At 33.0% G+C, this 57,671-nt stretch carries 39 protein-coding genes (1 of these 39 running past the window's edge); 9 read left to right on the plus strand and 30 right to left on the minus strand.

What is annotated here, in order from left to right; translation table 11 throughout:
- Positions 1 to 416: 416 nt before the first annotated feature.
- From DET59_RS17625 to DET59_RS17645, 6 genes are all read right to left on the minus strand, one after another.
- Complete coding sequence (locus DET59_RS17625; RefSeq protein ID WP_113970916.1) at positions 417 to 2,246, minus strand: UvrD-helicase domain-containing protein; 1,830 nt, start codon at positions 2,244 to 2,246, stop codon at positions 417 to 419.
- On the minus strand, positions 2,246 to 4,246 hold the full coding sequence (locus DET59_RS17630; protein ID WP_113970917.1) for an ATP-dependent nuclease: 2,001 nt from the start codon (positions 4,244 to 4,246) through the stop codon (positions 2,246 to 2,248). The genes DET59_RS17625 and DET59_RS17630 overlap by 1 nt, the downstream gene beginning before the upstream one ends.
- A gap of 701 nt (positions 4,247 to 4,947) precedes the next feature.
- Positions 4,948 to 5,235, minus strand: coding sequence for a YokU family protein (locus DET59_RS17635; RefSeq protein WP_113970918.1), 288 nt, complete (start codon positions 5,233 to 5,235; stop codon positions 4,948 to 4,950).
- Positions 5,228 to 6,628, minus strand: coding sequence for a lysine 2,3-aminomutase (gene kamA / locus DET59_RS17640; protein WP_220154072.1), 1,401 nt, complete (start codon positions 6,626 to 6,628; stop codon positions 5,228 to 5,230). The genes DET59_RS17635 and kamA overlap by 8 nt, the downstream gene beginning before the upstream one ends.
- Before the next feature lie 1,018 nt (positions 6,629 to 7,646).
- A complete protein-coding gene (locus DET59_RS21770; protein ID WP_181778217.1) occupies positions 7,647 to 7,808 on the minus strand; it encodes a hypothetical protein in 162 nt (53 codons plus the stop codon).
- Between the two features lie 60 nt (positions 7,809 to 7,868).
- Positions 7,869 to 8,714, minus strand: a complete 846-nt coding sequence (locus tag DET59_RS17645) for a hypothetical protein (RefSeq protein WP_113970920.1) — start codon at positions 8,712 to 8,714, stop codon at positions 7,869 to 7,871.
- A 465-nt stretch (positions 8,715 to 9,179) separates the two neighbouring features.
- On the opposite strand from DET59_RS17645, the gene DET59_RS17650 reads away from it, so the two are divergent.
- The 3 genes from DET59_RS17650 to DET59_RS17660 are packed head-to-tail and all read left to right on the plus strand — an operon-like array spanning position 9,180 to position 12,376.
- A complete protein-coding gene (locus DET59_RS17650) occupies positions 9,180 to 10,328 on the plus strand; it encodes a tyrosine-type recombinase/integrase (protein ID WP_181778218.1) in 1,149 nt (382 codons plus the stop codon).
- Positions 10,329 to 10,338: 10 nt separating this feature from the next.
- Complete coding sequence (locus DET59_RS17655; protein WP_181778219.1) at positions 10,339 to 11,421, plus strand: tyrosine-type recombinase/integrase; 1,083 nt, start codon at positions 10,339 to 10,341, stop codon at positions 11,419 to 11,421.
- Complete coding sequence (locus tag DET59_RS17660) at positions 11,414 to 12,376, plus strand: tyrosine-type recombinase/integrase (RefSeq protein WP_113970923.1); 963 nt, start codon at positions 11,414 to 11,416, stop codon at positions 12,374 to 12,376. Before DET59_RS17655 ends, DET59_RS17660 begins: the two co-directional genes overlap by 8 nt.
- A gap of 141 nt (positions 12,377 to 12,517) precedes the next feature.
- Here the strand turns inward: DET59_RS17660 and DET59_RS17665 are convergent, their stop codons facing one another.
- The 15 genes from DET59_RS17665 to DET59_RS17735 form a co-directional block, all read right to left on the minus strand.
- Complete coding sequence (locus DET59_RS17665; protein WP_113970924.1) at positions 12,518 to 12,853, minus strand: hypothetical protein; 336 nt, start codon at positions 12,851 to 12,853, stop codon at positions 12,518 to 12,520.
- Positions 12,854 to 12,915: 62 nt separating this feature from the next.
- Positions 12,916 to 13,125 (minus strand): hypothetical protein, encoded by a 210-nt coding sequence (locus tag DET59_RS17670; protein ID WP_113970925.1) that lies wholly within the window; start codon positions 13,123 to 13,125, stop codon positions 12,916 to 12,918.
- Between the two features lie 173 nt (positions 13,126 to 13,298).
- Positions 13,299 to 14,501, minus strand: a complete 1,203-nt coding sequence (locus tag DET59_RS17675; protein ID WP_113970926.1) for a phage NrS-1 polymerase family protein — start codon at positions 14,499 to 14,501, stop codon at positions 13,299 to 13,301.
- An 881-nt stretch (positions 14,502 to 15,382) separates the two neighbouring features.
- Positions 15,383 to 15,865, minus strand: a complete 483-nt coding sequence (locus DET59_RS17680; RefSeq protein WP_113970927.1) for a hypothetical protein — start codon at positions 15,863 to 15,865, stop codon at positions 15,383 to 15,385.
- 483 nt (positions 15,866 to 16,348) lie between these two features.
- Positions 16,349 to 18,955, minus strand: coding sequence for a TnsA endonuclease N-terminal domain-containing protein (locus tag DET59_RS17685; RefSeq protein ID WP_113970928.1), 2,607 nt, complete (start codon positions 18,953 to 18,955; stop codon positions 16,349 to 16,351).
- The gene (locus DET59_RS17690) at positions 18,948 to 20,759 is read right to left on the minus strand and encodes a DNA methyltransferase (protein WP_113970929.1); all 1,812 of its coding nucleotides are present in this window, start codon (positions 20,757 to 20,759) and stop codon (positions 18,948 to 18,950) included. The genes DET59_RS17685 and DET59_RS17690 overlap by 8 nt, the downstream gene beginning before the upstream one ends.
- A 10-nt stretch (positions 20,760 to 20,769) precedes the next feature.
- Positions 20,770 to 23,634: an ATP-dependent helicase gene (locus DET59_RS17695; RefSeq protein ID WP_113970930.1), complete on the minus strand. Its 2,865-nt coding sequence runs from the start codon at positions 23,632 to 23,634 to the stop codon at positions 20,770 to 20,772.
- A 649-nt stretch (positions 23,635 to 24,283) separates the two neighbouring features.
- Complete coding sequence (locus DET59_RS17700) at positions 24,284 to 24,559, minus strand: AbrB/MazE/SpoVT family DNA-binding domain-containing protein (RefSeq protein WP_113970931.1); 276 nt, start codon at positions 24,557 to 24,559, stop codon at positions 24,284 to 24,286.
- Between the two features lie 246 nt (positions 24,560 to 24,805).
- Positions 24,806 to 25,627: an ATP-dependent DNA ligase gene (locus DET59_RS17705; RefSeq protein ID WP_258549716.1), complete on the minus strand. Its 822-nt coding sequence runs from the start codon at positions 25,625 to 25,627 to the stop codon at positions 24,806 to 24,808.
- Between the two features lie 627 nt (positions 25,628 to 26,254).
- On the minus strand, positions 26,255 to 30,748 hold the full coding sequence (locus DET59_RS17710) for a protein NO VEIN domain-containing protein (RefSeq protein ID WP_113970932.1): 4,494 nt from the start codon (positions 30,746 to 30,748) through the stop codon (positions 26,255 to 26,257).
- Positions 30,749 to 31,299: 551 nt separating this feature from the next.
- A complete protein-coding gene (locus DET59_RS17715; RefSeq protein WP_113970933.1) occupies positions 31,300 to 33,030 on the minus strand; it encodes a GTPase in 1,731 nt (576 codons plus the stop codon).
- A gap of 6 nt (positions 33,031 to 33,036) precedes the next feature.
- Positions 33,037 to 34,968 (minus strand): GTPase, encoded by a 1,932-nt coding sequence (locus DET59_RS17720; protein ID WP_181778220.1) that lies wholly within the window; start codon positions 34,966 to 34,968, stop codon positions 33,037 to 33,039.
- Between the two features lie 507 nt (positions 34,969 to 35,475).
- A complete protein-coding gene (gene avs4, locus DET59_RS17725; RefSeq protein ID WP_113970935.1) occupies positions 35,476 to 40,185 on the minus strand; it encodes an AVAST type 4 anti-phage nuclease Avs4 in 4,710 nt (1,569 codons plus the stop codon).
- A gap of 82 nt (positions 40,186 to 40,267) precedes the next feature.
- Complete coding sequence (locus DET59_RS17730) at positions 40,268 to 40,588, minus strand: sigma factor-like helix-turn-helix DNA-binding protein (RefSeq protein ID WP_181778221.1); 321 nt, start codon at positions 40,586 to 40,588, stop codon at positions 40,268 to 40,270.
- 224 nt (positions 40,589 to 40,812) lie between these two features.
- On the minus strand, positions 40,813 to 41,043 hold the full coding sequence (locus tag DET59_RS17735) for a HepT-like ribonuclease domain-containing protein (protein WP_181778222.1): 231 nt from the start codon (positions 41,041 to 41,043) through the stop codon (positions 40,813 to 40,815).
- Between the two features lie 225 nt (positions 41,044 to 41,268).
- Between DET59_RS17735 and DET59_RS17740 the strand changes: the two genes are divergently transcribed.
- From DET59_RS17740 to DET59_RS17750, 3 genes are read left to right on the plus strand one after another with little or no spacing between them, the layout of a single operon-like run.
- Positions 41,269 to 41,556, plus strand: a complete 288-nt coding sequence (locus DET59_RS17740) for a hypothetical protein (protein ID WP_113970938.1) — start codon at positions 41,269 to 41,271, stop codon at positions 41,554 to 41,556.
- Positions 41,557 to 41,610: 54 nt separating this feature from the next.
- Positions 41,611 to 41,859, plus strand: coding sequence for a hypothetical protein (locus DET59_RS17745; protein WP_113970939.1), 249 nt, complete (start codon positions 41,611 to 41,613; stop codon positions 41,857 to 41,859).
- An 18-nt stretch (positions 41,860 to 41,877) separates the two neighbouring features.
- Positions 41,878 to 42,066: a hypothetical protein gene (locus DET59_RS17750; RefSeq protein ID WP_113970940.1), complete on the plus strand. Its 189-nt coding sequence runs from the start codon at positions 41,878 to 41,880 to the stop codon at positions 42,064 to 42,066.
- Positions 42,067 to 42,238: 172 nt separating this feature from the next.
- Here DET59_RS17750 and DET59_RS17755 read toward each other — a convergent pair whose 3' ends face one another.
- The 4 genes from DET59_RS17755 to DET59_RS17770 form a co-directional block, all read right to left on the minus strand.
- On the minus strand, positions 42,239 to 42,898 hold the full coding sequence (locus tag DET59_RS17755; RefSeq protein WP_113970941.1) for a tyrosine-type recombinase/integrase: 660 nt from the start codon (positions 42,896 to 42,898) through the stop codon (positions 42,239 to 42,241).
- A 118-nt stretch (positions 42,899 to 43,016) separates the two neighbouring features.
- The gene (locus DET59_RS17760) at positions 43,017 to 43,229 is read right to left on the minus strand and encodes a hypothetical protein (RefSeq protein ID WP_113970942.1); all 213 of its coding nucleotides are present in this window, start codon (positions 43,227 to 43,229) and stop codon (positions 43,017 to 43,019) included.
- 7 nt (positions 43,230 to 43,236) lie between these two features.
- Entirely contained in the window at positions 43,237 to 43,986 is a 750-nt protein-coding gene (gene istB / locus DET59_RS17765; RefSeq protein WP_181778223.1) for an IS21-like element helper ATPase IstB, read from the minus strand.
- Positions 43,983 to 44,804 (minus strand): Mu transposase domain-containing protein, encoded by an 822-nt coding sequence (locus DET59_RS17770; RefSeq protein WP_258549717.1) that lies wholly within the window; start codon positions 44,802 to 44,804, stop codon positions 43,983 to 43,985. The genes istB (DET59_RS17765) and DET59_RS17770 overlap by 4 nt, the downstream gene beginning before the upstream one ends.
- Before the next feature lie 348 nt (positions 44,805 to 45,152).
- On the opposite strand from DET59_RS17770, the gene istA reads away from it, so the two are divergent.
- From istA to DET59_RS17785, 3 genes are read left to right on the plus strand one after another with little or no spacing between them, the layout of a single operon-like run.
- On the plus strand, positions 45,153 to 46,664 hold the full coding sequence (istA, locus tag DET59_RS17775; protein ID WP_113970944.1) for an IS21 family transposase: 1,512 nt from the start codon (positions 45,153 to 45,155) through the stop codon (positions 46,662 to 46,664).
- The gene (gene istB, locus DET59_RS17780; RefSeq protein ID WP_113970945.1) at positions 46,661 to 47,413 is read left to right on the plus strand and encodes an IS21-like element helper ATPase IstB; all 753 of its coding nucleotides are present in this window, start codon (positions 46,661 to 46,663) and stop codon (positions 47,411 to 47,413) included. Before istA ends, istB (DET59_RS17780) begins: the two co-directional genes overlap by 4 nt.
- Positions 47,410 to 47,613 carry a hypothetical protein gene (locus DET59_RS17785; RefSeq protein WP_113970946.1) on the plus strand — a complete coding sequence of 68 codons (204 nt, stop codon included), beginning with the start codon at positions 47,410 to 47,412 and terminating at the stop codon, positions 47,611 to 47,613. The genes istB (DET59_RS17780) and DET59_RS17785 overlap by 4 nt, the downstream gene beginning before the upstream one ends.
- Before the next feature lies 1 nt (position 47,614).
- On the opposite strand, the gene DET59_RS17790 is transcribed toward DET59_RS17785, so the two are convergent.
- The 5 genes from DET59_RS17790 to DET59_RS17805 all read right to left on the minus strand — a co-directional run.
- On the minus strand, positions 47,615 to 48,325 hold the full coding sequence (locus DET59_RS17790) for a hypothetical protein (protein WP_258549718.1): 711 nt from the start codon (positions 48,323 to 48,325) through the stop codon (positions 47,615 to 47,617).
- Positions 48,326 to 48,945: 620 nt separating this feature from the next.
- Positions 48,946 to 49,071, minus strand: a complete 126-nt coding sequence (locus DET59_RS22170; RefSeq protein ID WP_258549719.1) for a hypothetical protein — start codon at positions 49,069 to 49,071, stop codon at positions 48,946 to 48,948.
- A gap of 61 nt (positions 49,072 to 49,132) precedes the next feature.
- On the minus strand, positions 49,133 to 49,978 hold the full coding sequence (locus DET59_RS17795; protein WP_113970947.1) for a hypothetical protein: 846 nt from the start codon (positions 49,976 to 49,978) through the stop codon (positions 49,133 to 49,135).
- A 377-nt stretch (positions 49,979 to 50,355) separates the two neighbouring features.
- The gene (locus DET59_RS17800; RefSeq protein ID WP_113970948.1) at positions 50,356 to 52,836 is read right to left on the minus strand and encodes an ankyrin repeat domain-containing protein; all 2,481 of its coding nucleotides are present in this window, start codon (positions 52,834 to 52,836) and stop codon (positions 50,356 to 50,358) included.
- 148 nt (positions 52,837 to 52,984) lie between these two features.
- Positions 52,985 to 57,671, minus strand: partial view of a non-ribosomal peptide synthetase gene (locus DET59_RS17805; protein WP_113970949.1) — the 3' portion only. It continues 3,122 nt past the right edge of the window; only the last 4,687 of its 7,809 coding nucleotides appear in the window; its start codon lies off the right edge, out of view — the gene reads right to left on this strand; the stop codon is at positions 52,985 to 52,987.

Genomic DNA, 57,671 nt, shown 5'->3' on the forward strand with positions numbered 1-57,671 from the left:
TACTCTATTTCTCCCTGCCATGTTGATCGACCTCCGTGTTATTTACTTAACTATAACACTAAAGTATCATACGACATCTATCCTAACAGAGGGGGGTTACCTTAATGCAGAGAAACATTTAGAATATCACCTAGTATAGTCCAATTAATCGTTCGTTTACCATCCAAGAAGGGAAAAGATGCTAATTTTTTCTATTGAAATTTAGCACTTAAATTAACTTATGTGTATCATTTTTTATCTGGATCAATATCTGAGCTTCAAAGATAACTCCTCCAAGCTATAACCTTCTACCAATACCATTTCCATTTATTTTCAATTTTTTCGCGAACAGACAGCCCCTGAAATATTCATCAATTAAATAAAAATTTAAAATAATCTTAAGGTTATGGTTTAACGATCATTCAATTAACACACTGCTAGTAGTTCTGAGTAACGCGATTAGTAACAAATTTATTATCTTCACAGGCTTTCAATAAATCTTTCCAAAATATTGATGGATACCTAGTGAAAGGGTTCCCATTTCGGGATATATATTGATTTGACATCAATAGATAGCACACTCTCCTTGCTCTAGTAATACAAACAAAGAATAGTCTTCGGTCTTCATTTACCTTTTCTTGAATACTCTCTATACGGTAATCAGGAAATACTCCCTTCTCCATTCCAATCATAATTACCACTTCATATTCGAGTCCCTTTGAACTATGCCTAGTAGATAAAGAAACTTGTCCATCAGGTCTTCCTAATCTAGCAAACTGATTAAGATTATAAGTTTCAAATTCACCTTCGATTGCCTTTTTCTTTAATTTAGTTAAGTAGTCAAGTTCTTCTTTAGAGTCTTCTATGGTAGACATTATCTTCTCTAAATTTAATTTTTTAATCAAGTGTATTAGCCAATTAGTAAAAGAGTTTTTATGCTCGATGCTTTGTTTTATAATAGTATAAAGCTTTTTTATTTCTACTTGTTTTATCCTATTGGGCAATAAACCACCTTTTCTTTGTAGCAATTTTATCCAGTAAGATGATATTGCTTCAAATAACCCAGAGTCATTCTCTGTTAACCAATATGCACAATCCTTAATCCAAAGTACTAAATCACTCTTAGCAAATTCAAATTTAGAAACATGATAAGGAATTGAAGAATAATTCATTTCTTGTATAAGTCCATTAAGTACATATTTATCCTTAACAAGAACACATATTTCGTCTAAAGGAATATCTTCATTTAAACAATCTGGGATAATAGTTTCGGTAACATATTTATATTGATCATCAAGTCCTTGTTTGCAACTAATGAAATGAAATTCTGCTTTTTCATCTGTACGATTTCCTGCTTTATATTCTCTATCGTCAATATCTAAAGCTACAGTTGAAGCATCAATAATGTCCTGATTACTTCTATAGTTTGTCTTGAGTTCAATTGGTAGTAAACCAAAATTCTCATATAGTTCAAAAAAATAATCAGGATGGGCACCATTAAAACCATAAATTGATTGGTCAGGGTCACCTACTGCAAAGATCTTTATATTAGTAAATTTAAGAAATGCGAGTATCAATTCATGTAGGGGCTTTCCAAAATCCTGATATTCATCAACAAGTATCCAGGGGAACTTGCTCTCTAAACATTTTCTTACATACTCCTCTTTTCTTATAAGGGTAAGAGAATATTTAATTATTTCAATAAAGTCAGATTTATGTAACTCTTTTAGCCTTTTTTCATATACACTAGCAATATCTCGCACCAGTTCATTTGAATTAACAAAAACGTTGCTGTGACCAATAATGGAGTGACTTCTCTCAGTATCCATTTCTTCTATTCTTACATCATATTCACCTATGCCTTTTTCGATTAAAATATCATTAAATAGTTTTTTCTTTTCTGTTTGCGAAATGATATCTAGAAAGATGGTTTCTGGACCCCTATAATATTTTGAATATGGGATAATTACTTGAGATATGCAGAAAGAATGAACTGTCCCTAAATAAACATTTTCTCTCTTTTGATAGCCCATATTATGAAGTCTCTTTGAAAACTCCTTAGAAGAATCTTTGCTATAAGTAATACAAGCCAACCCTCTGGGCTCATTGATATTTTCTGTTAAAAGTTTCATAATCTTAAGCGTAATCACTGTTGTTTTTCCGCTTCCAGGTCCAGCCTTAACAACTGTTGACTGATTTGTCTTATATGCTAAAAGCTGTTCTGCGTCCTTTTGAATTAAAGCAAGCTTTTCTTTGTATATATCCATTAAATTTCATCCACTTTAGAGTATATTTTATTAATTGCATTAGCTATATAACTTGGAATCATATCCTCAGTAGCAAATATGGATAACTGTTGAGCAAACCTTCCTTTTCCAATTTGTGAATGGCTTCCTTCAATTTTATTTAAACAAGAATGGTAATTACCAATTTCAAAATCTTTCTTAAAGTTAGATCTCTGCTTCTCTCCACCGAATGTTAGCTCATTAAAAATATTTATGAAAATGTTTTCTGCAGTATTTGATGGATTATAACTTTCCATCATATCAATCTCCATTGTGTGGACTCCAATAAAGAAGCCTATTCCCTCAAAGAATTCATCCTGCTGTGCATATTCTATTGGAATTGCGCACCTTTCAACAAGTTTTAAACTCCTTACTAATTTACTTATCCTATCGTTTCCATCGTATCCATACTTATCGTGTTCATCCTCACAAGCAATACCAAACTTCTTTGCAACACCATCTTCGCCTTCTATCAAGATATAATAATCGCCGTCTGTTATTACAACATATGGGATACCAAGGGAAGCTAAAAATTTCACATATGGCTCAAAGTTTGTTGAGTTAACATTGCAACAAATAATTCCTTTTTTATCCAAACCTTTACCTAACTCCTCCGCAAACCTTGGAATTAGATATTCTTCAGCAACCCCCTCAACTAGAATAACGCCTCTACCAAAATAAATTTCACCTCTCTTAATATCTAAATATCTCTCTAAATCCATTCTGTCTCTTGGTTCTAACTTTAAATTTGCAGTGGTATTAACATGAGTCCCAGATTTAGTTGGTCTGAGATGAACAATAGATTCAATTGGGGCAACAGATGTTATATGAGGTGAATGGGTAGTCATAATAATTGATGTATTCTTTTTCATAACATCTTTATAAATAACTCTTTGTAAAGCAGGATGAAGATGAGATTCTGGTTCTTCAATTGCCAGTATAGTAAACCCATCGCTTGAGGAATGGAAGGTATCCATAAATCCATATAGTTGTTCCAAAGTTTCATCCGATATTTCATTTTTCAATATATAGTTGTTTTTAGAGTTTAAATCGTAACTATCCCTTAAAACCTCACTACCTTCCTCACTTAACAACAATGTAAATACATCATTTTTTAATACTGAAGGTATGGTTTTATCCTCTAAATAGTATAAAACTAATGTGATGTATAGAATGTTATTTATACCCAAACTGGTCTCACTGGTATGTCTACGATTTTCGCCAACTAATAGTTTCAAGGTATTTAGAATCCTATTTGGGTCAATTTCAACTGTTTCTAAAGATACCTTTGAATCTACCTGCTTTCCGATTATATCCGAGAATCTAGAAGATATGTTATTTGTTAAATCTACTAACTCGTCTATAGAAAGGACTTCATCACTTTTCTCTTTTAAAGAATTAGCTATTTCTTCAAGCTCTTCTTTACGTATGTCATATTGTTTAATTAATTTTGATATAGGTGATTTTCTTGAATTCTTAAGTTCGGACTCAACATCTCTTATTGCATCAATCACGCTCATGTTTAGGAACCGACGATGGTAATGATTGAATGGTTTATCTTCATTTTCACCTTGAAAAATAATGTATTGATAATCAATATTTCCATCATCCCTGACCTTTGGAAAATATCGATAAGTTAAACGTAATGTGGGAGGACTAAAATTAACTGATGCACCATCGAGGACAGAAAGTATAGTCTTGTTGTGTTCAAAGCCCCTTAGTTCAATAGAAATTTCTATTACTTCATTATTTTTCATTGGTTCTTCTATTCCTTCATGGAAGTCACTATCTAATAAGAAGCGGTCTTCGTCATTTAAAGTAGGATCTAGTATTAATCTTAATGCTCTTATGAAATTTGTTTTTCCAACATTATTTTCTCCTATTATTATTTGCTTATGATTTAACTGAGCATCTACATCCTTAAAGTTACGAAAATTCTTCATCCTAATTCTCGATATGTAAGGTGATTTAGGTATTTTCAAAATATCCCCTCCGAATGTACTAGTTGAATTAACTTAACTAGTATTATTTATCAGGATTATTTTACTAAACATTTCGACTTATGTATTATATTGTAAACTTAATAAATATAGCATGATAGTTTGATTTTTATTCTTTTTCTTCAAAAAACTCACTTAATCATCAAAATATATTCTTTTGAGCATATTAAATTTGTAATAACTGATCTTTGTTTTCAATCACAATAATTGAAGAGAATAATTACCGGGTTAAAAAAATTCAAATAATAGTAATCAATGCGACGAATGGGCATATGTGAGGTTTCCTAATATGAACTAAAAATTGAAAATTTCGCTAATTATTAAAAAGCCTTTTAACGGCATAATCTATTAAATTATTATGGTTATTTATTTTATTTGACCACGTTCTTTATTTCCTTATTTTTCTAAAATATACTTATACATATTTATTATCTTTACTTATTCTTTTTTCTTAATTTTTATTTTTTATTAATTCATGCTTATAAGCACCATCTAAGATACGAAGAAAAACCACCTAAACGAAAAGGCGGCCACCATAAATTTTAATTCATATTAAAAATCGTCTAAGTATCTTTTTTTTTTGAAAACGGCGCAATATTTCATTAGGGAAGAGGATATAATGGTTGTTTATTTTAAACCTGATATAGAATCCTTACTGTTTATTTATCTCTACTCAAGACCGTTCAATCAAAGCGGAAATAATTTCTTTTAAGTTTCCGCTCCATTTTCACCAAATCCCTGTAAGAAACCTCATCACCAAGCTGGTCGGTTTCAATTAGAAGAAGTTGATCTTCAATTTCAATTGTTATCGCTTCTTCGGTATACACGATACCGCAGTTGTTGCAGAGGATCTGAGGGGTTTCGGAAATTTTAATAGCTTTTGAACCATCAGGAAGTTCCCATAATACGTTCCCATTGCTTCTATATGCTTGCAGGTCTTCGCACCACTGGCATTTAAATCTATTATTCATGGCTGGAATCCGCCTTTTCCATTTTTCTGAGCTGAGCCCGATATTTTTTCTCTTTCAGTTCATCTCTCTTCTCACGGAAGTCTTTAAGTGATTTGTGTTCCGGATTTGACACATACGTTTCACGCCGATTCAATCTTTGTAATCCTTCCGGAACAAGGGAAGATTTCGATTCATTCAAAAGACCATGGATGCCGATATCTGATTTATCGCCTTTCATATGGTAAATTGAATTGAAGTAGTCATCCGCTCTCCCAGCAATATAATTTTCAGGCTCTGGATAAGTCGTAATAACCCCTTCAAAATTGCGAAGCACCACTTTTTCTGCACTTTGTGAAATCATATAATTCGGCTGCAGTGCAATCTTCCCACCTCCACCAGGAGCATCACAAACAAAGGTTGGCACAGCATAGCCCGAAGTATGCCCCCGCAGCCCTTCAATTATCTCTAGTCCCTTTGAAACCGGTGCTCGAAAGTGTCCAATCCCTTCAGACAAGTCACATTGATAGATATAATATGGTCTAACACGAATTTTGACAAGATCGTGCATTAGTTTCTTCATAATCGGCACACTGTCATTTATTCCTGCCAGGATTACTGCCTGATTTCCGACCGGAACACCTGCATCAACAAGCATTTCGCAGGCTTTTTTGCTTTCTTCTGTAATTTCTATACTGGTATTAAAGTGAGTGTTTACCCAGACTGGATGATATTTCTTTAAAATATTACAAAGATTTTCTGTGATACGTTGAGGAAAAACAACAGGTGCCCTCGTTCCAATTCTGATGATTTCCACATGAGGGATGTCCCTTAGATTTTTAAGTATATATTCTAGAATATTATCGTTGATTAATAGTCCGTCACCTCCTGATAACAATACATCCCTTACTTTGGGACTCTCACGAATATATTGAATGGCGGCATCCAGTTGCTTTTTAGGCACCCCCATCCCGATTTGTCCAGAAAACCGCCTTCTTGTACAGTATCGACAATACATCGAACATTGGTTGGTGACTAAGAATAGTACTCGGTCAGGATAACGATGAGTCAGGCCGGGTACTGGTGAATCTTCGTCTTCTTGAAGAGGATCTTCAAGATCATACTTGGTCTTGTGAATTTCCTGTCCTATTGGTACAGATTGCATTCGGATGGGACAGCGCGGATCGCCTTCATTCATCAACCAGGCATAATAAGGTGTAATATTTAGAGGGATGGTTTTAGTTGAAATTCTGATCCCCTCTTCTTCTTCTGGTGTCAGATTCACTACTTTCTTCAAGTCATCTAGTGTCCTGATTGTATTGGTGAGCTGCCACAACCAATCGTTCCATTGATCATCTGTAACATCTTTCCACAGCTTGATTTCCTTCCAGTCCCGATTCGGTTTATAAAGATGCATCTTCACAACCTCCACCAACCTTTCCAAAAATTCGCTTTAACATTCGTATGTGCGTAGAGTAGCCTAAGAATACTGAATGCCCTCAAGGCTTCTCCTTATAATCGGCTTATAGTTTTTCCAGATTTTACAATTATTCATTTTGTTAAAATTGATGCAATTTTCAAGCTTAACTGCTTCCATAACGATATATAGACAAAGATTTTTCCCTTTTTAAAATCGCTAATTCTATATTCTTCGTCATGTAGCGGTACAAAGTAGAGAGTACATACTTCTCTGTAAACTATTCCGATAATTGTTTTCCCTGGCAACAAACCATTCAACGTTAAGATAAATAATTCAAGTTGCTGAACTTGTGAAAAATTATTTGTTACTTCATTCACTTTTTAATAATTTGATCATGAATAAAGTAAGCGCTACCCCCCTCACCTATTGCCGCCAACAATAATTCGGCTTGCTTTCAGAATATTTTCTCGTGTTTGTGATTCCTAATCAGGCTTGGGCTTAAGTTAACAAACACTTCTTCTAACATTACCTATTTTCAACCGCTTGCTGCAGAGATCCTGATTTGGTTTATATGACAGTAAGAAGTGGGTGATCTGTTCATGAGATTGCTTGGTCATAGCATCCTTTTTAAGAAACATATGAAACAGTTAGACGATATATGAAATATTTAACTTTATTAAGACGTTTAGTTCATTCTTACCACCTCAAATCTAACACAGGCATTAAAAGAACAACCTACTAATCCGTAAGTTGTTCGCTAAAATTATTCCACCTCAATAAACTACAGATTTACTTTAATTATAATCTTCTCAAAGAGAAGGCAACTCTCACCAGAATATCTCCTTTGTGTATTTGAATACAACAACTGAAATGCTTTCGCCATAAGAACTATATTAGGTTCATTTCTATTTATACGGGTGCAGGGCGGCTTTTTAAAGTTTTCTTCATTTGATATTTCTTTCACCTTTATCACCGCTTTCAGTTTCTTAGGAAGTATAATTAACTTACACCTAACTTATTTCATTCTTAGGTTCTTTAGTATAGATTTTTGAAGTTGCTCTTGATCTTCCTTATTCTCTATTTGGTCTTCCTCCTTTTCTAATTCTTGTAACCATTCCTCCAATAGCTGAATTCTCCTTTTTTTCAATAACTCATTTTCTTCATTGCTTTTAGACAAATAAAAAACCTCCTTTAAAAGGAGGTTCTACATTTTTGACTTATCAAATAGGGTTGCACTTTAAAAAGTGCAATACAAGCTCCTGAATTCCATAGGTAAACAAATTGGGGAATTGTTTTTAAGGTTAATTATAAAAGTGAAATTTTTTTGAGTTTTAATTACGGTGTCCATGTACCCAAAGGTAAAATGATATTTCTGAAATAGTTCTATTAAAGGAACAATCTCACTCATTGTACAATTCGGATTAAATACCTCAATAATTAACCCGCCCTTAATCCGTTCTATCCGTAGGAATAAGGGATTAGGAACATCTTGATTAATTATTATTCCTCTTACATCATGTGTTGATTCTGCGAGAGAAAAACCCTCTAATTCACTTTTCAACCAAACAAGGCTCTTTTTAGAATCATATAAGTAACTAAAGTGCTGGACTGTCCAAGAAAGTTCGGGGAATTCTTCTTCTAACCACGAAAAAGGAACCCTCGATAATATTGCAAGAAAAGCAACAACCTCTTTTGAAACTTTTGAGTGTCTCGTAATATCTCGTATTTTAGGTTTGTGTTTTTTCCTTACTTTCTCTTTGTGTTTTCCCAGATATCTTCTGATTGTATCGTGAGAGATACCATAAAGAGAATAAAGTTGTTGTTGAGAAAATCCTATTATTTCATCTTCCATGAGTATTAAACGCCTAGAATACAAAGAAAACCTTAGCAGGTAGTCTGAGTAAAATCCCATATCCATTTTTAAAAAAATTAATTCGGGCCACTGAAGGATGACCCTTCCTAGTGAGTCCTTACGTGTTCTAATATACTCTTCTTCGTCCACCAACCCTCCGAGATAATCTTTAAGACTAATGCTGATGTACTTAAATTTGTTAAATATATATTCTGGAATCTGTTGTTGCACTTATATCACCAGAACAAATATAACTTAACAAAATTCATACATCACCGTTCCACTTTTAAAAGTGCATTCTATTATCGGCTAAAGTTTCTGCTATATGATTGTTCGTGTGTTGGAAAAATGGCTTAGATTTATGAGCGGAGTAATAATTAAAGGTTTTATTTAAAAATCCTGAATGAATTAATTGAATAAGTTTCATTGCTTCCAACACCTCCTTTTCTAAAAATTCAATCACAAAAACTTTAGCGCGATAAAGAAAAGTTCGTATTAAAAAAATAATACGAATAAATTTCCTTAAAGTGGAAAATATATTAACAGTACTTTATTGAGCATTCTTTAAATGGACAGACCATTCAGAATTCTTATAACTCAATAAAGCAGCCATCCTACATGGTTATCTTCTCTTCAATTATAACATTTTACCGTAATGAAGTGTCGGAAAATTCTATACAAATGGAGTGTTATGCTATGAGTATTCCTGCTAAGAACAATATAAACTTTCCAGAAAATTCAAAGGGGAAAGTTTCTTTATCAGAAATCCAACTTTTATTGAATGAGTTTAAAGGCATGAAGAACTTTCAGAAAACTATGGATTTTGATCCTAATGACTATGTGGACCAATTGTTTACATTTTTAAATGAGAATTTAATAAAGGGTCGTTCCCTTATGAAGAAAAATAGAAGTGAACCACTAACTCCATGGATAGAATCTTTAGACGATATCCTCCATTCTTTTAATAATTTTTTGGATTTTGAAAAGGGATATGCACCAAGTACCAGAAAAAACACTATTCGAAATTTAAAAAGATTTAAGGAGTTTTTGGCTGAAGCAGCTGATAAAGATGGATCGATTGGAGAGGACATTTCAATTTTCAGTTTAAAAGACGTTCTCAACTATGAGAATTACCTTATCAAGAGGCTAAACGACGGGGACATACAGAAATGCACTGTCTATAAGTATTTATACGTTGTGGAACTTTTTGTCGAGTTTTTAAAATTAAATTTCCACTATAATGTTCCCCCATCTCTAAAAGGCCACGGGACGAGAACCAATGCCTATGCCACTACTCAAGACATAATAAAATTAATAGAAGCAGCAGAACAATATAGCAGCTTTAAATTAAGAGATATAAGTATTTTACTTTTGATTATGGAATTAGGTTGCAGGCCAATTGAGATAACTGGGCTTTCAATGAATGACATAAGGCTTAGTGAGTGCCTAATTACCCTCTACTCTGTTAAATCTGGGCAAAGAACATTGAAAATAAGCAAAGATTTAACTAAGCTCATTCAACAATACATTGATTCAAGAAAAAAGTTCAAACCTCAACATGAGAGCTTGTTTATTAATATATTCGGTGAACCTTTATCACGGAATGGGATTTCAAGTATGATTTTAGGGTTCAATAAAAAGGCTTTTGGAGTCGCTAAAATTAACGCTAAGTGTTTGCGCCACACCTATGCTACTAATGCTCTTGATAATTTAAATGATTTCGATGAAGTTTCCAAAACAATGGGGCATTTACACTGGGTATCAACAGAGTACTATGTTCATAAGAGTGTGAAGAGGTTACTAAAGAATTCTTTGCCATTTAATCCGTTAGATCAACTTTCTTAAGGAGATGAAAATGATGGATCATATCCAATTAAATCCTAATATGGATCCAGAAACAATTTGTAAACAGTATGGAATTGAATTGAAAGACTTTTTAAATCTTTTACAAGGTTACAGGAGGTTGGATTCCTCAAAAAATGCCAGTGAAATCATAGAGGAATTCAAAGGGAAGATAAAAAAAGACCTAGAAAATGAAAAAAAATCAGAAACCACTTATACCTATTATACCTATTTTCTAAATAGATTTAAAACTTTCCTAACCAATAAAACTTCTAATTTCTGTCTACTGGATGTAAACGAAGAGTTAATGGATGAATTTTTTAATACTGCTACAAACAAAGAAAAAATTTCACCTGGAACTAAGAACACCTACCAGGCAATCGTTAACTCTTTAATTGAGTATGCCTATACTAACAGATATATTTCTGAGGATATCCGTTATCGATTCGAGACACTTAAATATGAGACGCTACCTCGATATATTCCTACAAGTATCATCAAGGAAATGCTAAGTTATTCCTTAAAAACATCTTCTCCATTTTTTAATTACACAGTAATTTACTTTTTAATAGGGACAGGTTGCAGAATAAGCGAGTTAGTTAATATAAGAATTGAGGACTTTAAAGTTGAGGAAAATGTAATCTTCATAAGAAAAGCTAAGGGAAATAAGCAAAGATATATTCCTATGTACCCAGAGGTTAAAAACGTTATTATTAAATTCTTATCAAGAACTGGAGTAAGGGAGATAAAAAGTAATGATAGTAGACATGTATTTTCCAAAAGAATTTATGATAACAGAAGACCAGTGCTGATAAGGACAATTCAAAAAATGGTTGAAACTATGTTATTAGCTTTAGGAATTGAAGAAGATTATTGTGTTCATTCTTTTAGACATTCGTTTGCAGTACAATCAATCAAACAAGGAATGCGAATAGAGATTCTTCAGCAAGTTTTAGGACACACAAATATTGAAACCACAAGAATTTACACCAAGTTGTTTCCTCAAGATTTGCAAGAAGAAGTTATAGGGAAATATCCATTTCCTTTCGAAAAATTATTAAGTCACATGATTGGATTTGAGGGATTGGATGAGTAACTTTTTATTAAAAATTGATGAGTATAACAAAGTCATAAACTTAGCTGACTCGACCAAAAAAACGTACACCAAAGCTTTATATTCATTTAGTGAATTTTTAGCAAAAAAATTAAGTTGTAGTATAGAAGAAGTTGACCTAAGAAAAATACATGTAATAAGGATGAAAAGTGGTGATATCTTTACTCCAATAAATTCTTCTCTATTAGATGAATTTCTACATGAAAATGTAGAAAAGGGCAACTTAGCAATATTATGTAGTGCATTAAAAAGTTTCTTTAAATATCTTTATAAAAATGAAAATTTCCCTGATATAGTCAGCAATATGAAATTTGATATGAAAAAATATAAGAAAGAGAAAAAACCCACACGAATCTTAAGCAGACATGAAATCTTAAGACTCTTTCATAATATAGTTTCACATAGCGAAAATCTAGTTAGGGACGTATTACTCTTTAGCCTTTTATTTTCAACAGGAATGAGGATTTCTGAACTTCTGAATATAAAAATTAAAGATATAGATTTTGAATCTGAGATGATTTCACTAACGAAAACAAAAACAAGGGCCGCTAGGATAGTTTCTCTTAGAAATGGATTTGGCATAGTTATAAAGCATTATATTTCTGTTAACAATCTATCTGAAACGGACTATCTTTTTACAGAAGGTGGAGATAAATTCACCCCTGGTAAAGTAAGAAGCATGTTGAAAAAGTATCTTGAAGCTGCAAAATTACCATTTGTTAAAGTTCATAGTATTCGCCACTCTTTTGCAACCCATATGCTGGATGCAGGCAGCAATGTATTTATGATACAACAATTACTTGGACATGAATACATCTCATCTACCAAAATTTATATAGACCCTAATTACACAAGGAACAAGAATATTGTTATTAATGAGCAAAAAGTGGTTTACAGGGCTTTAAGTACGAAAATTGGAGCGTTATTGAAAGAATAGAATTAAAAAGATTACAATTGTAAAGTACCACTACAAAAAACAAAGCCCCTCTAGAAGTATGTCTCATAGAGAGGCTTTAATTAATACAGTGAAATTATAACTTCAACAATTAATTCATTTACAAAAAATTCATCTAGATGATTAATGATCTTTATTACAATTGCACGAATAGTCTTTATTACATTTGATCCAACCACAAATTTGACAAATTTCATCAACTAACTCACTAAGTGGCTTATGACATTTCCAACAATGTGCGCCTCTTTCCGCTTTCCAAGATTGTTTTAAAAACACATTCTCATCTTCAGATTCATAATCTCTGTTTCTATATTCACCAATGTATTCAAATTCCACGAATCTCTTCTCTTCTTGACTATCATCAAGCAGGTTTAACTGCTGCAAACTTGAAAAATTATTTATTCTTACTTTCCCATAAGTATAAGCATCTTTGTATATAAACACATCTCCTCGTTTCATTCTCTCCACCTCTTATTTCTGTATTAGTTGTAAAGATATTAGTAATGTCCTTGGTACATGAATTAATCTAGTGTTAGTAATCTTTTATCACTTTCAATTGCATTATCCATTTTTACCTTTATGTTTCTTACATACTCTTCATCTTTAGATTCAGCTACAAGCATTGTCTTCCCGTTAGGTCTTTCTACCCACAGTTGGAAAGTCCCGTGGTTTTCATAAAGGTTAAATGATGTAATTTGATGGGTTTCACTTCCAATATTTATCCAGAACATGATATTACCTCCATTTAATATTTTAAAGTGGACATGTTCCACAAGCTCATATAATTTGTAAAAGTCCATTGATATATATTTTCATATCCTTCTAAAGAACTTAGAAAAAAAACCTTTTTTCTTTTTTTCTTGACTTGTCAATATTTTTTCTTCTAGCTCCCTGACTTTTTTCTCTAAAACGAAAAGCTATTTTGTTCATAACTTTTTTTTGTTAATATTTCCTGCTTATCTAACTTGTTCAACAAAGTTTGATAATGATTTTCTTGTATTCTAATTTGTTTTAATAAAGACATTTTTATTTCATCATTGGATTGCATTATTTCTTTTAAAATATCATTCCCATTATTTAAAGTTTCATTGTGGGCATTTAAACCTTTTTGAACTAATTCATCATTAAAAGATCGTTCTTGTAAGATCTGATCTTCATTATCTACCTCATATGAAGTATCAGATGTTTCTAATATGTAGTTCCCATTATACTCCAAGTTGATAGCTCTTTCGATTGTCCTAGCCCCATAAGTAGTATCTCCCCGACGCTCATCCCACTTTTTTCGGTATAATGCAGACTCCCTAAACAGCGTGTCTATCGTCATAAAGTCATATTCTGCATAGTTAGCTAAAAATCGACATAATGCAAAATCTGCTCGGGAATGGTCTTCGTTGTAGTTACTCATATCTCCTGCCCATAATGATAGTATTTGTTGAGAATAAGGACCTTTAAACATTTCTTCCTTTATTGCTTCTACTTCCAACATAGCAATAGTTAATTCGGGTGGATTCATTAGTCTTCCTTCTCTCCTATCACTCTGCTTATTTTTAAAATAGGTTTGGTAAAGATGCATAATTAATGGCTGATCATCTACGATAGAAGCTGGAAAAATGGTATTTCCAGTTACAGTTACCCAACCGGTATTTCCGAATACTTCTACTTTATAGCCTTCACTAGTATGACCAACCCTCCCCATATCCAAGGGCTTGGTCCCTTTACACCAAATATGATATCCTTTCCCACTTGGACTTAATTCTGTATATCTAGATCTGCTTAAGTCCTGTAGCTCTTTTGGTATGTTGTTAGTACTTTCACTATTATCTAAATCAATACAAATTAAATCAGTGCTCGCCAGAACAAACCCTACGCCAGAAAACTTTCCTGTTTGGAAAGCTCTTTGTACTGCTGCAAAGCTATATAAATTCGTAGGGTTGTTCCAACCATAAAAAATTTCTCCTTCTAATGTTACTGGCTCTTTGGTGACAATACCTGGTTTACCTTTTTCTGGTCTTGCTTGCCATAGTAACCATTGCCGGTGCTTCTTTAATTCAAAGGGTACCTTTTCGAAATCCGGAGCTGGTATTTTATCCCCTAATCTTAATGCCATTCTGCTACCCATCCTTTCTTTCCAGAATGAAACCTACCTCAAGTTAATTTTATTTTTCTAAACAAAGAATAACTTTTTATTAGAACAAGCCTTCAATTTCTCTAATACTTTAATATTTAATCCTTTTCAGAAAGAGTTACAGCTACTTTCCTCTACTCTTTACCTGTCTTCTTTTATATAACTCAATTTATCGAAATAAAAGTATATTTGTTCATTCTTTTCCTACCCAAATTATACTAGTAGTTATTGCCTTTTAATGAGACCCATTTCGCGTTCTTCGTGTTAATAAATAAAAAACCTTTTGATTCTTATTGAAATAACTATGTTCGTTCTAATTCTTATTTAGTAAGATATTCTACTACTATAGTTTTGTTACACTCTAATTATACCAAATTAAGGAATATTAGTTGTATGAAAAATTTCTAGGAGGATCACTTGGGAATTAAAACTAAAGAATGGATGGATAGAATTGAAAGACGTGCCGATATTACGAGGATAGTTACTCATTTAACTAGATCTACCATAGCAACTCTTCTTAGAAAATATGACTTTCAAAAAAATTAAAAGTGAATATTATTTATATAGTACTGTACAGGAAATTATTTTCTTGGAACGTTGGAGCAGTTAAGAAAAAATTATAATTTAGTCGAGGAGGATATTGAGGATTTAGGGAAAGCAATGGCTAGATTTGAAATAGCAGTAAAAAAAGTCATTGCCTGTTTTGATAATCAATATTGTGAATTTGATACAATGCTTCACAATTAAATGAACTAATCCAAAAAATATTTAAGTATCATGCTTTAATTGATAAAATAAAACAACGAAAGTTATATCAGGATTAATAGTATTTATAAAAAGTCACCATTGGTGACTTTTTATTTTTATTGACTAATATTCGATAAAATATCGTGTCTTTGCTTGATTAAATCATTTAGTAGCTCTTCATCCTCTACTGATTCCGAATCAATAATTGATTCTAGCTGATTTAAACGTTTTAACGTATCCTTTGGAAGTCTGTCTGTATAAACAACTTTAAAAACGTTGGCTTTTACAAATTCCAATTTTCCTTGTTTCTTTAATTCTTTGGATAAATATGCTCTGTGGTTTCCACCACCTGTTACAGCCAAGTCACCATTAGGAAATTGTAAAAGTGCAAAACCAAAAGGTCCCTCATTGGTCCACCCGTATTCTTCAACTTTTTCTTTAAGTATTCTCATTTTCCGATCATCATTTATATCTTCTTCTTCAAGACTTAGTGCAATAATCCTCTCAGGATCAATTTGAATAATCCCTAGATCATATGTTGTACATTTTTCATTTGTTGCTGCTTTAAATTCAGCAATAACATCATCAGTTTTTTTCATTTATTATTAACTCCTTATACCTCTCAAGAGATATTCTTTTTCATCAAATCTTTTATTATGTACCTACTCATTACAATCTTTATTCTGCCTCAATCCTCTGAATTGTTCGGCTTCTTTTTAACTTTTGTCGTGTTATTTAACAACAATAATTTCGATATTCCTTTGTATAATTCCTTCTTCCACTATTCTGCTAGTATCGTTTAAGTGAAATCCTTTACAAAGTCACCTAAAGCTGATTTCCTTTGCTGCACAGTAGGGGTCTACTTTGTAATACAATGCTTAATCTTTGTAGTGGTAAACTTTTTGTCATTTGGTGGTAAATACGGCTTAAATCACATTAACATTAAAAATCTATTTAGAGTACAATCATTCTCATGAAAATTACACCCTTTCTATATTTGTTTCAGAGTATGTCCTCAATAGGGTTAACTGAACCAAGTAAAAGTCCTGCTCTATAATTAGAACAGGACTCCCTAAGGATTACTAGTCTGAATTCAGAATTGATATGGAATGGCCATTATTGACTTGGCTACCAGCAATAATTTTATAGTCCATTTCACTTACAATTGCTATTTCCCTAGCTGCTCTTTCTTTAGCTTTAACTACTGGATCATCAATCTTATTGTCTCCTTTCACTTCAATAATTAGCATTTTTCCATCATGCTTTTCTATCAAAAAGTCAGGGTAATAACTTCTTACAGTATTAGAGTCAGGGTCAATATATTGTATATAAAAATTTGACTGACCATGTGTAAGCATTCCAGTAAAGTAGACATTTTTAATATCTTCGTGACGTATAATTTCTTCAAAAAACCTTCTTTCTGGAATTGAGTCGAAACAATAAGTATCTAAATGAAAACTTTTACTTAGATAGTTTTTAAAGTTACTATCATTAATTTCAATAACTAATTTTGGGTTTGCAGTAATTCTATAGAATCCTACTTCAGGCTCTTTCACTAGTTCTATTTCTCTTGTTTCTTTTTTATCGTAACTCTCTACTGAATAAATAATATCGAATAATTTTGGTATAATCCAATCATACAAAAGGTCATTATAGTTATTCACATACTCAAGAATGACCTTGAATCCTTGTTTTGAGTTAGATAATATGGTTTCCACCTCAATACAGGAACGGTTTAAATACCTAGAAATTTCCGCGACAAGAGTTAGTTTGCTGAATTCCCTTTTAATTTTATATTCAGTTAAATCTTGTGATACCTTTTTGTTTAACTTGTTAGATATCAGTCCCGTTTGTTCTATATGAACCAATTTATATTTGTCAATATCTACCTTTTCAAACTCAAAATCTATAGCATGATTTATTATCTTTTCTTTTAATTCATATAGTTTTTTCTTTCTATTCACTTTAATTCTTACCGGTGGTGGTACTAATTTAATTTCATAAGGTTTGTTAGGATTTTCTTTTTTAGAAAGATCATTAACACTCAGCCTAAAGTTTTGTTCTAATTCTTCTTCAAGGATTTTCATGTTCTCATCAGAAAGATATACATTTGCTATCTCTTGTTCAGAACCAATTGCTCTTAAGCATCTCATAGTTGCTTGTAAAACAAAGATTTTAGACTTCGGTTTTCTAAATAAAGCTACTCCAAATAACGATCTACAGTTCCAACCTTCTCTACCTTTATTCACAAGAAGAATAAATTGTTTGCTAGAGTCTGGAGTATCCAACCTATTAAATTCTCTTATGTCATCATTTGATGTAAGTTTATTGTCACCTACATTAACCAAAATTTTATCCAAAGGGATTTCCAAGTCATTTAATATGTCTTCCAGCGCTGGTTTTAATTCATTTTGAAGTTCATCTATAGTGCTTGCAAATATAGCGAGCTTTGGGAGCATTCCTTCGAAACGACTTTCTTGATATTTTTCCCAGAAATTCTTAATAGTAATATTTAAAAACTCTTTCGATTTTGGATTAGTATATCCATTAATCGTTACATTTTTTAAGTATCTTTTGTTAATCGCTTCTTTTAATCCATACGCATAAACTACCTCAGGAAAAATTTCTTTACCTGCATATGGTGTACCAGTGTAATTGTAGCAGCCTACAACGGATGTTGCTGATTTTTCTAATGCTTTAGCTAATTCATTTATTGTTAATCTCAAACTTGTTTTTGCATTTTTTATCCCCATATCCTTAGCAAGAGAATTTCCAAAAGAATGGTGAGCTTCATCTACATATATACCTATTTGTTCTAGTCTAGTCAGTTTTGTAAATCTTTGATTGTCTAACAACTCTCCTTCATCTTCTGGTTGGTCCAATTCATACAAATCTGATATATCTCCATAAGCCGAACCATTTTTAAACGAAGAAAAACTAAAAAGTTGATCTACATTACTTTTTTCCTTATGTTGCCGTTTTAAAATTATTTTTTGAGTATTTGATATGATGATGTTATATTTTGAACGGTCTATTGTGTTTAAGGTGGTCCCAGAATCTTCAAGAAAGTGGATTTTCAAATTTGTATTTAGCCAATTTAGATATTCAGGGGGCACAACACTTGCTCTGTTAAAAGTTTGAATTTCCTTTAGAGACTGTAAAACTGTCTTATCAGGAGCAAAAACTAAAGCATTATGACAATACCTTTTATCCTTTGGAAATTTATTAGCTAACAGAAACTCATAGAAGATACACGTAGCCATTAGAATTGTTTTTCCAGTTCCCATCGTTAGAGCAAAAATATAATTTGGATATTCTTGAGAAAACTTTTTCATTCGAGAGAATACGCTTTTATATTGTTCAACATCCACACTAAATAATGTCCCTTGTTCACCCTCCGTAAAACCTACATCACTTCTCTTCTCGAACCTATTCCTTTTATAGAACCAATCTTCAAATAGTTGATGGACTTGCATATTATCCAAATATTCTTTTAGGAAAATGTATATCTCTAATGCTTCGAATTGTGGTTTTCTAAGAAAAGACTTGGGATTTGAAGAGTCGTTAAAGTCTAAAAACTTTTTAGATAAGCTTCTATAGTGGTTTCTTATTCGTCCACGATTTTCTTCATAGAATTCACGTAAATATGTAAAAAACGCAAAATCCAAAGCGAAATCTTTTCTAGTCATTATTGATACTCACCTCTAATGATTCTGACAGGAGATCAGTTATTTTAACACGTATTGTTCCAGCATTATCAGGCACTTCATACTCGCCTTTAACAAGTACATTTTTGTCTGGAATATCTACTACTGTAGGTTCTAAAACAGCCCCATCATAGTTCCAGTCAATCAATACAGATTCAACAAGTTCTTTCCAATCTTCTACATTCTCTTTCATAATACTTAATTTTTGAAGTAAATTCATCGGGTAGAAGTTTCTTATAACTAACTTACCTTGAGAAATTGATACATTTGCTTCTGAGTCACGTTTGAACTCAAGGTTAGACTTATTTCTCAGTATATCAACTACTTCAATGTCTAATTTATATCCAACTTCTTGTTCTAGTACAGCAGATAAGTCCGGTTGATGCCCCATACATACTAACAATAACCTTTCTACTGGCTGATTAGGGTTTTCTGCCTGTCGCTTTTCAAAAGTTCTATAATCAAAATTAGTAATAAGTTCATTTAGATCTGCTCTTGTTGTAATTCGATTAACAGGCATAATTTTCACCATACGTCCATCTTTTTCTCCATCATAAATAACATTATTTAATAACGGTTGAATTTCTAATGCTTCGATTAGTAATTCTTTTGCTTGTAGGGGGTTTCGGAAAATATCATAATTATTAACATTATAAACTTCAAACCCAGGTAACTTTTCATTATTTCTTTTTTGTTGCTTAATCAGTCTTTTGGTTGTAGTTTGAACTGCTCCTAAATTTATATCTGCTCCAATAAAGCGACGACCTAATTTTAGTGATACAGCTTGTGTCGTTCCAGAACCCATAAAACAGTCGAAGACTAAATCATTGGGGTTAGAAGACATATGAATAATACGCTGAAGTAATGCTTCTGGCTTCTGTGTAGGGTAACCCGTTAGGTTTTTAGATTGAGAATTCTCTCCGTAAATATCGGTCCATACATCATCAATTGGATAACCCTCTACCTCATCTAAATAATGCTTAATTCTTGGAGTTCCATTAGAAGTATAGTAAATTTTCCCTTCTTTTTTTAATCTTTCAACAGTTTCTGGTGATGTTGCAGTTCCAATTTTCTCATCTTTAAATCGTTTTCCATTTTCGTCAATTTTATTAAATCTCTTTTCAATATATTCTTCACTATATGGAACTGTGAATGGATTATATGTAAAATCATTCTGACTTTTAGAATAATACAGTAAATCATCATGACTCTTCCCTAAACTTGTTTTTCCTTTAAAACCGCTTGAGGTCATACTTTTCCAAATTACATGTCCTCTAAAACAATTAGGTCCAAATATTTCATCCATGATCATTCTTAAATGGTGAACTTTCCTCCAATCACAATGTACCCAAATGGAACCTTTTTCAGATAACAACTCTCTAATTATAGTTAATCTCTCGTAAATAAACTGCAAGTATTCATCATTTGTCCAAATATCAGTATACTGCTTTTCCTCAAAGCTAGTTTGGTCATTTAATACTTTTTTACTCTTAATACTTATTGTTTTTTTATAGTCGGTTTTTGAATCAAATGGAGGGTCTATGTATACTAAGTCTACTCTTCCTCTAAACTCTCTTAACAAGTGACTCATAACTTGAAGGTTATCCCCCCAAAATATTTTATTCATCCAACCATTAACTTCTTCTCCGTGAGTCTCTTTTAGCTGTGCAGGATAAAAATTTGTGGTTCTAAATGGACGTTTTCCTTTCCAATGTAACATTGGATGTCCTTTAATCGGGCTAAAAGTAAAATTATCTATATCTTTTTCACGTTCATCCATACTCATTTTCCCACTCCTATATTTTGTCATCACAATAAAAACGCATATCACAGTTACGACAATGTTTCTCGGGTCTTTTCTTTATTGTAAAATCTTTTGATTCAATCTTTTGGACAATTTCATCAAAGGTTGCTATTGTTCTATCAATAGCCTTTTTTTCTTTTGAAAATGTAACATAGGGATTGCCATTCTCTTCTCCAGTATAATACAAATGCATTTTACTGACTTTCTGCCCTGTTCTCTCCTCTATTAAGTGAGCATAGACCTCTAATTGGCGTTTATAATGGTACATCATTTCTGATTCTTTTACCAAGTCAGGTTTTTTCTCGGATTTAAAATCTATGATCTCTACAGTATCATTATTGCCTTTTATTAAATCTATTGTACCTTTAAGAATGTAGTTCTCCTTAACTAAGGATACATCTACCTCAGCTTCTTTTATTTGCGACCAATGCTTACCTTGTTTCTCGACATACCGAAGAACCTGATTGAAAGCAACTTTTTGTGTTTGTGGTGCAAGATAAACACGTTCTTTCTTTACTAAGTTGCTGTAATTTGAATTGAACCAATGTTCAATGTTATCATCTGTAATTTTTGATTCTTCACCTCTTAAAACAGACTTATGAATATCTTCTATAGTTTGATGGACCAATGTTCCAAATAAGGTAGCCCCCTGTCGAACGGGTGAAAAATCAAACTCTTTATAAAATTTATATTGAAGTGCACATGTCTCAAAAATATTAATATGAGAAGTAAACGAATATTCTTCTTTAATATTAACGTCCTTTACTTGTTCTAAAGTTAAATCATATATCGAAGTTGCATCTCTCCAACTGGGTAAAGTCTTATATAACTCAACAAAAGCTCTTGATGGTACTTTCTTTGTTCCCGAGCCATTAGGTTTATTTTCTTGGCAGCTTAAAACAAGTAAATTTTGTGCTCTTGAGAAGGCAGTATAGTATAGCCTCCTGAAGTCATAATACTTTGTACGGTCCAAAGGTTCAAACGGTTCTTTATGATAGTGGTTCTCTTGCAATATCTCGTCCAATTCACTATATTGCTTTCTAGGAGTTGTATCTAAAGAGTCTACTATAACGATTGGAAACTCAAGCCCCTTAGATTGATGAATAGTCAAAAACGAGATACAGCCACTTGGAGCATATTCGGAATTATCCTCATATTCATTAATCCCACCATTAATCAAAAACCTTAAATACTGATTAAAGAAAGTAGTAAGCTGTGAATTAATGCTTTTGGGTGTAAATACTGTCACTCTATGTAAATACTCAAATTTTGTGAGTAGCTTGGAAAACAAGGATAAGTTCCTAATCGGACGGCTATCCTTTACTGTGTAGGAAACTTCCTCTAAATAACAACTAAACAAGTCAAATTGAAGCAATTGATAGAACAGCCCAGCAAAAGAGTAATCAGTATTTCTTTGTAAATTAACATGTTCTTTTGCCCGTATTTGACACCACTTTAAAAGCTTGTGATTTTCTTTTTTTCTTAACTTTTCAGCAAACTCTCTAAGGTAGCTATCATAGATATCCCATTCTTCCAGATGAGCATTTTCAGCCCACTTTCTAACCTTGGCGAACTGAGGAAATAAAAATAGAAATGCTCCAATTATTAATCGAATCTCTTCTCTTTCAAAAAACATATTCGATCGAGGAGAATAGACTGGGATATTCCTTTCCTCTAAATAATTCGCTAACGTAATAACCTTTTCATTTTTAACAGATTTAAATAGAAAAGCAATTTGATTCCAATCCGTAACTTTTCCTTTATTTCTCATTGAGATCAGAAACTGATACACTTCTTCTTCCCAATTTCTTAAACCATCTGAACCTGAAACTTTTATTACAGTATCAGCTTCTACATGAATACCATCTCTAGGCTTAATTTGCTTCTTATACCTAAAATTCTTACCTTTATATGTCCAGTTATTTTCAACCATCCAAGTATTATAGAAGTTAATGATTGATGGATGTGATCTATAGTTGGTTGACAATTCCACTTGACTGCATTTCCCACTATCGAACTTTTGAGGAAACTCCAATATATTACGAATAGTTGCTCCTCTAAATCTATATAATCCTTGGTCATCATCACCAACAACACAAATATTTTGTCTTTTACCTCCCAGTAAAAACAGAATTTCTTCCTGTATTGTGTTTGTATCTTGATATTCATCAACCATTAAATATTCTATGCCTTGATTTAAATTCGAAAGTAATTCGGGGTTTGAAATTAACAAACGGTAGGTTTCTAATTGTATTGTTGAAAAATCTAGTGAGTTTTCTTCCTCCAGCTGCTTTAGATATAGCTCATAACAATAGCCTAATGCTTGTACTTGAGGCTCTAAAGAACTTTTAAGTTCGTCCACATCTAGCATTTCTTCACTTACCTTATTAAGCCACTTAAGTAAATTATCAGCCTTTTTCCACCTAGAACTTCTATCTCCATATATGGACTCTATATTTGTTATATGTGAATATTCATATATTTTCTGATATAAAAAATATTGTTGGTCGAATTGATCCATTAATATATAATTTTTCTTGAGTCTAGTGAACTCTCTATTTTCCTCTAAAATCCTTAGGCATATTGAATGTATAGTACCTAAATACATTTCATTTAAATTAAAAGGAATATCAGCTTCTTGTAGTCTATTAGAAACTCTGGTCATTAACTCTCGAGCTGCTTTTTCCGTAAATGTAGCAACTAAAATATTTTCTGCTTTCACTTTTTTCTCTGTAATTAAGTAGTAAATTCTTTCAACTAATGTAAATGTCTTTCCAGAACCTGGACCTGCAATGATTAAAAGTGGACCCTCTGTTGTTTCAACTGCCTTTTTTTGATTAAAATTTAGCAAATTCATAAGAATAAATTCCACCTTTTTTCCAGTATAATTCAATTATAAATTAAATTATATCTAGTAGAAACAAGAATTAATGACAAAGTACTAGAAACCCGTTTGCCCCCTAAGTAAAAAAGCTAATAATCTGCCAATTAATAGCAGAGTATTAGCATACATTAATCCTGATAATATAAACATATTTAAATTGACTGAATAACTTCTAGGTATTTGCGTTATTTTCAAGTAATCTTATTCTAAAAATCCTGGAAGGTTAGCATTAATAAACTGATGTGAAACGCCTAGTTGAAGATCGTTATGCAACTAAAGGACTTATCTTTCTATTATACAGAAAGATAAGTAGTTTCCTATAAACTATTTAATAATGTCTTTTACACTTTCTTATAACTATTCGATTCACCTAAAAGTTTTAATGATTTTCCAATCATATTTTGTTACATTGAAAGGAAATATGACTAAAAATATTTTGCACTAAAAGCGCAGCTGTCTGAGATTAGACCAAAATTTTCTCCAGCGGAGTTAAATTTATATTATGAACCACTCCAAGGGAAGAGATAGAGGTAGTTTTAAAACTTTTGAATGACCTTGAGAAGAGTTTTAATGAAAGCCCCCAATCTATGAGGAATGAGGGATTCTTTCGTGAGTATCATACTTACTTAAATGTTCCTTGGATTTCTTTCATGAGAGTTGTTGCACCTTCTCGACTTATGTACAAATCACTCCTAGATAGTTTGATGTTATCCTCAGACACCACACCCGTTATGAAGCAAGTCATTTCAGGCTTGAATTTTTGCAGAATTACTCTTTCACCATCCACAAAGATCTCCATAGGATCCTTTTCTTCAATATTTAACGTGCGACGTAACTCCTTGGGAATAACTACTCGTCCTAATTCATCTACTTTTCGAACTATACCAGTGGATTTCACTCCTGCTCCTCCTTTTGTTTACACCTTACATTAATTGTAAATTAATTAGAGAAAATTAAAACATAATTTTACAATAATATACAAAAAATCCCAGTGAAGGAATGAGGCCTTGTTAATATTTCTATTGGATTTTTTAAAAGACAGTTAATTCAAAAATAAAAAACCTGGATCATGATTGTTTAGCTTCAAACTAGACTCTTGTTAAGAATAAAAAGTCTTTAATTTCAAAAATAAAAGAGCTAGCCATTACAGCCAACTCACAAAACTCGGCAAACGGAGCAGTCCACCACTAGTTATATTACGGTATTTGACCCGACACTTAATCGGCTCTATATAAACGAAATCTTCTCGTTCTTCCTTAATCTTATTCCCGTAAACTTTTGCTCTTTCTTTCTCCGGCACCCCTAGTTCCATAATTCCCTGGGGCTTGCCTGCTTTATCAGCGAGCAGCCAGCCAAACTTTGACTTACGAAAACCAGTCACGAGTACATCGGCGATTTGATAATTAATTACCTTCAACCACGAATGACTTCTCTTTCCGACTTCATATAATGATTCTTTTCTCTTCAGCACAATTCCTTCAAGTGCTTGCTGACAAACCGCATCATAATAAGCTGGACCGTTACCCTCAATAAACTGCACCTTTGATACTGCCCCAGAGTTATTAGTAACAATACCTTCCAACAATTCCTTACGATTAAGCAACGGTATATGAGTAGTGCTTCTGCCGGCTGATTGCAGTACGTCAAAAGCAACAAAACTGACTGGCGTTTTGTCCTTACCGCTCATAAAACGAGCCATTGTCCGTTCGAAATCTGGCTTGCCTTCACTGTCAGTGACAACCAGCTCGCCATCTAATATTGTGCCAGGTTGTAAGTCATTTGCCCCAGCAACGAGCTCAGGAAAACGGTTTGTAACTTCGTTGTTATGGCGGGTATATAACCGGATCTTGCAAAGTAAATCTTTCGTATATAATAATCTTATGCCATCAAGTTTCAGTTCTGTGATGTAGTCCGCTGATTCAAATGGCTCGTCGGCTTTCTGTAACAACATTGGCGATACAAACACTTAACAACACCTCGCACTAATTTTAGCACGATACGTAGTTACTGAGGTTAGTAGAATGATGGTAAATTATTTGATGTCGGAAAACTAGCTGCAGTAATACCCTTTTTCCTTGAACTTTTGGTATGCATAGCGAAAAGATTCCCATAGCCGATGTTACATGTACTACACCCATTTTATAGTTACTACCTTGAAACCCTTAATTTAAAAGAGGTCCTAAATATATTTAATTCCTTTTACACTTAAGTAATTGAGTTAAGTTTCAAGTTTTCAATCAAAAAAGTTTTTTAATTTTTTTCTCGTGGATAACATTCTTCTACTCTGCGATAGTCATTAAACAAAGAAGCAGAGTCAATCAAATATCCGATTAACTTGATAATGTTATTTATGTTAAACATTGTCTAGGTTGACATATCAGATGGGAAAAGTGAATGCGGAATACTAGAGACTTTGTTGGTAATTATCTAGTCAGTGTTTGTATTTATTTCACAATTTCAATACCTATCTCGCAGCTACTAACACAAGGCTTGAGTTGATTAGTTGGATAACAAGTTGTGGGAACATATCAACGCCAAAATATCGATAGATAAGTTTGTGGAAATAAATCTGTCCATATTAATTGTCTAACTGCTAGAATTCTACTTCTATTCTTTCTACAATTTCTTTCAAACGAAATTTATCATCTTCCCAAAAGCATGCTGGTACTTCTTGATACTTAGGTTTATCAGAATCGATTTCTGATACTAAATACATTTTAAATTGATCTGGATTTTGTTTCGCAAATTCTAGTTCACCTGGAGTGATTACGAAAGAGTTTGCATTTCCTGTTTTCACTTCAACAAAGAAAGTTTTTCTATGGTCATCCTGATAAGATAAGTCATATTCTCCAGAACTAGCTTGTCCAGGTTTTAAAATACCTATTTCGACGAATGCCTCCGACTTGGGAAATACATTTTCCATGCCATATTGTTTACAAAGTAAATTGTAAATCAATAATTCACCTTTGTTACCTATAATTTTTTTAGCATTGTTTGCTTTATCTTCAGCACTTTTTGAGTATGCTCCACTCGGTCTTTTTTTATTAGCTGATGGCCATCCTTTTGATGCATGAAATTCTATATCTTGTTTATCTGGAATGACACCTTCCAATTGTTTATAAACATCTTTAGACTTTTCGGATTGTTCCTTTTCAATTCTTTCCTGTTGCATAATTAACCAATTATTAAATTCATCAACCCTATTGAAATAAATCATGATTTGAACTTTTTGATTGTTAGCTATTTCATCGGCAAACAAATTATCAGGGTTTAATTTGTTGAAATTTTCCTTATAAATTGATTTGACCTCAACCTTTTCAATGTTTTCAATTAATATAGGGAAGATTCTAAGAACAGCTTGAGTCAAATCAAATTTAACAGAATTCTTTATACTATCGAGATCTGCAGAATAATATTTGTATGCATCTACCTCATCAAGAAATCTAGTTTGTTTTTCTATGTCACCGTCAGAAACTAGTTTACTAAACAATTGGTCTGTAAATTCTTCTTGATGCTCATCGAGATATCGTCTAATCCTTTTTTGCCAATACTCTCTCACATCAATATTTATCAACTCAGATAGGTTATTAAGATCAGATATATCCTTATTGATTTCATTCAAGCAAGATATTACAGTCTCATAATCTGATTCTCTAAGAAAATATGAAAAATCAACATTCTCTATCTGATTTAAAGTATTACTACTTGCTCCATTTTCATAAAAATAGTCAAAGACCAATTTGCTTAGAGCATTTTCACAGAAGAGCAATTCATATGACTCATTCCATTTGTCAACGCCATATTCATCAGATATCTTTTCTCTTTTTCTAGTTGCATCTTTAGATACTAGAAGTTCAATCAAGTTAGCATCTAATTCAAGTGTCAATAACTGCTTAAAAATATCTACGATTCCATTTGAAAACCCATCTGACAGCCGTAGTTGTTCAATGCTTTGTTTTGAACTAGGTAATTTAAAGTAAAAGTCTCTTCTATCTTCCACAAAGTAAAAATCTTCAAGTTGTACTTGTCGGTTGTTTTGCTCCTTATCAATCGCAACAATCTCGCTACAAGGCACGATTTGCATTCTTTTTATTTTATCAACATTGGTTTTGTTGTCATCAATTGTCGATAAAACAGCCGTTTTAATTGTATCAATTTCTTTTTTGAAATTCTCTAGAATGTAATCGTGTTTAATATACGAAAACAACTCAAAATTTGATCTAAAACGTTCTACACCAAGCCATTTATTAATGATGGAAATATTTTGTTTTACGGGTATTGATATAAAATGTTCCTGATTTTCCATTGCTTTAGGTATTTTCTTATCAGCATACTTTACATCGTTAGCACAATAAAATTTTCCATTCTTAGCTAGTACAAAAATACCTTTTGGGGAATAGGCTGGTTCTTTATCTTTCTTGAATTTGATTATCTCTGTGTAGAGTTTCCGACTTATTTCACCTTTATCAAAAGTGGGTAATGTATCTAAGATTCTTTTTATATCAGTGTCTTCAAGAAGAGCCATAGATTCCTTAAAATCAAGATTTTGTATTAGATCATTTCCCACGAATTCTAGTAAGTCTTGTTCGAATATACCGTAAAGGTCCTGGACATTCGCTTTCAACTTATCATATTTCACCACCTGTTGTGGTGAATACTTATTACCATTAAATTCAATCCACTGAGTAGTATTCAGCACATACTTGATGTACTCGTTGGAGTTGAAATACATTCCACTCCAGTTAGTTTGCTGTTTGATATTCGAATCTTTTTTATTTGAATACAATAAAACTCGGAGTTCTTCATCTTTAGCAACCCACTCAACAATTTCTGAAGTGTTAAGCTTACTAATTAAATTTTCTATATTTTCAATACTCTTAGTGGTTAGATAATTGATATTGAAATCAATCTGGTCCGCATATTTATCAGCAATGAAATTCTTAAATTCATAATTATTTATAAGTGACTTTGTCTCAATTATCAATGGAAACTTTGCAACTCCACACTTTTCAATAAAAGTTGTAAATTCCGCAATATCATTTCCATGATATAGTTTGTTAGGTTCTATTAATGAAGAATATGTAGTGTTGGCAAAAAGCTTTTCACCTAGTGGGTTTCCATAATTTACGCCAAGAAACAGCCTGGTTGATGCTTTAATATCTCCGTTCTGATCGGGTAAATTGAATGGAACTTTTGAAAGCTCGCTACCTTGTGTTAGTTTGTCATGATAATTTTCAAAGAACCAATTCATAAAAGATTCTGCTTTATCCACATGATCAATTTGTCGATTAATTGTACCAATTATTAAATCAGAACTGCTTTGTTCCGTAAGTTCTACAGCGAAATATTCTTTACTAAATGCATCGAGTAAACGTTTATCACCAGTTCTTTCTGCCCTGAATTTGTCGTTTAGTTTCTTCCATTCGTCACCATATTTATCCTTAACTTGTGAAATTAGCTCATCGACATAATCTTGATGCAAAACACAGAGTTTCACCCAACCTAATTCATTTGGTAATACTGAAATCCCACCATCAGTTGGTAAAAATACTTTATTAGATTTTAGGATCCAGTTATTTCGACTATCATTCAATAGATTCGGAACAATATCAGCATCACGATAGTCATTACTCCACCATAAGAATACTTTAATTCGAGTCGATACATTCCACTCGTCGTTAATTAAGTTTATCTTTCTTGCTAGATCATCTGCTGAGAAATTCAATCCATCATAACCAACAAATTCAGATAATATTGTTACTATCTCTACACTCTCTTCAGTTGATAGCTGCAATAATAGGTTGAACTCTTTGCCTTTAAATTCGGCGGGAAATACATTCTGTAGTAATTGGGGTGCATCTTGAATTGAAATATATTCCCCATTGACAGTAGGTAAAATCGTCGCACCTGTTAGTAAACTCAAATATTCATCATAGAAATTAAATTCATCACTATCCCATAGTTTATTATCTTGTACAGGGGTCACCATTTTTATGGCTGTATCAGCATATATAGGTTTCGCCAGTGCCTCGGCAACTTCCCTGATAAAAGGTAAGACTTCACCAAAAATTTTTTTATTAATTCCCTCACTATCATTCGGAACACCATCACGAGAATTATTTGTAATGAATGGTGCATTTATTAATGCGTTGATGGGAGTTGAAAAATCTCGAATAGGGAAATAACAGTACAACTTTTCTTTCTTGAAATCATAATTAATAGCTTTGGGGACGGCAATTGAAAGGACAGCAGTTTTTTCACCAATATATACATCTTTTTTAAAGACAAAGTATTCTTCAGCAGGTTTGCTCGTACCATCTACAGTTCTCTCAATTAAAACATCAATCCCGTCAATCAGTTTTTCTGCGATTCGAGTTTCTTCATCGGTATTAATAGTGATTTTCGTAATATTAGGGAGAAAAAGTAAAGATTTATAAAAAGGTTGCTTTAACTGCTTTGTTACTCCGTTTTCTTTTAACCGATTTAGTTCTTTAAGTTTTACTCTAATTAAAGTGTCAAAATCTGAGACAATCCTTTCAATCTGTTCGGGACAGTTCATTATTGGAAAACATAATGGATAATCTTTTCTCCAGGACATCAATTGTTCATTAATCAATTCAATATGAGAATGCTTATCAAAACAGCTCTCAGCAAAATCCTTACTGAACCTAACAGCATAATCGCCAGAGTATAACTCTATCCATTCAGCATCATTAAGTAACGATCTGAAACCAGTACCTTTATTCCCTATGTTTTGTGATGATTTATTACTTGCTCGTCCCAAGCACAATCTTTCAATAGTTTCTTTTGTAAAGGAAGTTCCTGTATTTCCTACTTCCAAAACATTGTCTTTATAGGTAATCTTGACTTCTACCTCTTCGTTGCCATCAATATATTCACTTTTCTTCTTATCACCGTATGCATCATCTACGTTTTGAAGCAATTCTAATATTTGCCTACCGTTATAATCTCGCATCAATTCATATTCTTCACTACAGGCTTTTTCAAGTTCATTGCTTAATTTTGAATTAGTGTATTTCTCAATAAAAATATTTCGTAATTCATCAATGGTCCTCCAATTGCTCATATCTGTACTTTCCCCTCTTTAAGGAATTGAAATGTCCTATTAACTTTATATTTAGTTAATTATTCTATAGAACCCACCTATTCCTATGATTGTATTAAATTTTGATCACTCCTATTGACAATAAAAAGCCTTATTACTAGTGCATTCTGAACCACACTAGCAATAATGCTTTATTATTACCCCTCGGCAATCCAACAATCCACCTTCGTTTGCAATACCCAAAGTACTCTAAAATAAAGACTTTTACTGTACAGGAATGGGGATTGCCTATCTCCAATTTGTATTGTAAATCATGTATACATTCTCAATGTGTACTTTTAAGTACCAATGGATCGATATGTGGTTCCTATCTTATTTCATTTAGGGCATTTATTCATCAACACTTTCCAGTAATAATTCAGAAGTTATAAAGGAGCATCGCTATTAAGGAAGGTTTTATCAGTCTTCTAATGAAAAGGGGAAGGTAATCCTAAAGAGCATGGGAGCCATTTAGACCATTCGATACGTTCCCAAAATTTAAGGAGTAAGGGAGGAACATATCCCTTTCTTTCTTAATTGCCAATCTCAGTTATTTTACTTCGTACTTGCTTGATAAGGGTAGAGATAATATTGACCGACTCTTCTTTGGAGGTTTCAGCATTACGTATTTGGTTTTGTTGTTGTTCGATTGCTGTCAATTCATTATTGAAGAATGGTAAGATTCCTTCTTCGATATTATGTAAAAACTCTTTCCTAATGTCCCTTGCTACTTGTCTATATTCATTTCTAATATCTGCTCGAGCTTCACGGAGCTCCTGATAATAATTTGCCTCATCATATTCTTCTTTTGCCGTAAAGAAGATATCTAGAACAACCCCCACAATAGATAAGATTGGACCTAATTTATTTATAAGCTTGGTTAATTTTGTAGCTCCCCAAGGTTTAAATTTAACCCCAAAGCTTTTAACCACATTTACCACGGTCTCTTTTGAAACCTCCGTAGCGAACTTCCCTAATTTTTGTAAGGCATCAGGGGCTTTCCCAACTAATGTGTGAGTCCCTTTTTTTTCGGAGATGTTTCTTTGTGAGAAAGATGCACTCCTTGCTTCAAATGATTCAAGTGTGGCTTGACCTAAGGGTGAATCCTCCAGATTCTTTAACTCTTCTTGCAAGTGTTCCATCTCTTTTTCTAACAACTTCTGAACATTTTCAAGTGATGTCTGTGATTCCGCTTGAATAGAGAGTTCTGAACTCTGAATTGCTTTGTTTATATCATCAGCACTATTCTCTCCATCCACTTTCTCTGCAACTGATTCGCCTGCCATGACAATCTCATGTTCTAACCTGTTTAACTCATTTTGAACCCCATTATGCAGCCTGATTTTCGCTGTACGAATTAAATTTGCTTTTCTTCTTAATAATTCAAGCAAATCACGCTCTGCTTTATTATCTGTACTTAAAAAATCGAGTGATTTTTCAAGCACATCTGCGCTTCGGTGTAGTGGTGTCAACAATCTTGCTGTCAGCTGATTATTTGTAATTAACTTCTGTAGAGAATCTAGAAAACTGTCAAAATTAGATTTTTTCTGTAGATAATCTCTTTCTTCTTCATCGTCCTCCTCTAACTTAGCTTCTAATAAGCAGTTGGCATCAATAAAGGAAGTATAAAAATCACTTGGATGATAAGGATCAATAACTTCAAGAATAGACTTCTCTAAAATTTGAGGTGTCCCCTGCTCACGGCTCATCTTGTTCACAACTAAAGCGATTTGACCTGTACGTTGCATATCATGAATAAGCTTTCTGAAGAAAGCTCCTCCTTCCGGGTTAAAAAGCTCATTAGATACAACAAATACGAGTAAATCTGACTTGGAAATTTGATCAAGCGTTTTTGAATCATGCTCTAATCTGCCTGCATATATTCCCGGTGTATCAATAATCTCCACATTGTCCCATTTATATGATTGTGTGATATCTGTCATAATTTGTGCACCAACATTAATAGTTTTTTCACCAAGCTGGTACATCTGAATAAGCTTTTGTTCCCCTTCCACTGTCTCATACTGTTTACGTATGAATTTAGCTCCTGTCAGTGCTGCGATTGTTGAAGATTTACCGGCATTGTATTGACCTATAAAAGCAACTCTTAACTTTTGCTGCTTACGATCCTCTTCCAAAAAGCTTAAGAAATCAGATATTAATGTTTGAATTTCTTCCTCTTCTATTTTTTTTAAGAGGGAAGCAATATTTTCTGTAATCGTTGTAATATCACTAATATGTTTTGCAAATAACAAGTCTTTCATCTAAAATCACCCTTTATTCAATTCTATTTTAACTTGACATAACTGCCCGGCTAGGCGTATATTCACACCCTTCTTCCCAATAACAAGACCCTTCAACGAGTTCGGCACATTAACCTTTGCCGTAACTCTATCACCGTCCCTAATTATTTTCACCTGGTCAGGCTCTATAGTTGCCGGGTAAAGTGCATTTGCCAATTGAGTTCTAAGATCCGAAGTCTCACTAACGAGCATGACATGCTCGCCGCAAATATTATCTAATCCTATATTTGTTTTACCGTCCAGATACCATTCAGAAGGAACGAGGATTTTCGTTGCAACACCTTGTTCTCTGGCAACTCGAATCAGTTGATATGCCTCACAGTTTACTCCTTCAAGCTTAAGAAGATGGGCGAAGAGTTGTTTATTGATCTTTTCTTTGAGTTCATTTATTGTGTTTGCCTTTTCCCTCAATTGATCTGCCACAAAGAATAAGCTGTCTATATATACTTCTACTTTATCTAGCATCTCCCGTCTGCCTTTTTTAGTAATATTTTCATAAAACCAGGCTTTGTAGGAGCCCTTTGTTTTTCTTTCCAGCTCTTCAATATGTTCCAGCAAATCTTTCTTGGCATCTTTTTTAGCCTTTTTCCATTTCTTTGATTCATAATCACTTACGAACCAGCTAATAAGCCCAACAACTGTACTTGCTCCAAGTGCAATCCATCCAACCGGATTCCAAACATTTGCAGCTCCCCATCCTGCTGTAGCAGCAATAAAGGCACCAGCAGAAAATCCAGAAAGGGTCACTCCTCCCCATTTTAAAACCCTGCCAATTTGTCCTTTTTTAAAATCACTCATATTCTTTGAATCTAGTGTAATGGAGTTGATATCATACTGGTATTGCCTCGTAAATTCCGTTAGGAAGGACTGTAATTCGTTAATAAGTTCCTTCATGTGGTTGTTCATCATTTTCTCAATATGCTTTGCTTTTTCTTTCAAATTAGATTGCAGGACGGAATGAATATCCTTTTTACCTATGTATTCTTCTACAAAATAGGGAACCCATTGCTTAATAGGTGAATATAACTTCGCAGCATTCTGTTCAATTCTCTCATTCCCATCAGGAATAAAACTGTCAAAGAATCGTTTCAGTTCTGCTCGTTTTTTCACCATAAACAGTGCCTGCGAACGGATAAGACGCTGCTCCTCCCACAGCATTTTTTCAATTGTATCGATAAAATGAACTGTACTATCATAAAACGTTAGTACTCGTCGGTGCTTACCGCTTCTATTCACTTCCTTAGCTATTTTGCTGTAAACTGTATCTAGCCTACTTTTATCCCATAAATCTTCGGAAATCTCTTGTAATTCCTCAAGTGTACTAAGAAACGCTGATTGTGCATGTATCCAAATAACTTCAACATGGTCTATATTCAGATGTTTTTTCACATAGCTCCTAATGTGCTTTCGATGCTCACTTAACCGGTCAAACTCAAAAACCTTTTCTGGTCTTTTGAGGAATCGCCTAATCTCTTTCTGATCCGGTTGTTCAGTTTGTGGGTTTAATAAATTATATTTTACATTCATTACGACGAAAAAGTGCTTATTCAGTTCCTGCAGTCTGCTCATTTCATCAAACTCACCAGGCTGAACAGAATCATCGGAGGTGAGAAACATGATCATATCTGATTGATCAATAATATCATGTGCTTTATCGGCATCTTCATCGCCCTTAAATGCTTCAAACCCTGGAACATCTAAAAGTCGCAGACCATTCCAATTATACTCAAGGATATCCCTTGTGGTCCGCTGTGCTCCTTTACCAATTGTATTCCCATTTCCATTGGTCAACGCTTCCCGTATGGTACTCTTCCCAGCCTTAGTCCGACCAAATAGAGACAGAGTAAATGCATCCAAATGTTTCTTTTTTTCTGCCAATGAATCTGTAAAATCATCCAATCCACCTTTAGATTGAATCCCTATTCGATAAATCATCTCTTGAAGGGTAGAAGAAAATTCAAAGTTCTTAACGTCATGGTCCTGCATTATCAATTGATATTTCCCTTCTAGCTGACTTTCTAAATCTTGCAATAATTGCTTAAGTTCATTTCGAAAAGCCAAGTTTTCCACATACACCTGCTTTGACGTTTCTGAACACTGCTCAAGTAATTCAGTAAATTGATTGACTATTTTTTGTGCCATATATCTCCCTCTAAAGAACTAGAAATTTATTAATATATTGAATATTTTAACATAATTTACCTTGTTAAGGGGAGTTACATTATAAAGGGTTTTTTACATACTAAGAGGACCAAAACCTTAGTGGGTGGTTAATGGAGATTGAGTATGGACTGAGAGTAAATATGAATTTAAAATTAGTACTACTCAATCAATATTTTAAGTCATCAAGAAAAGGTTTGATAATAATTATCAAACCTTTTCTAAAATAATTTAAATGTATTATTTTCACAAAATACTTTCTCTTAGCATATATCCAGCAACTGATCCCTTTTCAACTAGGAAATCTAATACTATTAACACTTCTCGCTTTAACCTAGCTTCTCTTCGGATTTTTTCTCTATTGATATAAATATAGCTTTTAATGACAATTTCTAAATAATATATAGTATTTTCCTCTAGTTCAATATTCCATAAACTTTGATGTTCTAATAACATATGTGAAATCCAAGAGATTCCGGGATTAATAAATCTTTGCCCAATTCCATTTAATAATTTTGCAATCGAATATAGAACTGCCGGTGAATCTCCTATTTCTCTTGTAACTTTCATTAAAAACCTTTTATTTTGATCGTTTAAGGTATGCCAATCTGATACATTTTCATTCCATAATGCATCAGCGAAAAGATAGCTTTTGATAATGCGAGAATTAATGTAACTATTTTTCCGTATATTATTTAATTCAACAACTTTTTCATAAAACAACTCCCATACTAACCAAAAATTATCATATTTTTTAAGTCTATCTTCTACATAAATAAATTCTTTAAATAAATCAGCTAAAGATTCACTATTATTTAACTTTAGGATAAATGGTTCTAAATACTTTGGTATATCAACACTTCTTGAAGATAAAATGATTTCTGCTAACTTCACCATGAATGCATGACTAACCTCATAATCCATCCTATTGGCTCTATCATCCCATAACAACTTATCAGCAAAGATTGTTATTATGCTTTGGATTAAATTCTTATGAACGTCATTATTGGTTTCTAACGGTATTAATTGAAATGCTGTTTTTAAAATACGCGGATGAATATCGTTTATATTTCCAATTTCCTCTAGAGTAATTTCATTTTTTATAACTTTTTCTATATTTGCCTTATATTCTTCAAAAAATCTTTCCGAAAAATTTTCTTTAACATCCATACGTCTTTCAAAACTCTCTAAGCGTAACCGCTCTTTCATATCTTCATACTTAGGTTTTAAACTTAAATATCCTAATAAAAGGGATTGTGCATCTTTATAATTTATAGCCCATAATTCATTTAAGATTGATTTGGTTGAATAATCCGAAAACTTAATCGATATTCCTAAAGGATGATCATTGAACAATGTAAATAATAAAATGCCTTTAATAATTTCTTTGTCTTCTGGAAAGTATTTCAGCATAACTGGTAAGCTTGAAATAGCAGCTTCCATACCATCTCCTATCTGATAAGTATAATTATCTTCTAAAGAAGATGAAGAAAAAGTTAGGATAACTTCTTTACAAAATTCCTTGTCAGTTTGTGAAAGAAGACTAAAATAATCTCGAAGTAAAACAGCACATACATATGGAGGAATACCCTTTGCAAAAATATAATCTTTATCATAACCATTCTGTAATCCTTCAAACATCTCTTGAATTTCTTTTAGTGCTAATAGTGGGTTTTCCTCATACTTAGTATACTCACTAGACTTAGCGTCCCTTTTAAATTTATAATCAGACCATAATTTTAACGGAAGGTACATAGTTGCCTCAGAGTTTTTTTGAAGCGCTGATTCACTGTACTCCATTAATTCTGAATCAATTTTAGGATTAAAATCAATCTGTACACCTTGATCCACTTTTTCAACAGTAGGATTCATTTTCCTTCTATCCATACGTGCTAGAAAAAGCCTCCATGTTTTATTTTCTGCTAAGGAAGGATTTTCAAGTTCCTCATAATATTCATCAAAAATAGCCCATAAGGCTTCCATTCTTTTAGTTGCTTCCTCGTCTGATGTTTCTTCATTTCTAAAAAACTGGTACATCAGTGCAACGTTTTCAAGTGTTTTTTCTCTGTGCTTATCATCACAACTCTGAATTCTTTCTTTTATATGAATATCGTGCTTATAGTTCAATCCATATCCCATCGCAAATAAACTTTTTGCAGATTGGTCGATTATCCTTCTACTACTATCATAGAAAAAGAATTCTTTAGTATTAAATAAAACCTTTGCTATATTGAAGGTTTTTTCATGATTAGCCAAAATTACGCTTGAAATAATAGCCGTTATAGACGCAGATTTCGAGTTTTCTATTAGATACAGAGAAACATTTTCCAATATTTCTGAATCCGTATGCTCTCCTCTTTCAAGGAGAAACTTCTCTAATGCCATATGTATGGACTCAAAAATTTTTGGTGAAACTTGTGTTCCTCTATAGGTATTCCAAAGCCTATTACTTATATATTGTTTAATTACCTTATCGTTAATATTAACCTCTATTTCTTCTACTTCTCCTTTTGCTAAATCAGAATCCACATAGCTTTCTACAGTTTTATTTACAAATCTTAAAATAAAATCTACAGTTTCTTTGAAAGAGTACTTTAGAAGCCAATAAATAGGTGTTTGGTATGCACTAGAGGGATAATAATCACTGTTGCTTTTATCTATAGAGAAATTATCTTCTAAATCTAATCTACTATTATAAAAAGGGTAAGCTGCTTCAGTTGGTTTAATCCAATACAATTCAGCTAACTGTAATACATAGCTAGGGAGAATTTTCAAGACTTCTTGATTGTCACCTATTCTAGATAAAATAGCATTTACCAGGCTATAATATGGATCTCTGTATTTCCTCCAATTATTTTTAATTACTTCTGAAAAAACTTCTGAAAGTTCTTCGCTAATTTCTCTTGCCCCATATAAAATAGTTTGAATTATTTTCTCTTCGGTATCATTCCCTCTAAAAGCATAATTATCTTTTTCTATAATCACTTCGTAATATTTCAAAGCAATCAAAGCTGCTAGCCTAGTTACTTCCCCATTCTTAAATTTATTATTCCATTCATAAATCACTGGTAGTATGTAGTTTACTGTTTCTATATCAAGTGAATCTTTGTATTTATAAATTATCTTAATTACACTTTCCCAACCATGTCCCTTTGGTTTTGTAACTATATATTTCATAGCTGATATTGAATGTTTATCTAAACCTATTAATTTTAGATAATCTTCATCAACTTCCTTACATGCTACCCTTAATAAAAAAGTCACTCTTTTTAACCATTGTTGATCATTCTCTAATAACTCCTTTTCAAATAATTTAATAAAATAATCAGAGTAGGGTGAAAGCAAAACTGATACTAACATTTCATCTTTCCAAAAATATGGGATATCTTCAGTTTCAAATACTTCTTCTATAAGGTTTTCAACCGAATTGTCCTCTATTAAAAGCTTATCAGATACCCACTTTCTAAAACTCCGACGAATAGGAAGTGATTCTCCGATATTCTTAAAAAAATCTTGTAAACTTACTCTTTTAATATATTCAGACTCTATTATTTTTCCTAATGCCCACTCTTCGTATATGTCATGTGTAATAAAATAACCTGCAACTTCATAACCTAAAATACCATCTTGAAGTAACACAGATACTGTCTCTTCATCCTGGGTAGGTGAAATAAAAAATTGACCTTCTTTAGCTCTCTGAAAAGCAATTTTCATAAAACATTGTTCTCTATTTGGTTTAGATTTTTTTATTAATCTATTCCATAATTTCTCTTTAAAATTTAGGTAATCAACTACTTCTTCATTATCATAAAATCTTAAATACTCATTTAAATAAAATGGATTTTTAAGTAACTCTATTAGTTTCTCATCACTAGGTAAATTAAAATCAAACTCTTGAGCATATTCCACTAATTCTTTAATTGACAATTCCTGAATATAAAATTTAAAAGGCTTCACTTTATAGTGATCTATAAACTGCATATCCAAATCAGACAAATAATTACTCCTGGCAGTAAATATAACTTTCCATTCATGCTTAATTAAAGTAGATATAAATTCATTAAATGGATCAGTTTTCTCTAAATCTAAAATCTTTTCAGCAGAATCAATCACTATTAATTTTCTGGCATCTTCTTTATGAATATCAATAAAATCATTAAAACTATTTCCATTTACACCAAATAAATTATTAATGTTATTAATTTCAAACTCATTTGCTTTAAAAATATAGAAAGGAGTATCTTCTTTCACATTTTCATACAGCTTTTTAATAACCGCCGTTTTCCCAACACCACCCATACCTGTCACAATTAAAACTTGTTCCCTTTCAATTTGGCCAAGAATATCTTGCAGCAGAGTACTTCTATTAATCTCCAAATTTTCATCTTGATAACTAATAGATGTTTGAATACTTTCTAAAATAGCCTCAGTATGAAGTTTCTTTTCAGATAAAAGTTGGAAGATGTCCTTTTTAAAACTAAAGAAATGTTTAGAAATGTACTCATTTTCCAAAGTTACAAATGGTGATTCAAAAAAACTCGCTGTTCTCCATTCAACTTGAATTTCAAGTTGACTAGCTTTAGTATCAATATCGATTTTTGCTTGAGGATCATTTTGTTCAGGTTTATCTGAAGTATGGCTTTGCCCCCATTCTTGATTGGTATAAAAAATGATTTTATTTATATCCGGGTAATCTCGTTTACTTTTTGTTAGTGTTGTAATCAATTCACCCTTATGATCTGATAAAGTTGTTTCATAGAATTTTGCTTGCCATCCAATAACTTCTTTGTCCACCGAAATTGGATTAGTCTCAATTCCAGATTGATTTTTATATCTAAAAACACCGAATTCTTTTCCATACTCTTTGCAAAATAAAATATAACATAACCATTCAAAATTACTTTGTGGGTTCTCACTAAATTTAGCTTTAAAGATATTCCAATCTGGTTTAATCATAGTTCCACCTCATTTTTGATTTAGTAAACGATATCTAAATGTAATGAATTTAGCTCATGCAGCCTTCCTATCACTATAAAATCTAATATTTTTGACGAAGAAACGTTGCCATTTCCCTTTCACTTTTGAAAACTAATTGCCTTACCCTTTCTGGAGTAACCTTAATGATCTGAGCGACTTCCTTTAGCTTTAACGGAGCGCCGTTAACACCATAAACGGAATCTAATACTAATTGTTCTCTTTCACTCACAACCTTTTTATATTTTAGATAAACATTAATAAATCTCTTATACTCATCCGAATCCTTATTATGTAAGATGCTAAAATATCTTTTCCTCACTCCAAGTTTTTCACGCTTTATCATAAAAATAAAATAATTAATATCTTCTATCGTAATTTTCAACTTAACAACACCCTCCAGAAACATACCTTGACCATACATACTTCGACATTTCATTTAAAAAAACCTACATAACATGTAAAAAAGTGGATAATGCGTTCCCTGTTTACCCACTTTTTAAAGATTAACCTATTTGCTTTTAATTGCAGCACAATTAGTTCTTAATGTAATAATATCTACTGTTGCTATTTTCCAAATTTCATATACATCTAGACTGTCATACTCCTTTATGAGAGTATGCGAAACTCAATTATCTTCTCCCAAGGAATATGGGGATTATCTTCCCTAACTTCTGTTGAGATGTTTTTTGCTGCTTCTCCAATAAGTTCTAGATTCCAAATTACTGCATCAATAATTAACCTAGCCTTTTTGAACTCTTCAAGTGACAGTCCTTGTGTGTATGTCTTTATGGTGTCGGCAACATTAATAATTCTGTCAATAAAATAAAAATTGGCCACTGAAATATTCACATCCTGTAATTTATTTGACTATTAGTAAGACTAGATCTAAAACAATCCCTCGCACCATATCCTGTACGATTAGAGCTTCGACAAGAACTTATTTTAATTGGTTCTTTATTAGAAGAACTTTACTTATTATAATAAAACAAATAAGGGCTCGATGTAACTGCGTAGTATCTGCTATAAATGGTTCTTAATGATTTATAAAGGGGGAATTAGATTATGAGGGATAAAACAAGCATTATCAGAACCGAATTAGAAAAAATGCTTTTGAATAAAGAAATCCCTTCATCTATCGTTCCAGAGATAAGTGACATCTTGGAATACTTAAAAACCAATAATATCTTTAAATACGAGCGACGAAAATTCCTAGAAGAATGTCCTCCAGAAATTTTAAAAGTCTTGGCTATAGCAAGGGAACGTTATTGGTACCAAAAAACAAGTGAAGAAACATGCCTCATGAAGAATATCTTTGTTCAAAAGACAAACCATAAAGATAGTGATACCTAATTAAAGTAATCTTGAAAAAAATAGTAAAATGCAGTCACAATAGAGGGATTCCAAATGAAGGGGGAATGGTTTGAAGTTGAGATGCATTACTTAATTGATGGGCATAGAAACATGAGTTCCAACCGGTTTAGGTGCAAGCGACATGAGTTACCATGTAAAATTAGTGGCTGGATAAAAAATATTAAAATGGAAACCGGATATCGAAAAACAGTTGTTGAAAAGATCATTTTAAACGGTAGTGAGGATATTGCAGAAGAGATAATGAGCTATAAATTTGATCAGGATGATCTTCTACCTTTTTAGTTTAGGGAGTGTAAAAAGATGAATGGAGATTACTTTGTTTTAAAGGCACAACTTTCTGAATTGAAGTTAAAGCTGTGTCACGCAGGGTTGTCACTTTATGATAAACCAACGACTAAAGAAGAAATTGCTGTTGAATTAGAGCTAGTACTGCAACTGGTTGATCAACTAGAGGAAGGGCTGACTAGGAAAGCCCCTTCTTTTGTGTAAGGACTTCTTTGTTGGTTTTAATATCATTGCTATAAACGTGTTAGCTCAATCACCTGATTAAAATTAAGGAAAAACCGACTGCCTAGATGGTGTACTATGTATTAATTAGGTTACAAAATCCATAAATTACTCCCATAAAAAAACCCCTCTTTAAAGAGAGGAAAGATGCCTATTATTCTTTATTCTTTCTTTTTCTATTTTTTACTGGTTGCAGCTTGGGTTTCCTGACTGAAATTTCATCATCTTCTTTCCAACCATCTGTGTTCGGTTGCAGATAAATGTAACTAATAGGATCGCTACAAATTGACTCATTGATTAATTCGAAGGAGCTATAATCATTTACCAGGAACTGTATCAAGTGCATTTTCCTAAAATCGTTATAAGTAATTACTCTTAAACCAGCTTGTTCTATTAAGCGTTTAAACCTTTGTCTCATTGCCTGTATATTCTGAACTCCACCTACTTTATCAGGGAATACAAGATCTAATCTAGATGGGAAATACTGGCCAAATTTTCGCTCTAGATATTGCTGATGTTTTTTTAAAATAGGTAAAAGGTTTGTTGGCAATGGTAATGTACGAACTCCTTTAATTTTAGTCATACCTTCTTTTTCTTCTGTATAAGAAGATAAGCTTTTGCCTACTGTTACAGTTTGCCTTTCAAAATCAATATCGCTCCATAAAAGTGCTAAAATCTCTCCTTGCCTAACTCCAGTAGAGAGCGCGAACTCATACATCACACCCTCACCAGCTTCATATGCCACTTTGAGGAATTGCTGAGTCTCTTGCACGGACCATTGAATACAGCCAAGTGTTTTTACCACCCTTGCCATCTTTTTTACCACTCTCCGCCAAGGAATTTACCAGGCTACGCCAACGCATTTACCAATGGATAAAAAAGCCCTACAGATTAACATTCTAGTAATCTTATAGGGCTATTTTTGTAATTAACTACTTAGACTGGTTATTGAAGTAATCGAAGATTATCTTTCTGGACCCTTCATAAATATCTTGCTCAGTCCAACTATAAGGAACAGGTTCCTCGCCATAAACCTTTAAAAGCTTTTCAATTAGTTCCTTTGGGAAAGGAATCCAGCTTTTGAAACCCACCAAATAATAGTTTTCTTCCATCTTCTCAATCTCTTTTGGGGTTAAAGTTGTCATATCATAGTTACCTGCCTAACCCATGACGCTCACGCATAGAAACTTCTCCGTCTAGTAGAATTTGATAGGAGTCATGAATAATGCGATCTAAAATTGCTTCCGCAATTGTTTCATTTCCTAACTTTAAATGCCATCCACTAGGATCAATCTGTGAACAGAAAATAGTGGAACCAACCTTATGACGAGCTTCTGTAATTTCCAAAAGGATAGCTGCTTCATCCGTTGTTAAATCTGTTAATAGCCACTCATCTAGGATCAGGAGATCTACTTTCGTATATTTTTTTATGCTCTTCCGATAACTTCCATCTGCTGCTAATTTAGTGAGTGACAGCTCATCCAGTAATTCTGGTAACCGAATATATTTAACGTTGAAAAACTGTCGGCAAGCAGATATTCCGAAGGCAGTAGCTAAGAATGATTTTCCTGAACCTGTAGGTCCTTTTAATATAATATTGTGGCTATCAAGGATATAAGTACAACTAGCCAACTTCAAAATCAACTCTTTGTTTAGTCTTCGATCCTCATGATATTCCAGGTCTTCAATACATGCATTGGAGTTAAGAAAAGTCGCAGTTTTGATTAGCCGTTGAAGCTTATTACTCTTTCGGCGGGCATGTTCTAAATCGACCAGTAAACTAAATCGATCTTCAAAAGTCATTTTTTGAAAATCTTTATTCGCTGTTTGTTCCTTGTAGGCCTCAGCCATCCCACTTAATTTCATTTCGGTTAATTTAGTTAATGTTTGTTCATTCATCATTTATCCGTTCCCCCATAGTAAGAAGCTCCACGTGTAAAGCCGTAATTATTTTTATTGATATCTGTTTTCCGTTTTAATTCTTGCTCTGCATCATTCTTCTTGTTAGTCTTCAGTAGCGTTTGGATACTTTTGACCGTTGGTCTTTTAGTCATTGAGAGTACCATCTTACAAGCACGTTCAATCTCATATTTCGTGTATCGACGCTCAAACTTTTTTAAAGAGAATATAGATTGTAGGGCTAGCTTCTCTGTTTGTGAAGTATCTAGAAGATATCTAATTACGCTTAACGTTGATTCTCCGATATTTTCTGCCCATTCAATCGCAGCTTCTGGGGTTTGATCAACGAATAATTTGTGATTATCTGGCATATGGTCGTGAATGGTGGTAGTTTGTCCAAATTTCCCATATAATCGTTTATGAGAGGCAATTCTCATATGGTTAAAAAATACTTCTATGAGGTTATCGGACACTCTCACCTCGACTTCTCGATTGATATATTCGTATGGCACGGAATAAAACATACTATCGAAAGAAACGTGATAGTCAGGTGCTACAGTTGTCTTTTTCCATTCAGATATTTTATAAGGTGCTGTTGGAAGGGGAGAAAGCGCAAATTTCTCCTCTTCTTCAAATGCAGACAAACGAGACCCTTTTTTCCGAGTGAAGGGTCTTTTATTAAATTCATCTAATTTCTTCCGAACCTCTTCGTTCAATTCATCAATTGTGAAGCAATGTGTATTTCTTAATGCTGCGATGATCCAGGTAGAGATAACTCCAACCGAACCTTCCACACTAGCTTTATCTTTTGGGGTACGCACCCTCGCCGGCATAACGACAGTGTTGTAGTAGTCCGCCATCTCTTTGTAGGCAGGATTCAATATCAATTCACGGGTCGTATGCTTCGTAACGCTCGTTTTTAAGTTGTCTGGAACGACAATTTGAGTCGTGCCACCAAAATACTTATAGGCATTATTGTGAAGTGTAATCCATGTGATTATTGCAGACAGAATGAGCCATTAGTGCATACTTTTGAGCCACCTAATGCGGAAGAGAAAGCCACCAAGTGCGGAGTATTGAGCCACTTGTGCTATATAAATAAATACCTCCCTGTATAATAGAGAAGCATGCGTTACCGCATGACAAATCTTTTATAGGGAGGTTTTTTTGTGATCAATTGTCGGAAGATTCTAGATCTTCACTTGGAGGGGATGAGTCAGCGTACAATCAGTGCGAGCACGGGTCATTCAAGAAATACGGTAGCTAGTGTCATTCAAACGGCAAAATCAAGAGGGATTCAAGAACTAAACGACACTATGACGAATGCTTGGCTAAATGATTTTTTGTTTCCTGAGAAACAAGCTGTCGAGAAAGGATATTACCCTGTGGACTGGGAAAAGGTTCACAAAGAACTTCAAAAGAAAAACGTTACATTGAAACTATTACATTACGAGTATGCCACTGAAGCACGCCTAGGAAAGAAGGTCCCCTATGCTTACCGTACGTTTACGGAAAAATACGGGAACTACGCAAAGAAATATAAAACGACAATGCCGATACGTCGTAAACCAGGTGAAATTATGGAGGTTGACTGGGCAGGGTCTACGCTTACCCTTCAAGACCGGGCAACAGGGGAAAAGATACCAGTCTATGTGTTTATCGCTACACTTCCTTACAGTCAGTACAGTTATGTTGAGGGTTTTATAGACATGAAGTCTCCGAGCTGGCTTACCGCCCATATTCATGCTTTAGAGTATTTTGGTGGCGTACCTGAAACGATGGTACCTGACAACCTGAAAACAGGTGTGACCAAACCTCTACGAGGTGAACCTATTTTGCAGGAAGCATATCGAGAGCTAGCTGACTATTATCATACAGTGATAGTTCCAAGTCGCGTCCGAAAACCTAAGGACAAAGCAAGTGTTGAAGGAACAGTGGGCTATATATCCAGACAGGTTATAGCTGCTTTACGCAATTATCCTTTTTTCCATTTGGAAGATTTGAACCATCACATTTTCGAAAAGCTTGAAGAGATTAATACTACTGCTTTCCAGAAGCGTCCAGGATCTCGTAGAGAGGTATTTGAGGAAGAGGAGAAGCCCTACCTTCGCTCTCTTCCTCGCACACGTTACAAATTGACGGAATGGAAAACAGCGAAAGTTCAACCGAACTACCACATCCACGTCCGGGAGCAGGTCGAAATTCGCCTGACACCAGATCTACTTGAATTTTACTTCAAAGATGTACGGATTGCATCCCATAAACGATTAACAGGCGATATTGGTCAATATTCGACATCTATAGAACATATGCCAGATCATCATCGCTTATATTTAGATCACAACCCTGAGAATAACCGGGATTGGGCTAAAAGCATTGGGCCATCCATGGAAAAGTTTGTTGATAAAATGCTCGAACAAAACGCAGAGAAAAAAGCATTGTCTATTTTGAGCGCTCTGAGAAATATTGCAGAAAAATATGAGCCAATCACGTTAGAAAATTCGGTTGAAACTTTACTAGCCATATCAAGTAACCCAACCCTTTCAGTTCTTAAGAGTATTCTAGACCGAGAGGCTAAAAGGATTCCACCGGAATCACCTCCGGAAAAGTCAAAACATATGGCAAATGACTATGGATTTGTGCGTGGTGCAGCATATTTTGGGAAGGAGCGTTCTAAATGAATCAGGAAACTTTACGAAAACTAACCGAAATGAAAATGGGTGGTATGGCAGATATTTATCAACAACAAAGCCAAAACCGTGAATATCAAAAAATGGACTTTGATGATCGCTTTCAGCTTTTAGTGGATCATGAGTATGATCGCAGACGTTCAAATAAGTTAGAACGTCTGATTAAACAGGCAACATTGAATGAACCAGCAGCTGCCATTGAAGATATCGAATATAATCCAGATCGAAAACTGAATAAGCAACTCATCTTAGAACTAGCAGCAGGAAATTATATTCAACGACACCATAACATTATCCTTATGGGCGCTTCAGGAAACGGAAAAACATGGATCGCAAATGCCTTTGGTGTCCAAGCATGTCGTCAGTTTTATAACGTTAAGTATATTCGTCTCCCTGAACTATTAGATGAGCTGACAGTGGCCAAGTTTGAAGCAGATGGCAGCTTTCGGAAGTTGATTCAAAAATACCGGAAAGTAGATGTATTAATACTGGATGAGTGGTTATTGACAGAACTCCCAGAAGAACACGTAATGCTTATATTAGAGATTATCGAGTCAAGGCTCAAAAGAGCCTCTACCATATTCTGTTCTCAGTTTTCCCCGGAAGGATGGCACGCGAAATTAGGGCAAGCTCAAGTAGCTGATGCCATTCTTGATCGTATTATTCATGATTCTTATCACATTATGGTCGATGGAGAGATTTCAATGCGTGAACGCCATGGATTGGTGGGATCATCATGATTCCAATCGAGGTAGAAAGCCGTATAGCCACGTATTTCTTTCATCGTTTTCTTCCTGATGAGGTAATAGAGCAGATTGTAGAACTCCTTCTGCCCCTCTGTTTGGAAGCAGATGAAGAGGAAGATTTAGACCAAGAGGATCTTGTCAGACAAGCTGTTACAATTATTGAAGACCAGCTAGAAGGAAAGAACTTTAAATAACTCACACAGCCATCGAAGCACCTAATTTCGATGGCTGTTTTAATACGTATTCGAGATAGTGGCTCTTTGTGATGCATTCAGTGGCTCTTATATCCGCACTTGGTGGCTCAAAAGTCCGCTCAAGTGGCTCTTTCCTAATGCAATACTCAATCCATGAATGCGAATCCATAGATAAGCTTGCTTCTGCATATGAAAATTGGCTGCACGGCAGAGTCGCAACGAACACATAGGCTTTTACCTTTTCTCCAGTATCTCTATCAATGATGAAAGCTGTGGAACCCGCCCAATCTACTTCCATTATTTCGCCTGGTTTTCTTCGAATGCGTAAGGTGGCTTTGTACTTATCCGCATAGTTGCTGTAATGACGCAAAAAACTACGATAAGAGTATGGAATCTTCTGGCTTGCTCTACATTCAGCTTCATATTCATGGTGGAGAAGTGAAAGTGTGACATTGGGCTTTGCCAACTCTTCATGAATATAGTCAAAATTCAAGGGGTGTCGACCTGAAGCCTCCAGTGTCTTCTCAGGAAAAAGAAACTCCTCAATCCACTTATCCGTCATTTCTTCCTCTAACGGACAGACTAACCCCTTCTTTTCGGCAAGGCCGATGATCTCTGTTACTTTTTGACGGGAATGACCAGTACTTGAGGCAATGCCTCTAAGGCTGATGCCCTCATCATGTAATTCCAATATCTTTCGATAATGAATCATACAAAAATACCTCCTAAATAATAATGGCACACCTGAAGGTGTGCTCAATAATTATACAGAAGGTATAGTGGTAAACAGCTTGTCATTTGCTGGTACATTTCTTGTCACTAGGTGGTAAATAGAATGTCACTGGTGGTACATTTCACTGGCCGTAATCATACCATAGTTCAGATTTGATTGGTGGTTTTTTTTTCAATTTGTTTTTCCCTCCAAAATGTGTTCTAAAGTATTTCTTGACTTTGAAACTGTTACATCTGAAGTACTATGAACGACATTTAATATCACAATTATCAACCAAATTCTAAATATTTAAACCTTTACTCCCTATTTACATTGATCTGTTTTTAAATACGCTTTACAAAGGCAGTCAGTTCCCATTACACGAACCCCTTTGTGCATTTGAATACAATAAAAGAAATGCTTTTGCCATAAGTTCTATATTAGGCTCATTTTTTCTTATACGGGTGCAAGGCGGCTTCCTGGAATTTTCATCAATTATTATTTCCTTCACCTTTATCACCGCTTTCAAGTTCTTGAGAAAGTATATTCAATATTCAGATATATTTTGCATGTCCCCCTTTTACTTTTCATTCTTAGGACTCCAATATCATCTTTAAATATTACTTTTGATTATCATTTTTCTCATTTTGCTCCTCCTCCTTTTTTAATTCTTCCTCTAACCATTCTTCTAATTTCTGAATTCCTCTTTTCTTCATTAATTCAATTCCCTCATTATTTTTTAGCAAATAAAAAACCTCCTTTTAATAGGAGGTTCAGCATTTTTAGCTATTCAAATAGGGTTGCACTTTAAAAAGTGCATTCCAAACTCTTGAATTCCATTGGTAAACAAATCGGAGAATTATTTTTAAGGTTAATTATAAAAGTGAAATTTTTTTGAGTTGTAATTACAGTATCCATATACCCAAAAGCATAATTATATTTCTGTAATAGTTTTATTAAGGGAACAATCTCACCGATTGTACAATTCGGATTAAATACTTCAATAATTAACCCACCCTTAACCCATTCTATCCGGAGGTATAAGGAATTAGCTACACCTTGATTAATTATTATTCCTCTTACATCATGGATTGATTTTGCGAGAGGAAGATCCTCTAATTCATTTTTCAACCAAGCAAGGCTCTTTTTAGAATCATCTAAGTAACTAAAATGCTGGATCGTCCATAATTGCTCGGGACTTTCTTCTTCTACCCAAGAAAAAGGAACCCTAGATAATATTGCAAGGAAAGAAACAACCTCTTTTGCAACATTTGAATGCCTGGTTATATCTCGTATTTTAGGTTTATGTTTTTTCCTTACTTTTTCTTTGGTTTTCCCCAGGTATCTTCTAATTGTGTCGTGAGAAATACCATAAAAGGAATACAGTTGCTGCTGAGAAAAACCTATTATTTCATCTTCCATGAGAATCATACGTCTGGAATACAAAGAAAACTTTAGCAGGTAATCTGCGTAATATCCCATATCCATTTTCAGAAAAATTAGTTCTGGCCACTGAAGGATTACCCTTCCTAGTGAGTCCTTTCGTGTTTTTATATAGTCTTCTTCGTCCACCATCCCTCCGAGAAAATCTTTAAGATTAATGCTGATGTACTTAAATTTGTTAAATATATATTCTGGAATATGTTTTTGCACTTATATCACCAGAACAAATATAACTTAACAAAAATGATACATCACCGTTCCACTTTTAAAAGTGCATCCTTTTATCGACTAAAGACCCGGTTATATGATTGTTAGTGTGTCGGAAAAATGATATGGATTTAAGAATAGCGCGATAAAGAAAAGTTCGTATTAGAAAAAAGAACCTTCTCAAAAATTCAACGAACTTTTGAGAAGCGTCCGTTAAAATCATCCGTGTTAGCAAACCCCGCTTACCTTACCAACGAGCCCTTTTATACCATGGATTGAGGGGGCAGATTACATCTTGCAAAAACAATGTATATAATTAGCACTCTAGAAGGTCTGATTCAAATTAAATTCAATAATGTAAATTAATTCACCGTAAATGTTTATAATAACAATAGCTCATGTAATGCTCTTGTACAGCCGACATAAAGTAATTTTCTATCTAGTTCAAATCTTTCAATATTATATTTATCTGAATCGTATATTATGACTGCATCAAATTCCATTCCCTTTGATAATGTAACTGGCATAATAATTAGTCCTCCTTCATAAATTCGGGAGTCAGTTACAAATTCTTCTAAGGAATTGATACTAAATAATTCTTTTTTTGCTAATTTAACACTTTCAAAATCTCTAGTCAAAATAGCGATATTTTTTAAACCTTTTTCTTGGTATTGATTGATTGCCTTTTGTACCTCTTGATATTTTTCTACACTTTTCAAACCTTTTTTAACTTTTGGAGGATTCCCATCTCTTCCAAAAGGAGTCGAAAGATTGTATTTCCCCTTGCTCCATGGATTAATAATATTATTACTATACTCAGTAATTTGGGAAGTTGAACGATAGGTTAACGAAAGTTCTAAATAATTGGGTTTCATATCTATGCTCTCTTTAATACTTTCAACTACTTCGTTCCAATCGTTTATACTTCGATTACTATAAATTGTTTGACCTAAATCTCCTAAGATTGTAAATCTACCTTTTTTTACAATATTCGTTAGAAGAAAAATTTCGAAGGGGTTATAATCTTGCCCCTCGTCAATTACCAAATAATCAAATTTCTTGAAATCACTTTGTAAGAAACGTGTATTTATATAATCGTCTATTACAAAAATACCAGCTAAGTCTGTATCCTGAATGTACTTATTCTTAAGTTGGTTTTTGGTTTCATATACAACTTTTTCGATTAAATTATTATTATTTTCTATGTACCTTTCAAGTATTGTTTTGTTACCAATTAAGTTAAAATAAAGATCTAGTGAACTAACATTTTTCCAATTCATTTCAAAAACGTTAATTCCTTCAGTAATAAATTTATTCAATTTATTTTTGATCGTCCCTAAATGTGAAATCTGAATTACATTTTCAAATTTATTTATTATGGACTTGATAAAGTCCTTTTTCTCATTTTGGATATTTCTTAATATTCTTTCTCTTCTGACCTGCAATGGTAAATATGCATAATCTACCATGTAAAACTTTTTGATTTTTTGAGATATATCCTCATATATATAATTTTTTATGTCTAAATCCAATGAAAATTCACTTTCAAATTCCGTAATTTCTTTTTTGACTTGCTTATTAATCTTTTCTAGTATATATGTAAATCTTTCTGGATTAAATTCATTCTCAATTTCATTTAGATACTGAAGAACGATATTTTTAAATTTCAATGATCCTTTAAATTTACTTAATGTACTTCCCTCTAATCTCTTTGAACTTTTAGTAATTTTAAAAGAATTTTTTTGATTGTCTTTAATATTATCCTTCCACCATTCATAAAATGTTATTTGTTTTATTCCACCAACTCCTATATCTGGTAATACATTTTTAATATAATTTATAAACATTTTATTTGGTCCAAATATTGCCATTTTATCAGGCTTCATATTTTTATTGTTATATATTATATATGATATTCTGTGAAGAGCTACGGTAGTTTTCCCGCTTCCTGCAGACCCTTGTACAATGAGGGGGACATGGGAATCCGAGCTGATAACACTGTATTGTTCTTCTTGTATAGTTTCTGCGACATCCTTTAATACACTGTCTGAAGAATCTCTTAATTTTTTCATTAGGATTGGATCTGTAAAGTTAATGCTATTTTGCTTTAGATCATTAAAATCAACGATAATCCCATCTTCAATATTAAATTGTCTAATCAGATTAATTTTAATTTCCCCTAGTGTGTCATGATAAATTTCTCCAATTTTTTTTTGGTAGAATATGCTCGCGACTTTATTATTATTAGATAAAATCCTTTCCCCATAATCATACTTACCAATATAATAAATATTTTTGTTTGCACTTTTATTTTGATAATAATCTATTCTTCCAAAGAAAGGCTTATCGAAAATGGAATCAAGCTTTCTCTTTTCTTTAAATGTCCATGTAGAAAGAATTGAGTCTGTATAATTGTCAGCACCACCAAAGTTGTTTGTTTTGATTCTATTATTAAAATTTTCTATATCTAGTTTTACTCTCCCTCTAATTTGATCAATCATTACCTGATCTTCTATTTTTCGTTTTTTATTCATTTTATTATCTCTGAACTCATTAATTATATCCGGGGCATGTTTTTTAAAAACCTCGAGTACATCATTATGTTTGTATTTTATCGCTATTTGAATTGGGTTACTCCCTTTTTTATTAGTTATAAGATAATTCGCTCCAACGTCTAATAAATACTTAACAGCTCTTGCTTGGTTATGCGAAGCTGCATATATTAGAGCAGTTGCATTAAACTCGTTTACAATATCCGGATCTCCCCCTTCTTCTATATAGCACTTTAATATATCCAATTGACCCTCTCCAGCGGCTCTAAGAAAGGTTAATTTGTCTATACCAGTTTCCTTTTGGGACATAATAACACCTCTTTATGTTTATATTAATTATTCTATTAAATAACAAAAGGAAAATGCCCTTCTAATCTTCCTCTTAGAAAATGTAGATTAAAGAAGATTTAGAAGGGGATATATTTCCTTTTTGAACTATTTATTAGAACCCTAACTATTAAATATTAACTAGCTTACTTCGTGGTGAATTTATTAAGTCTTCTTTTAGTAATTTTGCTAATACTTTTACATAAGGTTGGGTCATTAAGTTTTGGTGATTCCCCGGAATCACTAAACTTTTTAGTTTGCCTGTAGTACGAGATTCCCAATCTTCATAGCTAACAAGAACATTTAATCCTTCAGCAAACTCTCTTACATGATATAAAGTAACATCTGATGAAACTTGGCCTTCAATACTATATTTATTCATGATCACTTCATTTGCTCTAATAACTTCTAACTTTCTTCTTAATGATGAAGTGTCCTCCATGTCTGAAAAGATATTCTCCGCCTTTCCTTTTTCGAGAATAATATCAAAACCTTCATCAACTGATACATTATTAAACGTATTAGAATCGATATTCAATAAATTCCCATATCTAGTTAATAAAGATTTGATGTTCAGTTCCTTTGGATTCATATCATAACGTGGATGAGTATCAATTAAACCTAAATATTCTACAGTTTCACCGTTTCTTTCAAGTTGTTTTGCAATTTCATATGCTATAGTACCTCCAAGGGACCAACCTGCAATCATGTACGGGCCTTTCGGTTGCACTGTGAACATTTCTTCAATGTATTTTTCAACCATCTTGCTTAATGAATCAATTGCAGGTACTTCAGTTTCGTATCCAAAAGCTTGTATACCATATACCGGTTTCTCAGTAAAATCAAGGAGTTTAACCAGTTCATAGTAGTTTTCTATTCCTCCATTATGTGGATGAATTAAGAACAATGGAGAGAATTTTTCCTTATTACCCTTTTGTAGAGTTATAATACCATCCCTATAAACTTTATAGTTCTTTTCCACCAAATTAGCAATCTTTTCAACAGTAGAAGTTTTATGAAATTCAATTAAAGGAATATTAACATTGAAAGTATGATTAATCTTAGACAATACTGAAATTGTCTTCAAAGAATCTCCTCCAATATCAAAGAAACTTTCCTTAATACTTATCTGATCAACTAATAGAACTTCTCTATAGATATCACATATTTTCTCCTGAATTTTGTTTACTGGTGGAGAATAATAATGATTAATTGCATTAGTTTGTAAACTATTATGTTTTTCTAACTCTAATACATTTATTTTTCCATTTGGGGTTAATGGAAAAGAATCTAAAATAACAAACTGAGAGGGAAGCATATACTTTGGTAGTTTTTCTGTTAAGTATTCTCTTAAGTTGTTAACATCAAAATCTTTCTCAGTAATTAAAAATGCTTTAATGCTATCATTTTTAATTATAACTTTTGATTCTGATACCAATTGATACGAATCAATATTCTTTTCAATTTCTAATAATTCTATCCTGTAACCCCTCAACTTCACTTGACTACTATCTTTTCTTCCAATAAATTTCAGGTTTCCATTATTCAACAAAACCGCCAGATCGCCTGTATTATACATATACATTTCTTTATTACAGAAAGGATCAATGGTGAATTTTTCTTGTGTTAGTTCTACTTTTTCATGATACCCTCTGCCTACCCCTAATCCACTAATAAAGACATTTCCAATAACACCAGGAGGTAGAGGATTATTATCTTCATCAAGCAAATACACTTTTGTATTCAACAAAGGTTTTCCAATATAATTTTTGTTGTCCTCTTCTATTTTGTATATACAAGACCATATAGTAGTTTCAGTTGGCCCATAAAGATTAAAAAGCTCTGCATTAGTTAGGCTCCTTAAGTCTTTTATTACCTTCTCACTGAGTTGTTCTCCTCCTATTAAAATAGTTCGAAGATTATTTAGAAAACAATGTGAATTTTTATCTTCAATTAGTAATTTTAGCCTTGAAGGAGTTGTTTGCAATAAAGTGATTGAATGTTTAAGGTAACTGTCATAATCCTGATCAATTTGATTATCAGGTTTTAGTACCACTTCTATACCATTAACTATAGTCCAAAGTACCTCTAATATTGAAATATCAAAGGATATTGATGTTACAGAGAGCATTTTTTCAATTTGTCTTAACTTCAAGGATTGGCTCATAGATTCAAAGAAGTTAAATAAGTTCCTCTGTTCAATAATTACTCCCTTTGGACGACCAGTTGTTCCAGAGGTATAAATCATATATGCAGCATCATCTAAAGAATTTGTAATATCTACGTCCTCATTAAAAGTTTCATCATTCAATATTTCTTCTAACGCTATATAACGACCTTCTAAACCAGGATCTAATTGATTCTTTGTTTTTTCGAAAATAATACCTTTCGAATTACTATCTTCTATCATATGATTAATCCTATTTATAGGTAAACTAGGATCAATAGGTAAAAACGCACCACCTGCTTTTAAGATACCAAGAATAGCAACTAAATATTTCTCTGATTTTTCTAACATAACTCCAACAAATTGATTCTTGTCTAGTAGATATTCATTAGATAGAAAACAAGCGACCTTATCAGATTGAATATCTAATTCTCTATAAGTTACTTCTTTATTTTTATAGTTCACCGCAACTTTATTTGGGTTATCTTTAACTTGTTGTCTAAACATTTCTTGAACGGTTTTAATATTGTTTAAATTAAAATGTGTTTGATTAGATGGAGTATCTATTAATTTTGGTAAATTTTCTTTCATTAATTCTGCCTTAATATAACCTGTATAATCATTATTAACTAACTTATTTAAGATAGTATAAAAATGATTTACCAAATCATTCATTTGTTCTTCCGACATAAAATTACTATTAGACTTAACTTGAACAAATGTTTTGTTTAAAGTTCTTGAGAACAATAATTCAATTGGAATTTCGGTTTTTTCGTAATTTTCTAACTGAAGGTCTGATTTAATGTTCTCTTTTAATTGGGATTCTTTATAAATATAAAAATCTACATAATTAAAGATCGAGTTGAAAATTGGCCCTTTTGGACTTTCAACTGTATTCACCATTTCTTTAATTTCTTTTAATGAAATTCTTCCATACTTCTTTATTTTACCTAGCTTTTCTTTTGTATCATTTATTAAACCGGCCCATGTTTCCTCTCCTGTAATATTCATTCGCACTGGGACTGTGTTTAAGAAGCAACCGATGATTCTGTCACTGTCTTCACACACTGGTCGATTATTTTCTACAACACCAATTGTTAAGTCTTTTTCGTTTGTCACCATATGCATCGCATAGAGGTATGCCATAAAACTTATAGATTTCAAATCAGAATTCAACTCTTTGGCTATTTTCGTTAAATTGTCTATTAATTTTTGATCTAATTTCCTTACTACTTTGAGTTCTTCAACTTCTCCTGTATTTTTCTCCTCCACATATGGCAGCTCCAGCACTTTATAATCTGATAATTCCTCTTGCCAATATGACCTTATTTCTTCATCATCTTTTAGGGCAAACTGTTCCACAACATAATCTTTATAGTTGCTTTTTAAGTTCTCTAACCTATATTCAGGATTATTTTTAATTTCAAAATAGGTATTTGAAAGTTCTGTGAAAAATGAAGCTACACTCCACCCATCCATAATAGCGTGGTGGAATGACCACGTTAAACAAATATAACCTTCTCCTAGCAAATAAATTTTGATCCTCCATAAAGGAGCTTTAACAGGTGAAAACGGTTCATTTCTATCTTTTTTCAAATGGGTCTTAATAAAGTCTTCTTGCTCACTCTGTTCTAATCCTTCTAGGTTTTCTACCTGTAGCTTAGTTTCCACTTTTTTGTGAACAAGCTGAACTGGTACCTCATAGTCTTCTAGATTAAACGATGTTCGCAAAATTCCATGTTTATTCATCATTTCTTCAAACGCTTTTTGGAAAATATTAAGCTTAAAATCATTATCGTTGATTTGATAAACAAATTGATCATGATAAATTGCTTCTTTAGGATTGGCAATAGAGTGATACACCATTCCTAACTCAATGTCACTCATTGGGAAAATATCTTCTGTTTCTTTAGTGAGTTGAGGGTGTTTTTCTTCAATTCTCTCTTTTAATGATGTGAATTTTAATTGGATATCTTTTAGGAAGTTTGAAGTGCTCTCCCCTTCTCTCTTTTCGATCAAATCACTAATTTCACCAACAGTTGATTTTTCATATAAATCACTCACATGAAGATTTCTGCCAAATGCTTTATTTAATTTACTAATAATGCTAATTGACTTAATGGAGTCTCCCCCTAAGTCAAAATAATTATCTTGGAGTCCTACTCTTTTTACCCCAAGTACACTTTGCCACACATCAGCTGTAATCTTTTCTGTATTTGAAATCGGCTCTACAAAAGGAGTATCAATTTCAAATTGCTGAACTGGTTCTGGCAGTACTTTACGGTCAGCTTTCCCATTCGGAGTTAAAGGTATAGCGTCTAAACGGACGAAATAGGAAGGCACACTGTAACTCGGTAACTTTAAAGATAATTCTTTTTTGATATCAGAGATACTAACCTCTTGTTTACTCACAACATAGGCGCATAAATATTTATCACCATTCTCATTTTCGCGATCAATAACAACACAGTCATCCACACCATTGCAATTCACAAGATTCGACTCGATTTCCCCAAGCTCTATCCGGTAACCTCTTATCTTCACTTGGTGATCGATACGCCCTAAGTATTCAATATTACCGTCTTCTAACCATCTTCCAATATCGCCAGTCTTGTAAAGTATCATATTAGGGTTAATTGGATTACGAATA

The organism is Rossellomorea aquimaris, from assembly GCF_003315075.1.
GTDB classification, from domain to species: domain Bacteria; phylum Bacillota; class Bacilli; order Bacillales; family Bacillaceae_B; genus Rossellomorea; species Rossellomorea aquimaris_C.

Coding starts and splice junctions, on each gene's coding strand:
- DET59_RS17790 (WP_258549718.1), bottom strand. CDS start 48,325: ATGATTCATTATCGAAAGATATTGGAATTACATGATGAGGGCATCAGC.
- kamA (WP_220154072.1), bottom strand. CDS start 6,628: ATGCATCTTTATAAACCGAATCGGGACTGGAAGGAAATCAAGCTGTGG.
- DET59_RS17625 (WP_113970916.1), bottom strand. CDS start 2,246: ATGGATATATACAAAGAAAAGCTTGCTTTAATTCAAAAGGACGCAGAA.
- DET59_RS17745 (WP_113970939.1), top strand. CDS start 41,611: ATGAAGGGGGAATGGTTTGAAGTTGAGATGCATTACTTAATTGATGGG.
- DET59_RS17650 (WP_181778218.1), top strand. CDS start 9,180: ATGAGTATTCCTGCTAAGAACAATATAAACTTTCCAGAAAATTCAAAG.
- DET59_RS17800 (WP_113970948.1), bottom strand. CDS start 52,836: ATGTCCCAAAAGGAAACTGGTATAGACAAATTAACCTTTCTTAGAGCC.
- istB (WP_113970945.1), top strand. CDS start 46,661: ATGAATCAGGAAACTTTACGAAAACTAACCGAAATGAAAATGGGTGGT.
- DET59_RS17785 (WP_113970946.1), top strand. CDS start 47,410: ATGATTCCAATCGAGGTAGAAAGCCGTATAGCCACGTATTTCTTTCAT.
- DET59_RS17715 (WP_113970933.1), bottom strand. CDS start 33,030: ATGAAAGACTTGTTATTTGCAAAACATATTAGTGATATTACAACGATT.
- avs4 (WP_113970935.1), bottom strand. CDS start 40,185: ATGATTAAACCAGATTGGAATATCTTTAAAGCTAAATTTAGTGAGAAC.
- DET59_RS17670 (WP_113970925.1), bottom strand. CDS start 13,125: ATGTTCTGGATAAATATTGGAAGTGAAACCCATCAAATTACATCATTT.
- DET59_RS17750 (WP_113970940.1), top strand. CDS start 41,878: ATGAATGGAGATTACTTTGTTTTAAAGGCACAACTTTCTGAATTGAAG.
- DET59_RS17690 (WP_113970929.1), bottom strand. CDS start 20,759: ATGAGTATGGATGAACGTGAAAAAGATATAGATAATTTTACTTTTAGC.
- DET59_RS17660 (WP_113970923.1), top strand. CDS start 11,414: ATGAGTAACTTTTTATTAAAAATTGATGAGTATAACAAAGTCATAAAC.
- DET59_RS17655 (WP_181778219.1), top strand. CDS start 10,339: ATGATGGATCATATCCAATTAAATCCTAATATGGATCCAGAAACAATT.
- DET59_RS17740 (WP_113970938.1), top strand. CDS start 41,269: ATGAGGGATAAAACAAGCATTATCAGAACCGAATTAGAAAAAATGCTT.
- DET59_RS17685 (WP_113970928.1), bottom strand. CDS start 18,955: ATGACTAGAAAAGATTTCGCTTTGGATTTTGCGTTTTTTACATATTTA.
- DET59_RS17695 (WP_113970930.1), bottom strand. CDS start 23,634: ATGAATTTGCTAAATTTTAATCAAAAAAAGGCAGTTGAAACAACAGAG.
- DET59_RS17680 (WP_113970927.1), bottom strand. CDS start 15,865: ATGAAAAAAACTGATGATGTTATTGCTGAATTTAAAGCAGCAACAAAT.
- DET59_RS17675 (WP_113970926.1), bottom strand. CDS start 14,501: ATGGCATTAAGATTAGGGGATAAAATACCAGCTCCGGATTTCGAAAAG.
- DET59_RS17760 (WP_113970942.1), bottom strand. CDS start 43,229: ATGACAACTTTAACCCCAAAAGAGATTGAGAAGATGGAAGAAAACTAT.
- istB (WP_181778223.1), bottom strand. CDS start 43,986: ATGATGAATGAACAAACATTAACTAAATTAACCGAAATGAAATTAAGT.
- DET59_RS17710 (WP_113970932.1), bottom strand. CDS start 30,748: ATGAGCAATTGGAGGACCATTGATGAATTACGAAATATTTTTATTGAG.
- DET59_RS17665 (WP_113970924.1), bottom strand. CDS start 12,853: ATGAAACGAGGAGATGTGTTTATATACAAAGATGCTTATACTTATGGG.
- DET59_RS17635 (WP_113970918.1), bottom strand. CDS start 5,235: ATGAATAATAGATTTAAATGCCAGTGGTGCGAAGACCTGCAAGCATAT.
- DET59_RS17755 (WP_113970941.1), bottom strand. CDS start 42,898: ATGGCAAGGGTGGTAAAAACACTTGGCTGTATTCAATGGTCCGTGCAA.